The 55100-nt window shown below is 67.7% G+C and carries 63 protein-coding genes, 1 tRNA gene and 1 pseudogene (2 of these 65 cut by a window edge); 39 read left to right on the forward strand and 26 right to left on the reverse strand.

Going from position 1 to position 55100, the window contains the following annotated elements; all coding sequences use genetic code 11:
* The 10 genes from obgE to ABD716_RS12545 all read left to right on the forward strand — a co-directional run.
* Positions 1–991, forward strand: the 3' portion of a protein-coding gene (obgE, locus tag ABD716_RS12500) for a GTPase ObgE (protein WP_344777371.1). It extends 533 nt beyond the left edge of the window; only the last 991 of its 1524 coding nucleotides appear in the window; the start codon falls outside the window, past its left edge; its stop codon occupies positions 989–991.
* Complete coding sequence (proB, locus tag ABD716_RS12505; RefSeq protein ID WP_344777373.1) at positions 933–1769, forward strand: glutamate 5-kinase; 837 nt, start codon at positions 933–935, stop codon at positions 1767–1769. Before obgE ends, proB begins: the two co-directional genes overlap by 59 nt.
* Positions 1770–1778: 9 nt before the next feature.
* Positions 1779–3074, forward strand: coding sequence for a glutamate-5-semialdehyde dehydrogenase (locus ABD716_RS12510; RefSeq protein WP_344777375.1), 1296 nt, complete (start codon positions 1779–1781; stop codon positions 3072–3074).
* 40 nt (positions 3075–3114) lie between these two features.
* Entirely contained in the window at positions 3115–3348 is a 234-nt protein-coding gene (locus ABD716_RS12515) for a hypothetical protein (protein ID WP_344777377.1), read from the forward strand.
* Between the two features lie 24 nt (positions 3349–3372).
* Positions 3373–3975 (forward strand): nicotinate-nucleotide adenylyltransferase, encoded by a 603-nt coding sequence (gene nadD / locus ABD716_RS12520; protein ID WP_344777379.1) that lies wholly within the window; start codon positions 3373–3375, stop codon positions 3973–3975.
* Positions 3972–4997, forward strand: a complete 1026-nt coding sequence (locus ABD716_RS12525) for a hypothetical protein (protein ID WP_344777381.1) — start codon at positions 3972–3974, stop codon at positions 4995–4997. The genes nadD and ABD716_RS12525 overlap by 4 nt, the downstream gene beginning before the upstream one ends.
* Positions 4998–5015: 18 nt before the next feature.
* Complete coding sequence (rsfS, locus tag ABD716_RS12530; protein WP_344777383.1) at positions 5016–5399, forward strand: ribosome silencing factor; 384 nt, start codon at positions 5016–5018, stop codon at positions 5397–5399.
* Between the two features lie 101 nt (positions 5400–5500).
* Positions 5501–5576: transfer RNA gene (locus ABD716_RS12535), tRNA-Ala, on the forward strand.
* Between the two features lie 157 nt (positions 5577–5733).
* Entirely contained in the window at positions 5734–5967 is a 234-nt protein-coding gene (locus ABD716_RS12540) for a helix-turn-helix transcriptional regulator (protein ID WP_344777385.1), read from the forward strand.
* Complete coding sequence (locus ABD716_RS12545; protein ID WP_344777386.1) at positions 5964–7235, forward strand: site-specific integrase; 1272 nt, start codon at positions 5964–5966, stop codon at positions 7233–7235. The genes ABD716_RS12540 and ABD716_RS12545 overlap by 4 nt, the downstream gene beginning before the upstream one ends.
* Here ABD716_RS12545 and ABD716_RS12550 read toward each other — a convergent pair.
* Positions 7180–7887: a Fic/DOC family protein gene (locus tag ABD716_RS12550; RefSeq protein ID WP_344777388.1), complete on the reverse strand. Its 708-nt coding sequence runs from the start codon at positions 7885–7887 to the stop codon at positions 7180–7182. The genes ABD716_RS12545 and ABD716_RS12550 overlap by 56 nt on opposite strands.
* Before the next feature lie 774 nt (positions 7888–8661).
* On the opposite strand from ABD716_RS12550, the gene ABD716_RS12555 reads away from it, so the two are divergent.
* From ABD716_RS12555 to ABD716_RS12565, 3 genes are all read left to right on the forward strand, one after another.
* Complete coding sequence (locus ABD716_RS12555; RefSeq protein ID WP_344777390.1) at positions 8662–8976, forward strand: hypothetical protein; 315 nt, start codon at positions 8662–8664, stop codon at positions 8974–8976.
* A gap of 165 nt (positions 8977–9141) precedes the next feature.
* A complete protein-coding gene (locus ABD716_RS12560; RefSeq protein WP_344777392.1) occupies positions 9142–9615 on the forward strand; it encodes a hemerythrin domain-containing protein in 474 nt (157 codons plus the stop codon).
* A 591-nt stretch (positions 9616–10206) separates the two neighbouring features.
* The gene (locus tag ABD716_RS12565) at positions 10207–10422 is read left to right on the forward strand and encodes a hypothetical protein (protein WP_344777394.1); all 216 of its coding nucleotides are present in this window, start codon (positions 10207–10209) and stop codon (positions 10420–10422) included.
* A 724-nt stretch (positions 10423–11146) separates the two neighbouring features.
* Here ABD716_RS12565 and ABD716_RS12570 read toward each other — a convergent pair.
* The 9 genes from ABD716_RS12570 to ABD716_RS12610 form a co-directional block, all read right to left on the reverse strand.
* On the reverse strand, positions 11147–12322 hold the full coding sequence (locus tag ABD716_RS12570) for a fatty acid desaturase family protein (RefSeq protein ID WP_344777396.1): 1176 nt from the start codon (positions 12320–12322) through the stop codon (positions 11147–11149).
* A gap of 107 nt (positions 12323–12429) precedes the next feature.
* Positions 12430–12594, reverse strand: a complete 165-nt coding sequence (locus tag ABD716_RS12575; protein ID WP_344777398.1) for a hypothetical protein — start codon at positions 12592–12594, stop codon at positions 12430–12432.
* Between the two features lie 44 nt (positions 12595–12638).
* The gene (locus ABD716_RS12580; protein WP_344777400.1) at positions 12639–12995 is read right to left on the reverse strand and encodes a hypothetical protein; all 357 of its coding nucleotides are present in this window, start codon (positions 12993–12995) and stop codon (positions 12639–12641) included.
* Positions 12992–13210 (reverse strand): hypothetical protein, encoded by a 219-nt coding sequence (locus tag ABD716_RS12585; RefSeq protein ID WP_344777402.1) that lies wholly within the window; start codon positions 13208–13210, stop codon positions 12992–12994. The genes ABD716_RS12580 and ABD716_RS12585 overlap by 4 nt, the downstream gene beginning before the upstream one ends.
* 27 nt (positions 13211–13237) lie before the next feature.
* The gene (locus tag ABD716_RS12590; RefSeq protein WP_344777404.1) at positions 13238–13861 is read right to left on the reverse strand and encodes a hypothetical protein; all 624 of its coding nucleotides are present in this window, start codon (positions 13859–13861) and stop codon (positions 13238–13240) included.
* On the reverse strand, positions 13858–14445 hold the full coding sequence (locus tag ABD716_RS12595) for a hypothetical protein (protein ID WP_344777406.1): 588 nt from the start codon (positions 14443–14445) through the stop codon (positions 13858–13860). The genes ABD716_RS12590 and ABD716_RS12595 overlap by 4 nt, the downstream gene beginning before the upstream one ends.
* Positions 14442–14834 carry a hypothetical protein gene (locus ABD716_RS12600; protein WP_344777408.1) on the reverse strand — a complete coding sequence of 131 codons (393 nt, stop codon included), beginning with the start codon at positions 14832–14834 and terminating at the stop codon, positions 14442–14444. The genes ABD716_RS12595 and ABD716_RS12600 overlap by 4 nt, the downstream gene beginning before the upstream one ends.
* The gene (locus ABD716_RS12605; RefSeq protein ID WP_344777410.1) at positions 14831–15025 is read right to left on the reverse strand and encodes a hypothetical protein; all 195 of its coding nucleotides are present in this window, start codon (positions 15023–15025) and stop codon (positions 14831–14833) included. Before ABD716_RS12605 ends, ABD716_RS12600 begins: the two co-directional genes overlap by 4 nt.
* A complete protein-coding gene (locus ABD716_RS12610) occupies positions 15022–15459 on the reverse strand; it encodes an Asp23/Gls24 family envelope stress response protein (protein ID WP_344777412.1) in 438 nt (145 codons plus the stop codon). The genes ABD716_RS12605 and ABD716_RS12610 overlap by 4 nt, the downstream gene beginning before the upstream one ends.
* Positions 15460–15675: 216 nt before the next feature.
* Between ABD716_RS12610 and ABD716_RS12615 the strand changes: the two genes are divergently transcribed.
* From ABD716_RS12615 to ABD716_RS12630, 4 genes are all read left to right on the forward strand, one after another.
* A complete protein-coding gene (locus ABD716_RS12615; RefSeq protein ID WP_344777414.1) occupies positions 15676–16278 on the forward strand; it encodes an RNA polymerase sigma factor in 603 nt (200 codons plus the stop codon).
* Positions 16275–16904, forward strand: a complete 630-nt coding sequence (locus tag ABD716_RS12620; RefSeq protein WP_344777416.1) for an Asp23/Gls24 family envelope stress response protein — start codon at positions 16275–16277, stop codon at positions 16902–16904. The genes ABD716_RS12615 and ABD716_RS12620 overlap by 4 nt, the downstream gene beginning before the upstream one ends.
* A gap of 11 nt (positions 16905–16915) precedes the next feature.
* Positions 16916–17236 (forward strand): hypothetical protein, encoded by a 321-nt coding sequence (locus tag ABD716_RS12625; RefSeq protein ID WP_344777418.1) that lies wholly within the window; start codon positions 16916–16918, stop codon positions 17234–17236.
* A 423-nt stretch (positions 17237–17659) separates the two neighbouring features.
* Complete coding sequence (locus ABD716_RS12630; RefSeq protein ID WP_344777420.1) at positions 17660–18739, forward strand: lysylphosphatidylglycerol synthase transmembrane domain-containing protein; 1080 nt, start codon at positions 17660–17662, stop codon at positions 18737–18739.
* A gap of 25 nt (positions 18740–18764) precedes the next feature.
* Here ABD716_RS12630 and ABD716_RS12635 read toward each other — a convergent pair whose 3' ends face one another.
* Positions 18765–19487 (reverse strand): glycosyltransferase family 2 protein, encoded by a 723-nt coding sequence (locus tag ABD716_RS12635; protein ID WP_344777421.1) that lies wholly within the window; start codon positions 19485–19487, stop codon positions 18765–18767.
* Positions 19488–19749: 262 nt separating this feature from the next.
* Here ABD716_RS12635 and ABD716_RS12640 point away from each other — a divergent pair, with 262 nt between their 5' ends.
* The 3 genes from ABD716_RS12640 (at position 19750) to ABD716_RS12650 (ending at position 21279) form a co-directional block, all read left to right on the forward strand.
* On the forward strand, positions 19750–20544 hold the full coding sequence (locus tag ABD716_RS12640) for a transglutaminase-like domain-containing protein (RefSeq protein ID WP_344777423.1): 795 nt from the start codon (positions 19750–19752) through the stop codon (positions 20542–20544).
* Between the two features lie 114 nt (positions 20545–20658).
* The gene (locus tag ABD716_RS12645) at positions 20659–20835 is read left to right on the forward strand and encodes a hypothetical protein (RefSeq protein ID WP_344777425.1); all 177 of its coding nucleotides are present in this window, start codon (positions 20659–20661) and stop codon (positions 20833–20835) included.
* 162 nt (positions 20836–20997) lie between these two features.
* The gene (locus ABD716_RS12650) at positions 20998–21279 is read left to right on the forward strand and encodes a hypothetical protein (RefSeq protein ID WP_344777427.1); all 282 of its coding nucleotides are present in this window, start codon (positions 20998–21000) and stop codon (positions 21277–21279) included.
* Here the strand turns inward: ABD716_RS12650 and ABD716_RS12655 are convergent.
* Positions 21263–21400, reverse strand: coding sequence for a hypothetical protein (locus tag ABD716_RS12655; RefSeq protein ID WP_344777429.1), 138 nt, complete (start codon positions 21398–21400; stop codon positions 21263–21265). The genes ABD716_RS12650 and ABD716_RS12655 overlap by 17 nt on opposite strands.
* 518 nt (positions 21401–21918) lie before the next feature.
* On the opposite strand from ABD716_RS12655, the gene ABD716_RS12660 reads away from it, so the two are divergent.
* Positions 21919–23022: an ABC transporter ATP-binding protein gene (locus ABD716_RS12660; protein WP_344777431.1), complete on the forward strand. Its 1104-nt coding sequence runs from the start codon at positions 21919–21921 to the stop codon at positions 23020–23022.
* A gap of 94 nt (positions 23023–23116) precedes the next feature.
* On the opposite strand, the gene ABD716_RS12665 is transcribed toward ABD716_RS12660, so the two are convergent.
* Positions 23117–24046: an SDR family oxidoreductase gene (locus ABD716_RS12665; protein ID WP_344777433.1), complete on the reverse strand. Its 930-nt coding sequence runs from the start codon at positions 24044–24046 to the stop codon at positions 23117–23119.
* A 213-nt stretch (positions 24047–24259) separates the two neighbouring features.
* Here ABD716_RS12665 and ABD716_RS12670 point away from each other — a divergent pair, with 213 nt between their 5' ends.
* Entirely contained in the window at positions 24260–25102 is an 843-nt protein-coding gene (locus tag ABD716_RS12670; RefSeq protein WP_344777435.1) for a helix-turn-helix transcriptional regulator, read from the forward strand.
* Between the two features lie 141 nt (positions 25103–25243).
* On the forward strand, positions 25244–25804 hold the full coding sequence (locus ABD716_RS12675) for a hypothetical protein (protein ID WP_344778394.1): 561 nt from the start codon (positions 25244–25246) through the stop codon (positions 25802–25804).
* Here the strand turns inward: ABD716_RS12675 and ABD716_RS12680 are convergent.
* Complete coding sequence (locus ABD716_RS12680) at positions 25701–26177, reverse strand: cold-shock protein (RefSeq protein WP_344777437.1); 477 nt, start codon at positions 26175–26177, stop codon at positions 25701–25703. The two genes, ABD716_RS12675 and ABD716_RS12680, sit on opposite strands and share 104 nt — an antisense overlap.
* Positions 26178–26564: 387 nt before the next feature.
* Between ABD716_RS12680 and ABD716_RS12685 the strand changes: the two genes are divergently transcribed.
* Both ABD716_RS12685 and ABD716_RS12690 read left to right on the forward strand, forming a co-directional pair.
* Positions 26565–27503, forward strand: a complete 939-nt coding sequence (locus tag ABD716_RS12685; protein WP_344777439.1) for a diacylglycerol/lipid kinase family protein — start codon at positions 26565–26567, stop codon at positions 27501–27503.
* 227 nt (positions 27504–27730) lie between these two features.
* Positions 27731–27991: a ferredoxin reductase domain-containing protein gene (locus ABD716_RS12690; protein WP_162940336.1), complete on the forward strand. Its 261-nt coding sequence runs from the start codon at positions 27731–27733 to the stop codon at positions 27989–27991.
* A gap of 9 nt (positions 27992–28000) precedes the next feature.
* Here the strand turns inward: ABD716_RS12690 and ABD716_RS12695 are convergent, their stop codons facing one another.
* A complete protein-coding gene (locus ABD716_RS12695) occupies positions 28001–28306 on the reverse strand; it encodes a hypothetical protein (RefSeq protein ID WP_344777442.1) in 306 nt (101 codons plus the stop codon).
* A 55-nt stretch (positions 28307–28361) separates the two neighbouring features.
* Between ABD716_RS12695 and ABD716_RS16405 the strand changes: the two genes are divergently transcribed.
* On the forward strand, positions 28362–28706 hold the full coding sequence (locus ABD716_RS16405; RefSeq protein WP_486326952.1) for a DUF7882 family protein: 345 nt from the start codon (positions 28362–28364) through the stop codon (positions 28704–28706).
* Between the two features lie 137 nt (positions 28707–28843).
* A complete protein-coding gene (locus ABD716_RS12700; protein WP_344777444.1) occupies positions 28844–29131 on the forward strand; it encodes a hypothetical protein in 288 nt (95 codons plus the stop codon).
* A gap of 949 nt (positions 29132–30080) precedes the next feature.
* On the opposite strand, the gene ABD716_RS12705 is transcribed toward ABD716_RS12700, so the two are convergent.
* Positions 30081–30221: a hypothetical protein gene (locus ABD716_RS12705; RefSeq protein WP_344777446.1), complete on the reverse strand. Its 141-nt coding sequence runs from the start codon at positions 30219–30221 to the stop codon at positions 30081–30083.
* A gap of 426 nt (positions 30222–30647) precedes the next feature.
* A complete protein-coding gene (locus ABD716_RS12710) occupies positions 30648–31109 on the reverse strand; it encodes a hypothetical protein (RefSeq protein WP_344777448.1) in 462 nt (153 codons plus the stop codon).
* 557 nt (positions 31110–31666) lie between these two features.
* On the opposite strand from ABD716_RS12710, the gene ABD716_RS12715 reads away from it, so the two are divergent.
* Positions 31667–32635 (forward strand): hypothetical protein, encoded by a 969-nt coding sequence (locus ABD716_RS12715; RefSeq protein ID WP_344777450.1) that lies wholly within the window; start codon positions 31667–31669, stop codon positions 32633–32635.
* Positions 32636–33038: 403 nt separating this feature from the next.
* Here ABD716_RS12715 and ABD716_RS12720 read toward each other — a convergent pair whose 3' ends face one another.
* From ABD716_RS12720 to ABD716_RS12730, 3 genes and pseudogenes are all read right to left on the reverse strand, one after another.
* Complete coding sequence (locus ABD716_RS12720) at positions 33039–34109, reverse strand: AI-2E family transporter (RefSeq protein ID WP_344777452.1); 1071 nt, start codon at positions 34107–34109, stop codon at positions 33039–33041.
* 647 nt (positions 34110–34756) lie between these two features.
* Positions 34757–36283 (reverse strand): annotated as a pseudogene (locus ABD716_RS12725) (MFS transporter).
* Positions 36284–36309: 26 nt separating this feature from the next.
* On the reverse strand, positions 36310–36969 hold the full coding sequence (locus ABD716_RS12730) for a type 1 periplasmic-binding domain-containing protein (protein WP_344777454.1): 660 nt from the start codon (positions 36967–36969) through the stop codon (positions 36310–36312).
* Between the two features lie 128 nt (positions 36970–37097).
* Here ABD716_RS12730 and ABD716_RS12735 point away from each other — a divergent pair, with 128 nt between their 5' ends.
* The 4 genes from ABD716_RS12735 (at position 37098) to ABD716_RS12750 (ending at position 41554) form a co-directional block, all read left to right on the forward strand.
* Positions 37098–38312, forward strand: a complete 1215-nt coding sequence (locus ABD716_RS12735) for a HupE/UreJ family protein (protein WP_344777456.1) — start codon at positions 37098–37100, stop codon at positions 38310–38312.
* Between the two features lie 68 nt (positions 38313–38380).
* Entirely contained in the window at positions 38381–40372 is a 1992-nt protein-coding gene (locus tag ABD716_RS12740) for a purple acid phosphatase family protein (protein WP_344777458.1), read from the forward strand.
* 93 nt (positions 40373–40465) lie between these two features.
* A complete protein-coding gene (locus ABD716_RS12745; RefSeq protein WP_344777459.1) occupies positions 40466–40831 on the forward strand; it encodes a hypothetical protein in 366 nt (121 codons plus the stop codon).
* Between the two features lie 57 nt (positions 40832–40888).
* A complete protein-coding gene (locus tag ABD716_RS12750; protein WP_344777460.1) occupies positions 40889–41554 on the forward strand; it encodes a hypothetical protein in 666 nt (221 codons plus the stop codon).
* A gap of 4 nt (positions 41555–41558) precedes the next feature.
* Here ABD716_RS12750 and ABD716_RS12755 read toward each other — a convergent pair whose 3' ends face one another.
* From ABD716_RS12755 to ABD716_RS12770, 4 genes are all read right to left on the reverse strand, one after another.
* A complete protein-coding gene (locus ABD716_RS12755) occupies positions 41559–42851 on the reverse strand; it encodes a sugar ABC transporter permease (RefSeq protein WP_344777462.1) in 1293 nt (430 codons plus the stop codon).
* Positions 42848–43606 carry an ATP-binding cassette domain-containing protein gene (locus ABD716_RS12760; RefSeq protein ID WP_344777464.1) on the reverse strand — a complete coding sequence of 253 codons (759 nt, stop codon included), beginning with the start codon at positions 43604–43606 and terminating at the stop codon, positions 42848–42850. The genes ABD716_RS12755 and ABD716_RS12760 overlap by 4 nt, the downstream gene beginning before the upstream one ends.
* Before the next feature lie 86 nt (positions 43607–43692).
* Complete coding sequence (locus ABD716_RS12765) at positions 43693–44760, reverse strand: sugar ABC transporter substrate-binding protein (RefSeq protein ID WP_344777466.1); 1068 nt, start codon at positions 44758–44760, stop codon at positions 43693–43695.
* A gap of 125 nt (positions 44761–44885) precedes the next feature.
* On the reverse strand, positions 44886–46034 hold the full coding sequence (locus ABD716_RS12770; RefSeq protein ID WP_344777468.1) for an aggregation-promoting factor C-terminal-like domain-containing protein: 1149 nt from the start codon (positions 46032–46034) through the stop codon (positions 44886–44888).
* Between the two features lie 130 nt (positions 46035–46164).
* Here ABD716_RS12770 and ABD716_RS12775 point away from each other — a divergent pair, with 130 nt between their 5' ends.
* On the forward strand, positions 46165–47529 hold the full coding sequence (locus tag ABD716_RS12775) for an MFS transporter (protein ID WP_344778396.1): 1365 nt from the start codon (positions 46165–46167) through the stop codon (positions 47527–47529).
* On the opposite strand, the gene ABD716_RS12780 is transcribed toward ABD716_RS12775, so the two are convergent.
* Positions 47507–48544 carry an FUSC family protein gene (locus ABD716_RS12780; RefSeq protein WP_344777470.1) on the reverse strand — a complete coding sequence of 346 codons (1038 nt, stop codon included), beginning with the start codon at positions 48542–48544 and terminating at the stop codon, positions 47507–47509. The two genes, ABD716_RS12775 and ABD716_RS12780, sit on opposite strands and share 23 nt — an antisense overlap.
* Before the next feature lie 5 nt (positions 48545–48549).
* Positions 48550–49608 (reverse strand): App1 family protein phosphatidate phosphatase, encoded by a 1059-nt coding sequence (locus ABD716_RS12785; protein ID WP_344777472.1) that lies wholly within the window; start codon positions 49606–49608, stop codon positions 48550–48552.
* A 119-nt stretch (positions 49609–49727) separates the two neighbouring features.
* Between ABD716_RS12785 and ABD716_RS12790 the strand changes: the two genes are divergently transcribed.
* The 6 genes from ABD716_RS12790 to leuS form a co-directional block, all read left to right on the forward strand.
* Entirely contained in the window at positions 49728–50378 is a 651-nt protein-coding gene (locus ABD716_RS12790) for a TetR/AcrR family transcriptional regulator (RefSeq protein WP_344777474.1), read from the forward strand.
* Between the two features lie 74 nt (positions 50379–50452).
* On the forward strand, positions 50453–51196 hold the full coding sequence (locus ABD716_RS12795) for an ABC transporter ATP-binding protein (RefSeq protein WP_344777476.1): 744 nt from the start codon (positions 50453–50455) through the stop codon (positions 51194–51196).
* Positions 51193–51897, forward strand: a complete 705-nt coding sequence (locus ABD716_RS12800) for an ABC transporter permease (protein ID WP_344777478.1) — start codon at positions 51193–51195, stop codon at positions 51895–51897. Before ABD716_RS12795 ends, ABD716_RS12800 begins: the two co-directional genes overlap by 4 nt.
* A complete protein-coding gene (locus tag ABD716_RS12805; RefSeq protein WP_344777480.1) occupies positions 51894–52634 on the forward strand; it encodes an ABC transporter permease in 741 nt (246 codons plus the stop codon). The genes ABD716_RS12800 and ABD716_RS12805 overlap by 4 nt, the downstream gene beginning before the upstream one ends.
* Positions 52610–53560: an ABC transporter substrate-binding protein gene (locus ABD716_RS12810; RefSeq protein WP_344777482.1), complete on the forward strand. Its 951-nt coding sequence runs from the start codon at positions 52610–52612 to the stop codon at positions 53558–53560. Before ABD716_RS12805 ends, ABD716_RS12810 begins: the two co-directional genes overlap by 25 nt.
* Positions 53561–53693: 133 nt before the next feature.
* A protein-coding gene (leuS, locus tag ABD716_RS12815; RefSeq protein WP_344778398.1) for a leucine--tRNA ligase crosses the window boundary here: on the forward strand, positions 53694–55100 show its 5' portion. The gene runs 1149 nt beyond the window's last position; the window shows 1407 of its 2556 coding nt (coding positions 1–1407); it begins with the start codon at positions 53694–53696; the stop codon falls past the right edge of the window.

Consider the following 55100-nt stretch of genomic DNA (forward strand, 5'->3'; position numbering starts at 1 on the left):
CCTCTCCGCCGCGAAGCCGAAGATCGCCGACTACCCGTTCACGACGCTGACGCCGAACCTCGGCGTCGTCCAGGCGGGCGATGTTCGCTACACCGTGGCCGACGTGCCCGGGCTGATCGAGGGCGCCAGTGAGGGGAAGGGGCTCGGTCTCGAGTTCCTGCGTCACGTCGAGCGCTGCACCGCGCTGCTCCATGTGCTCGACTGCGCGACGCTCGAGCCGGGGCGCGACCCGATCACCGATCTCGAGGTGATCCAGGCCGAGCTCGCCGCATATCCCGTGCCAGAGGGCCAGGTGCCGCTGCTCGATCGCCCGCAGCTGGTGGCACTCAACAAGGTCGATGTGCCCGACGGCAAAGATCTCGCAGAGTTCGTGCGCCCTGAGCTCGAGTCGCGCGGCTTCCGCGTGTTCGCGATCTCCACCGTGAGCCACGAGGGGCTGCGCCCGTTGTCGTTCGCCCTCGCCGAGATCGTCGAGGCAGAGCGCACGCGCCAGGCGGCCGAACAGCAGGAGCGCCCGCGCATCGTCATGCGCCCGAAGGCCGTCGATGCCGTGCCCTTCACCGTCAAGGTCGAGGGCGGCAGCGACGGCACCTACTACCGCGTGCTCGGTCAGAAGCCCGAGGCGTGGGTGGCCCAGACCGACTTCCAGAACGACGAGGCAGTGGGCTTCCTCGCCGACCGGCTCGCGAAGCTCGGCGTCGAAGACGGGCTGTTCGCGGCAGGCGCTGTCGCCGGCGACACCGTCGTCATCGGGCCGGGCAATGGCATCGTGTTCGATTGGGAGCCCACGCTGACCTCGACCGCCGAGCTCGTCACCGCGCCGCGCGGCACAGACGAGCGCCTCAACCAGAACTCGCGCGCCACGCGCCGCGAGCGTCGAGAGCAGTACTACGAGCGCATGGACGGCAAGGCGGCGGCGCGCGCTGAGCTCGATGCCGAGCGCGAGGCCGGCCTGTGGGCGGGCGACGAGGTCGAGGGGGACCACGATTAGCGCACGACCCGTTCTGACCTCGGCCAAGCGCATCGTCGTCAAGGTCGGCTCCTCGTCGATCAGCGGCGAGAACTCCTGGCGGATCGCGCCCCTGGTGCTCGCCCTCGCGGCGGCGCATCGCAAGGGCGCCGAGATCGTCCTCGTGTCGTCGGGCGCGATCGCGACGGGCATGCCGTTCCTCGAGCTCGAGTCTCGCCCCGACGAGCTCGCAACGCAGCAGGCCGCGGCCGCCGTCGGGCAGAACGTGCTCATGCACCGCTACCAGGCGGCCCTCGACCCCTACGGCATCGTCGCGGGCCAGGTGCTGCTCACGGCGAACGACATGGAGGACCTGACCCACCGCGAGAACGCGCAGCGGGCCATGGAGCGGCTCCTGCAGCTGCGCATCCTGCCGATCGTCAACGAGAACGACACCGTCGCCACGCACGAGATCCGGTTCGGCGACAACGACCGGCTCGCCGCCCTCGTCGCGCGGCTGATCGGCGCCGAGGTGCTCGTCCTCCTCTCCGATGTCGACGCGCTCTACACGAAGCCCCCGCAGCAGCCCGGCGCCGAGCAGATCCCGTACGTGGGCATCGACGACCGGCTGGCCGGCGTCGAGATCGGGGCGACGACCGTGAACGGGGTCGGCACCGGGGGAGCGGTGACGAAGGTCTCCGCCGCCCGGCATGCGGCCGAGGCCGGCATCGCGGTCGTGCTGACGTCGATCGATCTCGTGTCGCAGGCTCTGGACGGGGCATCCGTCGGCACCTACTTCGAACCGGCGCCGCAAAACTAGACTCGCCTCATGTCCCTGCTCGAGAATCCGACGGCGCCCCCGACGGGCGACTTCGACTCCGCGGCCTTCTACGCCGACCTCGACGAGGCGAAGCGTGCGGCCCGTGTGCTCGCGACGGCGAACTCCTCCGCCAAGGACGCGGCGCTCGAGGCCGTCGCCCACGAGCTGCTCGCCCATGTCGACGAGATCGTGGCGGCGAATCGCGAAGACCTGGCTCGCGGCCGCGAGAACGGCTTGAGCAGCGGCCTGCTCGATCGGCTGACACTGACGCCCGAGCGGGTGCAGGGCGTTGCCGACGCCGTGCTCGACATCGTCGGCATCGCCGACCCGGTCGGCGAGTCGGTGCGCGGGCGCACCCTGCCGAACGGCGTCCACCTCGAAGAGGTGCGGGTGCCGTTCGGCGTCGTCGGCGCCATCTACGAGGCGCGGCCCAACGTCACGGTCGACATCGCGGCGCTCGCGCTGAAGAGCGGCAACGCGGCTGTTCTGCGCGGCGGGTCGGCAGCCGAGCGCACCAACGCGGTCCTGGTCGCAGCCATCCAGGCCGCCCTTGGGCAGGCGGGGCTGCCGGCGGCATCCGTGCAGACCATCGATCGCTTCGGGCGCCGGGGCGCATCCGAGCTCATGCGCGCACGCGGCCGGGTCGACCTGCTCGTGCCGCGGGGAAGCGCGCAGCTCATCCAGACGGTCGTCACAGAGTCGACCGTCCCCGTCATCGAGACCGGGGCCGGCGTGGTGCACATCGTGCTCGACCAGAGCGCCCGCGAGGACTGGGCCGTCGACATCGTGCGCAATGCGAAGGTGCAGCGGCCGAGCGTGTGCAACGCCGTCGAGACGCTGCTTGTGCATGCGGATGCCGCGACCAGGCTCCTGCCGCCCGTGCTCGGCGCCCTGCGCGCAGCGGGCGTCACCATCCACGCCGACGAGCGCGCTCTCGCCATCTTCCCCGACGCGGTGCCCGCCACCGAGGAGGACTGGGAGACCGAGTACATGAGCCTCGACCTCGCCGTGCGCGTCGTCGACGATCTCGACGAGGCGATCGCGCACATCCGCCGCTACTCGACGAGCCACACCGAGTCGATCATCACGAACGACCTCGGCAACGCCGATCGCTTCCTCGCCGAGGTCGATTCCGCCGTCGTCATGGTCAACGCCTCGACGCGCTTCACCGACGGCGCCGAGTTCGGCTTCGGCGCCGAGGTCGGCATCTCGACCCAGAAGCTGCACGCCCGGGGGCCGATGGGCCTGCCCGAACTCACCAGCACGAAGTGGTTGGTGCGCGGTTCCGGGCAGATCCGCCGATAGACTGAACCCGACGCCCCACGTCGAAAGGAACGAATCCGCAATGCTGCACACCGCCGTCCTCGCCGCGTTCGAGTACCAGGAGCACGAGCTGCCCATCCCGGCGGTGGTGTACGGCATCATCGGCGCGGTCGCGTTCATCTTCCTCGGCGCCGTGACCTGGAGCTACAAGGATGTCGCTCGCCGGCACGCCCCGTCCCACGACCCCGAGGCGGCGCAGCACATGACCTCGACCGGCTCCGAGTCGCACGGCGCCGGCCACCCGGGCCAGCACTAGGTCGAGTCGGAGCCGCCAGCGCAGATGGTCGTGCCTCAGCAGGGTCGGCGACGTGTCGGCGTCATGGGCGGCACCTTCGACCCGATCCACCACGGCCACCTGGTCGCAGCGAGCGAAGTCGCTCAGTCGTTCGGCCTCGACGAGGTCGTGTTCGTCCCGACCGGCCAGCCCTGGCAGAAGGGCCCCGTCAGCCCGGCCGAGCACCGCTACCTGATGACCGTGATCGCGACGGCATCCAACCCGCGCTTCACCGTGAGCCGCGTCGACATCGATCGCCCGGGGCCCACCTATACGATCGACACCCTGCGCGACCTGAAGGCCGAGCGACCCGATGACGAGCTGTACTTCATCTCAGGCGCTGACGCGATCGCGCAGATCCTCACCTGGCACGACGTCGACCAGCTCTGGGAGCTCGCCCACTTCGTCGCTGTGAGTCGTCCGGGACATGAACTGAGCATTACGGGTTTGCCGACGGGCGACGTAAGCTTGTTGGAAGTCCCGGCACTGGCGATCTCCTCCACGGATTGCCGCAGTCGGGTGAGCAGGGGCTTCCCCGTCTGGTACTTGGTTCCCGACGGCGTTGTCCAGTACATCTCCAAGCACCATCTGTATCGGAGCGTGGCATGACGTTGAGGCAGGATCAGCAGCAGCCGCTGACGCGCCGTCAGCTCCGCGAGATGGAGCGGGCAGCACAGGTCGAATCGACCACCGGTGAGCAGCAGGTTCCCGCCGTCGCGCTCCCCTTCTCCGCATCGCCCGCCCCTGAACCTGCGGATCTGCGGCCTGTCGTGCAGACGGACGCACCGCCGCCCCCGGCCCAGGAGGCGACCCCGGAATCGTCCGCGGCCGCGCCGGTCGTGCCGCTCACCCGCCGTCAGCTGCGGGCGCTGCAGCAGGCGCAGGAGATCCAGTCGGCGCCGGTCGAGCACGGCGCTCCGGCCGAGGCATCCGCTGAGCCCGCCCCCGCTGCTCCCATCGTCGACGTCCCGATCGCCGCGCTGCCGTTGCCGCAGGCGGCGGTCGCCGCCCCCGAGGTCATCTCCGAGGCGCCCGAGCCCGAGGTGCCGGCCGCGTTCACCGCCGCCGAGCCCGAGGTCATCGACGACGCGCCGGTCGGCCCGACGACGGGCGAGGTGCGGGCGTATCAGCCGCCCACGGGCCACTGGTCCCTCGGCGCGAGCGAGAGCTTCGACGACGTGATCGCGCAGGGGGCGGCCGACGCCCACACCCGCTCGGTCGAATCCTCCGGCGCCACGACCGCGTCGCACGCGCTGATCCTGCCGGTCATCCCGTCCGCCGCCGACATGACCGGCCCGCTGAACGCGACCGGCGAGATCCTGCTCACCGGGTCGATCGACCTGCCGCGCGGCCTTGGCGCCACGGGCCAGGTCCAGGGTCACTTCGACGGCCCCGACATCGACCACCTGCTCGACCAGCACGACCGAGACGTCGCGCCGAACTCGAGCGTCGAGCCCGTGGCGGCCACTCGCGCCATCTCGACGCACGTGCCGACGGTCAGCACGAACATCGTCCCGCCCAAGAAGACCAGCCACAAGGTCGGCGCGATCGTCGGCGTCTCCGTCGGAGGCGTCGCGGCGCTCGGCGTGATCGGCGCGGTCGTCGCCGGCTTCGTCTTCCACGCGTTCTAAAGACAGAGAGATCACTGCATGACGGCATCCGCCCAGGCCCGAGAGCTGCTCCAGCTGGCTGCGGTCGCAGCCGACTCGAAGGCCGGCGAAGAGCTCGTCGCACTCGATGTGAGCGGCCCGCTTCCTCTGACGGACATCTTCCTGCTGGTCTCCGGCAACTCCGAGCGCAACGTCGTCGCCATCTCCGATGCCGTCGAGGACGCGCTGAACGAAGCCGGTGTGAAGACACTGCGCCGTGAGGGCAAAGAGCAGGGCCGCTGGGTGCTGCTCGACTTCGGCGATCTCGTGGTGCACGTCTTCCACCAGGAGGACCGCCAGTACTACGCCCTCGAGCGGCTGTGGCGAGACTGCCCGGTGGTGCCCTTCGAGCTGCCCCACTCGGCCGTTGCGGGCCAGGGGTGACGGGGCGCTGAGCCGCCCTCGATTTCTTGGCACGCCGTTCGCTGTAGTAAGCTGAACGAGTTGCCGCGAGGGGAAATCGAACGGCAACGACAACCGAATACGGGTCTGTGGCGCAGCTGGTAGCGCACCTGCATGGCATGCAGGGGGTCAGGGGTTCGAGTCCCCTCAGATCCACCAGAAGTCCTGGTGAGTGGCCATTTGCGAAACCCTGAACAGGGGAAACGAAATGGTCATTCGCCATTTATTCGACACTTCACATCCCGCACGGCGCGTCCGCACGGCGTTACTCGAGAGTTCTCGAAGCGCCGCGGGCCGTCTCGGCCTCCTGTCCTGCATGAACAGCAATACATCGCAGGACGCTCCACTGGAAGAGATCATGACGCTGTCACGACTCGCCGCTTGGCTTGAGCTAGCCGTCCAAACGCTCTACGACCTGCGCAGTCACGAGCGTGGACCCCGAGGCTTTCGCATCGGCCACGAGTTACGTTTTCGCCGAAGCGCGATCGAAGTGTGGCTCGGCCAGCTCGCGGCGGTTGACGAGGCCAAGCACCCTGGGGCGGATCGATGAGCGGCGGCCGGCCCAGAACCGCGATCGGCACTTACGGAACGGTCAGTGTCCGATGCCATGGGCGCAGTTACATTGCGACGACCCGTTTCCGCGACCTCGATGGCCGGCTTCGTTCCGTCGCTGCCTGCGCAGCGTCGCGGTCGGCGGCCCAGGCACGCCTCAAGGCACGACTGGCCAGCCGTTCTGGCTACGGCAGCGGGGGAGTGCTTTCGCTTGCGAGCCCGTTCGGCGACCTCGTCGAGTTGTGGCTCGCGGACCTCGACTTGCAGGAACTTAGCGAGGGCACAAAGAAGAACTATCGACAAGACCTCAGACGTCAAATTTTGCCCGCCTTCCGGCACTACAGCCTCGGAGAAGTCACGACCGGCCGTGCCGAATGGTTCCTCAAATCCGAGGCCAGGGTCTCCTACTCGCGGGCTAAGCACTCCCGAACCATGCTTAACCTCCTTTTCGCCTTCGCGCTGCGGCCGGACGCGATTCCGCGCAACCCGGTGGAGGGCACCTCGCCACTGGAGAAACCGAAGAACGTGCCCCACGCGCTCACACTCACCCAGATCGCCGCGATCCGGCAGGCTGCCTCCTCCTGGCGTACCGGTCCGGACGTCAAAGGCCCAAAGCCGGACGGCCAGGTTCGCGACATCCTCGAAGTTCTCCTCGGCACTGCGTTGCGAATCGGGGAGGCCCTTGCGCTCCGTCCCTGTGACGTCCTCGACTTGCCGCATGGCATGGAACTGCAGGTGCGCGGCACGGTCGTCCTGCGAACCGGGCATGGGGCGGTCCGTCAGGATCATCCCAAGACAGAACACTCCGTACGACGTATCGCCGTACCCGAATTCGCTGCCGAAGTGCTGCGGGCCCGCCTCTTGTTACGGAACCAGACGGACCCACCGCGCACGATTTTCTCGAACAAGAGTGGTGACCCGCTCAGCCCTTACAGCGTGCGACGGACCTTCCGCGAGTTCCTGTTGCTCGCCGGCCTTGAGGACACCGGCATCACGTTGCGCTGGTATCGGCGCACAGGCGCCACAGTGATCGCACGCGGCGCCAGCACCGACGCAGCGGCCTTGTTCCTCGGCCACGGATCGACGGCGATCACCGAAGGGCACTACATCGAACCCGATCGCACCGTCGATCACAGACCGGCATTCCTGCTCGAGCGAACATTGCGGCGCGATGCCTCTGATAACGCCCTGTTGCGCGCGCCGTATTCGACTACCGAGGAACAGGCGCTCGCCGAACTCGACGGCCCAGAGGACATCGGCAGTTGAAGAGGCGGCCGAAAGGCAGTTCGCGTCCGTGTTGCAACTGATCGTGGAGCTGGTCGTGCGCGGCGAGCTCCGCGACGGGGATGAACACCGGATGTATGAGGGCGTCGAGCCCTTGTTTGTTGTGGGTGATCGCGATGGTGTGGGCATGGGCGAAGACGTGCGGGGCGATGAGGTCCCAGTCGATCGCCCATCCGGCGCGCAGGGCGAGCTGATTGAAGAAGACGAACTGAGTGCGGGTGTTGACGTCGCGGAAGGGGTGCAGTGCGGTCGTCTCGCCCCACACCCACGCGAGCCCCGCGGAGAAACTGTCCGTCTCGCGGCTCCGCAGGTAGTCCATGTCGGCGAGTGTGTCGAAGATCCGTTGTGCTTCTGCGGGGATGTGTTCGGGTCGGCAGTGGACCACTCCGGTCCCGCCGGGCCCGGTGTCGGTGTCGCGGAGCCGGCCGCCCCAGGTGTAGAAGCCGTCGACGAGGTGCGCGTGAATGGCTTGCAAGTGCGGGAGGTCGAAGCGCCCTGGGATGGGGTTCAGGAGCAGTTCGGCGTAGTGGGCGTGCACGACGACCGCCTTGGCCGCTTTCCATAAGCTTGGGTCGGTATAGCCGGGGATGTTGATGAGCACTTCGGTGCCGGGATGCGTGTAGTGGTCGGGCATCATGCCGTCATCAGGGGGCGAGGCGGGTCACGGGTGTGACCGTGACGTTCCTCGAGCGCAGCCAGCCCGTCGCGGATCGCGTCCTCGGCGCTAGGCCGGCCAAGGAGAACCTTGTGCGCGGCGTTCCTTGCTCCTCGCCCGCTGCTTGCTGGGCGGCCTCAACCTCTGCCAGCTGCCGCCGGATCCGGGTCCGGGTCCGGGAGATCGTCGCTCGTGTCGCCATCAAGGCAACTCCACTCGACTGAGGCCAGTTTACCGTCCGCCACCGACAACCTGAGAGATGGCGCGACTTCAGGAGACAGGAGTCCCAGCCGACCAGCGGCCTCACCGACATCCGCGTCGCCGCCGAATCGCACAGCGCCCTCGCTGCGCATTCTCTTCAGCGAGAAGCTGCCCCCGCCCGTGCGTTCACCGCCCGAGAACCGCCGAGGCAACGGAGCAGTTCCAGGAGAGCAACCATGGCCGAGGCCGCGTCGCTGTTCCGAGCAGCACCCCACCAAGGCACGCGTACGCGTTTCGCAACCCGGCGTGCCGCAACCCCTGTTGCAACCCCACGCCGCGACCGAGCCGCGGCCTTTCCTCTCAGGCCTTCAACTTTTCCCGCTGGACGCAAGCGTCTCCCGCCGAGCGCGCCGCCCGATCGACACGAGAGCGCCGCTCGGTCACCCACAGCGCCGGGTGGCAGCCCCTGACCTCGATCAGCCGGATGCGCGCCGAGCAAGTCGACGCCACCGGCGATGCGGTCCTTGTGACATTCGATGAGAGCCGATAGAGATGCCGCCCGGTCTCGACGAGCTGATCCGGCAGCAGACCGGCCGCCGCGGGAAGGCGTCTCACGCCTCCCACGGCAACGGCTGGCTCTTTCCTGGCGGCATCCCCGGACGCCCGATCCAGACCGAGATCATCCGCGCACAGCTGGTCGCACTCGGAATCAAGCCCTCCAACAGCCGCAAGGCCGCGCTCTTCCAGTTCGCCGCGACTATCCCGACCCCCATCCTCGCGGATCTCATCGGCATCGCCCCGAACACCGCCGCACGCTGGGCCGCACTCACCTCGCGCAGCTGGTCGGCCTACATCGCACAACGCTGAACACTCCACCCAACTCCACCCCAGACGATCCGAGAGCACATCGGATGTGTTCGCCCTGCGCTACCGTGGTCCCAGCGTCGCGTGCTGGTGGCAGGCAGTGCCAGGCATGGAGGCGTGGGATCCGAAGGAGCACGACGATGACGACGTCGTTCCCTTCGCCCTCTCGTGACTGAGGGCGAGAAGACCAGGCTGATCGCCTGGGGCAACGAACTTGAAGCCGTTCACCGGCGGCTGCGCGACGCACTGCAAGCGACACGAGCGGCCCTCGGCGCCGGGACCACAGCCCGGCCGGTGGAAGGCGAGCTGCTGCCGTTCTGCCACGGCTTCTGCGCAGCTCTGACCGGTCACCACCAAGGCGAGGATCGCGAGCTGTTTCCGGTGATCGCGGCGCAACACCCCGAACTTCGCGAGACTCTGCGGAAGCTCCAACAGGACCACGCGCTGATCGCGGAGCTCGTGGAAGACCTACAGGTGGCGACCGAGGGCTCTCATCGCCCCCTCGAAGCCCTCGAATCGCAGCTCGACGGGATCGCAGCCATCATGGAGTCCCACTTCGGATACGAAGAACGGCAACTGCGCACCATCCTCGACACGATCACGCTGGACGCCAACCCCCACGACGTCTTCGGCCCCCTTTGACCCCGCGCTATTCACCCCAGCCGAATATGTCCCGTGCGCCAGTACCTGTGCATCACCTATGTAAAAACAGGGCCGGGAAACGGGCAATGAATCTCCGCAATGGCAGAGCCACGCAGCAGGACTCAGAATCGGCCGTTTTTCTTCCGGCGAGGCTGGGGTCTGTCGCGATGACCGCCCCTGACCTCGCACTCAGACGCATTGGGGGTCCATCCCGCATGCGACGGGGGAAACACAATCCGGGCACGGAAAGCCGGCTGAGAGCCCAGGGAAAGGCGCCGGCGCGACGCAATCGCACGCCGAGGAAACGCGGACTCGAACCGCGGTGGACGCACAGCAACCCGGAGGCTTCAAGTCGTCCACCTTGCGCCACGACCGCACGGAGTTGCATCAGGCGTTGCAGTTACATCCGGAATGGCGACCCCGCAATCACCTTCGCCGGGTCCGGCTGCGCCGCCCGCCGCGGTCAACAGTGTGGGGGCTGTTCTCCGGAGAACCGTTCTTGGCGGAACTCAGAGTGCGCGACGTGGCGCAGAATAAGACGCCTGGGCCCTCGATCGCCCGGCTCGCCGCCGAATACGAGACCCTGGCGGCGTGGCGCAGCACGACAGACGGGCGTCCCTCGTCCGCGGCCCAGGACTCACCGGCGAGGAGACAAAGGCCGCGATCAGTTCTCCAGCGTTCGGGGCTCTGACCGCAGAGCTGCGCCGGACCAAGGCCAACCACCACGACGTCGAGACGCTGCTGCTCGCCTGCTCCTGGCTTGAAGGATGCTCGATGACATCGCCGCGGTCCTCCACCATCGCCTGACCCGCGCCACCGAACGCGCAAGGCACCACGCCTGGTCACCGACCTCATCCCCGAAGTCGCCGGGCCTTGAACGCCCAACTCCGACAGGCGTTCAGCCAACGCGGTGACCTCATTGAAGCAAGCGCTGAGGCTCGTCTCGACGCGACGCTTACCAACGTTCGCGGATGGAGAGCAGCTCTCGGCAAGGCCCGTGCCGCGACGACGTGGCGGGACGCTGCCGGCGCGGTTGCGGTATAAGAGCAACGCTCCGGTCATGGCGCCAGCCGAGGGCGAACGACGGACCGAGGATGGGGTCCGCCGCGCCAGCCCGTCGCACGTCGGGCCGACGCTGTGGAGCTAGAGCCGGTCCGCCTTGCTGCCGGTCTTTTGCGAATGCCGCCGCTCAGCTCTGTCCTGGCTGTCGAGGCGGGTTCTTCTCCATTGAGGATCTTCCGGGACGGGGCACTCATCTACGTACGGCCTTCTCGACCGAGACATGTGGGACGAGAGGCCCGCTACGCTCCGCGTGCTCTGGGCGTCAATCCTCCGTCCCCACTACTTTCTGCGGTCTACATGCCCGCCAACATCCTTCTCGACCCGATCCGCACCCGCCACGGCCCCAAGTGGGGCGTCCCCAGGATGCTCCGCACGGCGCCTTACCTCCTTCGCTGCAAGCTGGACCAAGCTCCTCGCAGACGGCGGTCTCGGCTGACTCAATTTGGACGAGCAGCAGGCAGCTCTCGGGTCACGTTGCACAGTTGACGGGTGTCGCGGTCTGGCGGCCGGCGATCATGGGGCATTCGAAGGGGTCTTGGTCTCCGAGGCCGACGTTGTCGATGTAGTTCGTGACGCTGCGGAATGCCTGGCGGATGCCGGTCTCGGTGTAGGTGACGTTGCGTTCCTTGCAGAAGGCGCGGACGAGGGGTGCGGCGTGGCGCAGTTGGGGGCGGGCCATTGAGGGGAAGAGGTGGTGCTCGATCTGGTAGTTGAGGCCGCCCATGGTGAATGAGGTGAGCTGTCCGCCGCGGATGTTGCGGCCGGTGAGGACCTGGCGGCGGAAGAAGTCGAGCTTCTGGCTCTTGGGCACGAGGGGCATGCCCATGTGATTGATGGCGAACACGGCGCCGAGGTAGAAGCCGAAGACGGCGAACTCGATGCCGAGGAAGGTGCCGGCGCGGCCAGGTGAGAGCACGAGGAAGGTCAGGCCGATGAAGCCGCCCAGCCGGGCGAGCATGAGGCTGATCTCCACAGAGCGGTGCGGGACATTGGCGCGCCCGAAGACGCGTCCGAAGCTCGAGATGTGCAGGATGAGGCCCTGGAAGAACAGGAAGGGGAAGAAGCCGATGCTCTGGTGGTCGAGCGTCCACCGGGCGAGACGGCTGCGCTCACGCAACCGCATGAGGCCGCCGGGTTGGACGACGGGGATGTCGAGGTCGGGGTCGTAGCCGATCCGGTTGGGGTTGGCGTGGTGGCGGGTGTGTTTGTTGTTCCACCAGCCGACGCTCATGCCGACGAACAGATTGCCCATAATGAGGCTGGCCCAGTTGTTCCAGCGCCCGGATTGGAAGACTTGGCGGTGTGCGGCGTCGTGGCCGAGGAACGCGGCCTGCGTGAACGCGACGGCGAACACCCCGGCCAGCGGCATCTGCCACCAGCTGTTCCCGCCCCGGACGAAGAGCACCACCAGGAACGCGAGCACGATCGTGATCAGCCAGAACTTCGACCAGTAGTACACGCGCCGCCGCCGCAGCAGCCCCGCCTCCTTGACCTGCTCAGAAAGCTCGGCGAAATCCGTGCTCCGCCGCACCGGGCACTCCTCGCCCGAGGCGGGACGGCTTGTGCGCCGAATGGTTCCGGGTCCTATGGGGGTGAGTGCGCCGGCGGTACCGATCGTGATGCCTGCGCTGGTGATGGTGGCCATCCTGGGGTGCTCGGACGCGGGGCCCGTGACGGTGCCGGGGGCTGTGGCGCCTCCTCCGGAACCCGCCGGGGCCGGCCGGCTTGTCGATCGTGTGTTCATCTGTCGTGTCAAACCTTTCGGCGTCCGGTGGCGAGGCGGACGAGCCACACCACCAGGGCGATGATGAGCAGGACGATGCCGACCCAGAGCAGCCAGTGGATGGTTGCGACGATGCCGCCGGTGATGAGGAGGATGATCGCGATCACCGCGATAAGAAGGAGAAGCAGGTTCATGAGTCTCGTGCCTTTCGTTCGTGGGTGATGGATGAGGGCGCGGCTCAGGAGCGTCTGGACCTGATCACGCCGAAGACGAACGCTGCGACGACGACCCCGGCCGCGATCAACGCCGTCCGCGCCCGGTGGCTCTTCGCGGTCCGCGTGGCCCTGCCGCCGATCTCGGCGGCTGTTCTGGCTGCATAGCGCAGTCCCGTGGATGCTCGCCGCTGTGCGGTGTCGATCGCGTCGCTGGTCGCGGCGGCCGCGGAGCCGACCGCGTCGGAGGTCAGCCCGGCTGCCCTCCCCACGGCGTCAGAGGACGCTTGGCCGGCCGTGTTCACGGCCTCGTGCGCGCGTTCCGCAGCCGTGTCGACCGTGTCTTGTGCTTTGTTGTTGTTCGTATCGCTCATCGCGGTCATCGCCCGATCTTCTTGGCTTGCTTGGTGGCCGATGTGACGGCCTTGTGTGCGCGTTTGAGGGCGCGTGTGCGGGCTTTCTTGATTTTGGGGTCGTGCCGGACGGCGTCGACGGCGGCTTTGATTTCCAGGTAGCGGCCGCGGCCGGCTCTGGCGCCGTAGGTGTAGGCGGCGAGGGCGAGGGTGCCGAGGCTGAGCCAGGTGAGGAACTTGCGCATGTGGTTGCTTTCTTTGTCGTTCGGGGCTTATCGGGCGTGAGCGGTGCGGGCGACGCGAGTGCGGCGGGACAGGCGGGCGCGAAAGCCGCCGCTGATCTGGATCAGCGCCGGGATCTGCCGTCCGAGGAGCGTGTCGAGGGCCGTGAGGGTGTTCTCGATGTGCTCGGCGAGTTGCCGCGGGGATTCGCCGCGACGGCAGGTGACCACGATCTTGAGCACCGGCGTGCGGCGCACGCGATAGGTCGACACGTGCGAGGCGAGGAGCTCCGGGCGCTCGTCGAGATCGTGCTGGATCGCCTGTTCCGCGACCTCGGAGTCGATGACCGTGGCCCCGCCCGAGGTGGTGTCTTCACGCAGCAGGGTGTCATGGTGACCGTGCCCTTGGCGGAAGATGAAGATCAGCAGCAGCACCACGATCAGTACCAGGGCGGCGAGGATCAGGATCCAGCCCCAGCTGGTTCCGGTCCCGGCGAGCGGGATGGTCTTGAACCAGCCGGTGAGGTCTCCATGGACCGTCGGGGCGGTTGCGCGGTAGTCGGCGCGGATCGTGTGAACGGTGGTGATCGCGAGAAGCGCAGCACCGGCCAGGAGCGTGAGCAATCCGATCACGAGGATCAGGATGCGATTCAGCGCGCGGTTGGTGTTGTTCATGCCCCGACCTTCCCGTTCGCGTTGATGACCACCGAGGCATGCACGTGCGGGTACAGCTCGAATGAGGCCAGTTGCTCTCTCGTCACGTTCTCGACGGCGTCGCTGCGGACCGACGTTCCGCTCGTGGGGGTCAGGTGTATGACCGCGCGGTGGGCGGAGACGCTGACGACGGCGTTGTCCGGGTGCGTGTTCCCGGCGTGGGCGGCGTGCCGGGCCAGTGCGGAGGCGATGACCTCGTTGTCCACCACGACCGCGGCGCGGATGGAGGGAAGAAGCTGGTGTCGCGCGCGGCGGCCGGGCGTGAGCGCGCCGATGATCAGGAGGACCCCGAGGAGCATCAGGAGGATGCCGATCGTGACGGGCACCGCGATCGGGGTCGCTCCCAAGGTGCTCAGCGCGGAAAGCATGTCCTGTGGCGCCGCAAGGAGCGCCGTATGGTTCACCATCATCAGGATGATCTCGGCGCCGGCGTACAGGCACAGCAGGATAATCGCGACTGCGGCGGCGATCGCCAGGACGGCGCGCGACGAATGGGTCTCGCGGCGCAGGATACGGCGGTACGAATACGGTGCCGGGGCGCTCATGCGACTCTCCTCTCAGCCTGGATCTCGATGCCGGTCAGTTCCACGCTGACGTGTGCGATTTCGGCACCGGTGAGTGCGGTCACCCGCTCACGGATCGTCTGCTGCGCGTGGCTGGCGCGTTGGAGCAGCGTGCCGCCGCTCCCCTCGACGAGGCCCGGCTTCTGCTTCACTCCCTTCAGCGATACGACCTGGATCGGCGTGCGGACGTGGAGAGCGAGGAGCCCGTCACGGTCGGAGAGCTCCACATGCACCGCATGTGCCGTCACGCCGAAGGTGTCTGCGGTCACAGCGGACACCATCCGGTCGAGGGCGCGCGGGGCGACGGTGGTGCGCCCGCGGCCGGGCGTCGTGGCCTGGCCCATGGCGGGTACGGCTGCGGTGGAGCTCATGAGGAGGTGCGCTTGCCGCGGAAGGTGTCCACGAGAGAGCGCATGTCGAGTTTCCCGTCGATGATCCTGCCGGCGATCGCGCCGAGGATCATCGCGATGGCGACGAAGAAGAACGCCCAGAACCCGAGCGCGAACCACACGACCGCGAGGGTCGCGCCGACGAAGATCCCGACCTTGGTGGCGGTGATCACTGGACCCGCGCCTGAGTGCCGCTGTCGGCGTCAGCGGTGTCGTCATCGGAGGGGATGTGCACGTCGTTCACGGTGATGTTGACCTCGGTCACGTCCATCCCCACCAGGGTCTGGATCGCGGTGGTCACGGCGGCACGTACCCGGTCGGCGACGTCCTGCAAGGCCACCGGATATTCGGCGACGAGGGTCACGTCGACGGCGACCTGCGTCTCGCCCACCTCGACGCTGATGCCCTGACCGAGGTCAGTGGTGTTGATCGCATCGCGGATCGCGCCGAACGCGCGGGCCGCCCCGCCACCGAGCGCGTACACACCGGGAACCTCGCGGGCGGCGATGCCGGCGATCTTGGCGACCACGCCATCGTTGATCACGGTCTTGCCCGAGCCGGACTCGGCGATCGTGGCGGTGGTGGGAAGAACGGTTGTGCTGGCCATGAGATGCTCTCTTGTTCCTACTTGGGCGGAGCGTTGTCGCTCCTACCGATAGGACGTGACCGGCGGCGTATTCGTCACGGAACTCACAAAGAAACATCTGCGGACCTGGGTCTGCGCTGTGGAGACGGACCTCTTTCACGGATCGGTCGCCCCCAGGGCGTACCGTCGCTTGCAGGGCACCCCGGTTCCATCCGGTTGCCGAGGGGGTGGTGAATCGTGGCGACCAAGACGGACGATCGCACACCGTCGCCGACCACCGAATCCCGGCTTGACGGCCGGCTGGCTGACGCGGATGATCGCGTCGTCGCTGGCCGCGCCGCGGACGGCGACCCGGAGGCCTTCGAGGTTCTGGTGCGCCGCTACAGCACCCTGATGCGCGTCTATGCTCGCAGCATCCTCGGCACCAACGACGAAGCCGACGATGTGGTGCAGGAAGCGTTCGTGATCGCATGGCAGCAACTTGACTCCATTGAGGACCCCGGAGCGGTCAAGAGCTGGCTGATGCGCATCGTCGGCCGCCGCAGCATCGACCGTCTCCGTGCCCGCCATGAGCATCAAGACCTCGCCGACTACGACCCTGCCGCCGAGGCGGCAGCCGCGCCCGCGCAGGCGGCGCAGACCCGGTCGCTCGCCGCAGCGGTGGGAACCGCCCTCGCCTCCCTGCCAGCCGGGCAACGCCGCTGCTGGCTGCTGAAAGAGGTGGCCGAATACAGTTACCGGGAAATCGCTGCCGACCTGGAGATCCCCGAAAGCACCGTCCGCGGGCTGATCTCCCGGGCGCGAGTGAACATGGCACGAGAAATGCAGGCCTGGCGATGACAGATCCGCGCCCACCATATGATTTCGCAGACCTCGATATCCCGGATGCGGCGAACCTCGATGGCCACACCATCGAGGAACTCAGCGCCTACCTCGACGCCGAACGCACCCCCACCAACTTCTCCATCGAATCCTCCGCGGGCTGCCAGATCGCGTTGACCGCACTCGCGCGGCTGCGCGAGCTGACCGCCCACACCCTCGAGGTGCAAGCTGCGGTCGAGCCTGAACCTCCGGACAGCTGGGTGCACAGCATCATGAACCGCATCGCCCTGGAGGCGCGCACCGGCCGCGACATCCCCATCAGCCACCCGGCGCCCACCGCGCATCTCACCATGACCGAAGGCTCCGTACGCGGCATGATCCGCGCCGCCGGAGACAGCATCCCCGACGTCATCGTCGGCCGCTGCCGAATCGACGGCGACGTCACCGTGCCGGGCGAACCCGTCACGGTCACAATCGACATCAGCGTCGCGTGGGGCGCGAGCATCGTAGTTGCCGCCGACCATGCTCGGCGAGCCATTCGCTGGGAACTCCTGAGACACAGTGAACTGAATGTCGCAGCCATCCACATCACCGTCCAAGACGTCCGATTCCGTCGCGCTGACGCGTTAACGGGAGGACAGTGATCGTGATGGCGATGACCACACTCGAAGAACGCCTGACGGCTGTGATCCTCGCCGAGCCAGACGTCCGCACCATTTATCCGACGCGGCCGGCATTCGGTGAGATCGGTTCGAGGCTCGGCATCGCCGAGATCGGAGCCTCGGGCGAGTCACCGAAAGTCGCCGTGGTCGAATCCGAAGACGGCACTGCGGTCAGCATCTCCATAGGAGTCACGGGTCAACGACCGGCAACAAGCGTGTGCAGGAACGTTCACAAGATCATCGCCGACGAACTTGCTCCGGTGGCAGGGCCCCGCCCGTTGTCCATCTCGATTAAGGTCGCGAGCGTCGGATGAGGAGGCGACGCGCCTCTGCACGTCGTTCCCCTGAGGCTATGAATCCGCACGTCCTGCGCGCGGACCGTCTGATCGTGTGCGAAGCAACACGGTCGCTCACCGCGCCGGGCTCGGTGATCCCGACCCGTTAGGGCTGCACAACATTCTGACGGATCTGCTGCCCCGCACCGCCGACGCGCCCGTCGGCTACGCCTGGCTCTCGCTCTCGTCGGACGCGGCTGAGCTGGGCGAATGGGAAAAACCAGGCAGGCAGCGCTCGAGCCATCAAGACCGGAATGGGGCATGCCTAACCCCACATGCGGGCGGTACGCGCGAGGCCGCCCTTCGTAGGAGTGCGTGCACCAGCCCGAGGTTGGTCCGTCGGCTCGCCGAATGACAGTTCAGACGTAGCCTTGACGAGTGGATGGGCCGCTTGAGAGAGCCGTGTCGGCGGACGCCTCTCTCACTGTCGAACGCGCCGAGGCGACGCGGCGCGGTTGGACCTGGAAGATCCTGACCGGGTACGGGTGGCGAGCTGTCGTGCTCGCGCTCGTCGGGGTGCTGCTGTGGCGAGCCGTCGTGCCGCAGTTCGGTGAAGCCTGGCGAGCGTCGCGCCATCTCACGTTCGCCGCGATCCCGTTCGTCGTGCTCGGCCTCCTGCTCGAGCTCGGGGCGTTCAGTGCCTATGCCGGTATGACCTACAGTGCGCTGCCGCACGCCGAGCGGCCGCGGTACCGCATGATGTGGGGCGTCAACATCACGGGTATCGCGATCACGAACACGATGCCGGCGGGCGGCGCCGTCACGCTGGGCTATCGATTCCGGATGCTCGACAGGATGGGCACTCCGCGGGCCGTCGCGGCCGGTTCCCTGATGATGGAGATGCCCGTTTCCTCGCTTGCCCTGAGCGCTCTGTTCGTCATCGCGGTCGCGGTGTTCCTCCCGGCGAGCCTGGAGGGCGGCGAAGTCGTTGCCGTCGCGTTCGCGGTGGTGGTCGTGTTCGTCGCGGCTGCGACCGCTATGTTCCTCGCCGCAGTCCGGTGCCGCGGTGTCATGCATATGCTGCTGCGTGTGCTGCCGTCCGCGTTCGGGCGCCGGGCTGCACGCTTCGTGGGCGGCTCGCTGGCCGCAATGGCCGCGCTCGCCTCCGACCGCGGGCGCCTGGGCGCGACGGCGGTCAACGCAATGACGAACTGGGCGTGCGACAGCGCCGCATTCTGCGCATTTCTCGCGATGGCCGGACCTCTGCCGACCATCCGCGGCCCTCTGCTGGCTTACGCGCTCACCAGTGTGATCTCGCTCGTGCCGATCACTCCCGGGGGTCTGGGCGTGGTCGAGGCCGTGCTCGTGCCCACGCTGGTCGGTTTCGGCGTTTCGCCTTCGCACGCCGCTCTCGGCGTGACGACGTGGCGGCTCGCGCAGTTCTGGCTGCCGATCGCGCTCGGCGGCTCGGTCGGCGTGGTCGCGCTGACCCGCGCCGGTGTGCGACGGACGTCTCGAGTGGGGGCGGCTACACTCCGTTGACCAGAGTTCTGACACGGGTCCGGAGTCACTGCGCCCTGGCGAGCTCCCGATATTTGCGGCGCGTCTCAGAGTCCGCGTGCCAGTAACGGGCGAGCTTCGCCGGCGCGAGCGTGCGCAGGACGTCGGCTTCCACGCGCATGTCCCTCAGCAGGGCGATGCGGCCACCGGTGCTGAGCACGGCGAGCGTGACGTCGACATCCTCGCTGATGCTGTCGTCGGCCGACAGGATCGGGCGGATCATCTGCCATACGTCCGCGCGCAGCGCCATATTGTGGCCGTACATGATCATCGGCACCCGGAACAGGGTGCGATGGAACACCCGGAAGGCCGAGTAGAGCGCCTTAGCCAGCGGGACAGGCAGGCGCTGTGCGACCGCCGGACCGCCCGCTGCCGCAAGGCCGGGATCGCGTGCGAAGGCGTCACGCGCCGCGACACTCCACCCCGGCGAGACCACAGTGTCGGCATCGATGCGGGCGAGCACGTCTCCCGTCGCGCCGTCGAAGCCACGCGTCCGGGCACCGCCGATGCCGCGCACCGGCTCGAATAGCAGCGTGACGTCCGGATGTCGGCGGACGATTTCCGGTGTGGCATCCGTGGATCCGTTGTCGACCACGATGATCTGCTCTGGCGGTTCGGCCTGCGACTCCAGAGCCGTGAGGCACGCGTCGATGATGCGCTCTTCGTTCAGCACGGGTATGACGACGCTGAGGCGCGGTCGCCGCGCAAGGGTCCGAGAAGAGCTGATCATGTGCGAATGCAAGTCCCTCCTGTCTGAAACCTACTCTCGCTCTCGCCGTCACGAGGCAATATGCAACTGCTCGGCGCCGCAGGAACACGCCGTCACGCAGCTCGCACTAGGTGCCGAGGCAATAGCATGAGAGGCTACGAATCGTGCAACTTCCGGCCTCGGCGCGTTCCTTGTGCTTGCAGAACAGTCGCCTCAGGCGGCGAGAGGTCTCGTGAGCCTCGACGCCGGTCAGAACGCGATTGAGCTGGTCTAGGGGCTCGGGGTGCGTCGCGAGGTCTCCGCAGTATTGAAGCTTGAGGCCGACGGCCCGGCGCAGCTCGCCCTCGCGGTCGCGGTAGCGATGAACTATCGCCCGGAGCATGAAACCTTCACGGTTACGCAGGACGGCCGCGGCGTGTCGTGGCGAGTGATTCAGGATCTACACGGAACGCGGCTGCACGTCGCCGAGATCTCGTCCGGCCGGGCAGAAGTGGCGTATTCCGCGGCGATCGGCGACGGTGCAGACGACGTCGAGGGCGATGAGGCGGATGAGTTCCGGTATCTGCGGCCCAGTCGGTACTGCGAGTCCGACGCGCTAACCCCGACGGCAGTGGCGGAGTTTGGGGGCCTGGCCGGAGCGCAGCTGCTCTCGGCCGTCTCCTCTTGGGTCGGTGTGCAACTGTCCTACGTGCCAGGGTCAAGCTCGCCAACCGATGGCGCACGGCGCACGCTGCTTTCCCGCACCGGGGTGTGTCGCGATTACGCGCACCTCGTCGTGGCGCTGCTGCGTGCGCTGAACGTGCCGGCTCGGGTCGTCTCCGTGTACGCGCCTGGCCTCAAGCCGATGGACTTCCACGCGGTCGCCGAAGCGAAGATCTACGGCAGCTGGAGGGTGGTTGACGCGACCACGCTCGCGCCGCGCCGGTCCCTTGTGCGCATCGCGACCGGCCGGGACGCGGCGGACACCGCGTTCCTTAGCACACGCGGAGGCGCTGTTCGGCTCCTGGACCTGAACGTTGGAGCCGTCGCTGACGTATTGCCGAACGACGACGTCCGGGATCTCATCGGTATCGGCTAAGCGCCACCGTCTGGCGCTGCAAGAGGCGAGGCGCATGGGGGAGTGATCGTCCTCGTCTGAGTCGACGATCCCGGATGTCGGAAACACGGGTTTTGCGGGCGATGATCGTGTGGAGTGCCCCCCCCGATCGCGGCCACGGCCATCCTCGCACTCGTTTCGGAGACCCTCGACTCCCGGCAGATCGGCGTCGCCGCGATCGGCCGCCGCAGCCGCCGGATCGCCGGCGGCATTCGCAGCCTGTGGCTGAACGCGAGCCTCTGGGTGCGGCGTTGGCTGGGTGATGATGCGTAGCCAAGTCCCTCCATCGCGGACGGGAAGCGGGAGCTCGCGAGGCGCTCGGACTCCGACCGGGCCTTCCACGCGCGTGAGCGGCTCGACGTGCGTTCGAGTGCGGCGGTCGGCTGCTCGGGCATGCGTGGCGTGGTCACGGTCGCTGTCGTCCAGACTCTGCCGGTGAACACGCACGACAAGTCGGCGCTCATTCTGATTGCGTTCACCGCGGTCGTGGCGACGCTGCTCCTCAGCGGCCTCACGCTGGCACCTTTGGCCCGCTTGCTCGGAATCCGCGAGGCGCTGTCCTCGACGGGCGAGATCCGCAATCTCTCCACCGAACTGACACGTTCCGGCCAGGAGGTACTCGGCGACCCAGAGCTTATTGCCGTGGCGGCTCGGGATACGCGCTGGAAATCCGCGAATAGCGCAGTGAAGAGTTGCGGCGTCAGGCATCCGCCATGATGCGCAGCGAGGCATCGATGAGTGGCAGATTGTCACTGAAGCGATCCTCACCACGGTCGAAGCGCAGCATGACCAGGAACTCTGAGGCTCGCGCCGCGGCCACCGTGGGTGCGGAGGGCACCGGCCGGCGCATCTGCGGTGCTGTTTCGCATCCGGTAGCGTCCGCCAATCTTCCGCGCGATCTCGAGCAGGCCTACCCGACCGGCGAGGAGCGCCGCCGCAGCTTTGATGACCAGTTCGCCCGCGCCCGCGCCCGTCGAGGCGATCAACGATCCGAGCTGGCGCCGCACATGTTCGGGACCGCCGATCGCCTGCCGCGTGTCCCGGTCCTCGGTAGATTTCCACCCTCATTGCTGAACATGTTGTTTGGACTCAGGACCGGAGGCTGCGCGTCCGGGATGGGCGAGCTCATAGCCTGGGCTGGCAGCGCTGTTGTGGAGATCCGCGATTCGTTCGCCCAGTGACCGATCGGGGTTACTCTAGACACGGGCGCGCGGTTCTATGCCGGCGTCGGAGGTCCGAACTGCACCAGTTCCCGCCTTTCCTGGAGGGGCTGATGATGACAGTCGCAAGCGTGGCTTTCCGCGCAAGGGCGCGTCGTTGCGTTCCGTCGGGGCTTCATCGAACGAGAGACTTCTCATGGCAACAGTGACCTTCGACGACGCCACCCGCGTCTACCCCGGCTCGACCACTCCGGCGGTCGACGCTCTCGACCTCGATGTGGCTGACGGCGAGTTCCTCGTCCTCGTCGGCCCGTCCGGTTGCGGCAAGTCGACGTCGTTGCGCATGCTGGCCGGCCTGGAAGAGGTCAACAGCGGAAACATCTTCATCGGCGAGCGCAACGTCACCGACGTCCCGCCGAAGGACCGTGACATCGCCATGGTGTTCCAGAACTACGCGCTCTACCCGCACATGACCGTGGCCGAGAACATGGGCTTCGCGCTCCGCATCGCGGGCGTCGCGAAGGAGGAGCGCAACCAGCGCGTCCGCGAGGCAGCGAAGATGCTCGACCTCGAGCCCTACCTCGACCGCAAGCCGAAGGCGCTCTCTGGTGGCCAGCGTCAGCGCGTCGCCATGGGCCGCGCGATCGTCCGCAGCCCCCAGGTGTTCCTCATGGACGAGCCGCTGTCGAACCTCGACGCCAAGCTCCGTGTCCAGACCCGCACCCAGATCGCGTCGCTGACCCGCCGCCTTGGCGTCACGACGGTCTACGTCACCCACGACCAGACCGAGGCCCTGACCATGGGCGACCGCATCGCGGTCCTCAAGGACGGCGTGCTGCAGCAGGTCGGCACCCCGCGCGAGCTCTACGCAGACCCGAAGAACGTCTTCGTCGCCGGCTTCATCGGCAGCCCCGCGATGAACCTGTTCGCCGCCGACGTCACCGAGGGCGGCGTCAAGTTCGGCTCGGCCGTCGTGCCCGTCGACCGGGCCACGCTGGGCTCCGCCACGCAGGTCACGATAGGTGTGCGTCCGGAAGATGTCATCGTGTCGACGACGCAGAGCATCGGCTTGCCGGTCGTCGTCGATCTCGTCGAGGAGCTTGGCGCCGATGGCTACCTCTACGGCCACGCCGCAGACAACGTCGCAGAGGTCAATACGCTCACCGACATCGTCGTGCGCGTCGACGGCCGAGTGCACCCCAACGCAGGCGACACGGTCTACTTCATGCCCCAAGCCGTCCACGTGCACGTCTTCGACCCGGAGACCGGCGAGCGGCTCAGCGATGCAATCACGGAGTGAGTAGAACGGGCGAGCCGATTTGCCGGTATGGAGGCTTGTTGCCGAGATGGTAACTCCGGGGCGGTGCGACTTCCGCTGGGCTTGTTGAGCGGTCTTAGGCGTTGAATCGGTGGCCGACGAGTCGGAGGGATTCTTCCCAGAGCTTGTGTGCGTCGGCCATGTTGCGCAGGGGAGTCCATAGCTTGTTCTGGAGTGTGGGGGCGCCTGCGAGGGTGCGTTTGGGGCCGTAGAACTGGTCGCCTCGGGCGGCGGGGTCCGTGGCGGCCATGAGCGCGGGCAGAGCGGCGCTGGCGACGGTGCCGGCGATGCCGAGGCGGGACATGATGCGCACGGCGCGGCGCAGTCCGGTGTCCTTCTGGCGTCCCAGGCCGGGCTGTGCGGCGAGCAGGTTCGTGGGTGAGACGCCGGGGTGGGAGAGGTTGCTGCTGATGCCCCAGCCGGCGGCCGTGCTGCGGGCGTCGAGCTCGCGGGCAAACAGCGCGACGGCGATCTTGGACTGGCTGTAGGCCTTGTTGCCGTCGTAGCCGGCGGCCCAGTTGAGGTCGGCCCAGTTGATCTCTCCGCTCCGGGCGGCGATGCTCGTCTGGTGCGTGACCCGAGCTGTGCAGGCTCTAAGCAGTGGGAGCAGGCCGAGGGTGAGGGCGAAGTGGCCGAGATGGTTCGTGCCGAACTGCAGCTCGAATCCGTCTTTGGTCTCCTGCCGGCTGGGCGGGGTCATTACGCCCGCGTTGTTGATGAGGATGTTGATCGGGCGTCCTTCCGTGCGCAGTTGCTCGGTCAAGGCGGCGACCGAGTCCAGGGAGGAGAGGTCGAGGGAGCGTGTCGTCACGAGCGCGCCGGGCGCGGCGGTGCGGATGCGTGCAGCGGCGCTGTCGCCTTTCGCGGCCGAGCGCACGGGCATGATGACCTCCGCGCCTGCCCGGGCGAGGTGGGTGGCGATCACCTGTCCGATGCCGTCGCTGGTGCCGGTGACGACCGCGAGCTTGCCGGTCAGGTTCGGGATGGGGATATCCGTGTCGGTCATGCGGTGTCCTTCGTGAGGTGGCATCTGGCCACGAGTCTGCGTGTACTGACCACATTGCGCGCCGGGACGCCTCGTATTCAGGGCTGGCCTATCCACTGATTCGCGATCACTGCCTCACCTTGGAAGGGTGGATCGTCAGACCGTGGTTGCTGTGCCGGCCCCGAGGTAGAAAAGAGACCACGGCAAGAATGGCATGGACTGCGGGAGGACGTCATGGTTATCGACCGAGCGGGGCTCGCGACCTTCCTCCGGCATCGACGAGAGGCGCTGCAGCCGGAAGATGTGGGATTGCCGCGTGGCCCGCGCCGCCGGACCTCAGGGCTCCGCCGCGAGGAAGCCGCCGGGCTGTGCCACATGTCTACCGATTACTACGCACGCCTGGAGCGGGGAACGGGGCCCCAACCCTCCGAGCAGATGCTTGCCTCGATCGCCCAAGGCTTACACCTCACTCTGGACGAGCGCGACCACGTCTTCCGGCTGGCCAGTTACAACCCGCCATCGCGGGGTGCGAACAGCGACCACATCAGCCCCGGCCTGCTACGCATCCTGGATCGCCTCCAGGACACCCCAGCCGAGATCGTCAACGAGCTCGGCGAGACCTTGCGCCAGACGCCGATGGGCATCGCCCTCACCGGTGACGGCACCAGGTTCGACGGCCCCGAGCGCAGTCTCGTCTACCGCTGGTTCATTGACCATGGTGCCAGATCGCCATATCCCGAGGACGACCGTCCGTTCCTGTCACGGGTGTACGCCGCGGGGCTGCGAGAGATCGCCACCATGCGTGGCCCGGGGTCCCGTGCGCAGCAACTCGCCAGCCTGCTACGCACGCGAAGCCCAGAGTTCCGCCGAATCTGGGAAGCCCATGAGGTCGGCATCCGTCCGGCCGACGTCAAACGCTTCGTGCATCCAGAGGTCGGAATGCTGGAACTGAACTGCCAGACCCTGCTCGACACCGAACAATCCCACCGCCTCCTCGTGTACACGGCCGAACCCGGCAGCGAGAGCTACGAGAAACTCCAACTCCTCTCGGTCATCGGCGCCCAACCCATCACTTGACGCCCTTCGCGCACAGTTGGTCCTTCACACCCCAACGGCGGAAGCTACGGCAGCAACGCTGCGGCCCGCGATCGCAAGCGAGCAGCCGGGTCAGCGGGCCGCGATATCCGATCCACCGGGGCCTTCGTCCCTCGGGTCGCTATCGTCAATGGTCCTCAAAATTCGCGCACAGAGGAGCGGTCTCGTCTCTCCTCGCCGCGACGAGGATTCCCCTCTCATCAGCACCCTCAAGCGCAACATATGCCGCGTGCTGCCGCCCGGTGCACGCAGTCCAACTCGGTTGGGTTCGTCAAGGACGGCGCCGCGAGCGGCCTCGGCGCACGGCAACAGAACCGAGTCGATCGCGTGCGTCTCGCAGGAGCCAAGGCTCGCATCTGCTGGCTGTGCCGCCACTCGTATGCGTGTGAGCTGTCGGCGGTTGCGGGCTTGAAGCGGCAGGACTGGCTCGACTGGCAGGTCTGCTTCGCCGAGCAGGAGATGACGCGCAGCCGGCTCACGGAATTCAGCCGGCTGTTCGACCTCGGCGCGAACGGTACGAGGGGCCGCGCGGGCGTGAGGAATGGACGGAGACGCTGGTGTCGGACGGCTTGGGAGAGCTCTAGAGCGGGCGGATGTTCGCCGCTTGTGGGCCTTTCTGGCCGGGTTCGGTGTCGAATTCGACTTCTTGGCCTTCTTCGAGGTTGCGGAAGCCGCTGCTACTGATGGCGGAGAAGTGAGCGAAGACGTCGGCAGTGCCGTCGTCGGGGGCGATGAAGCCGTAGCCCTTGTCGGAGTTGAACCATTTGACGGTGCCGGTGACCATGTCGTTGTCTTTCTTTCGTGTTTTCGGGCCGCGAGTGCGGTCGGAGAGGTCGCGATGGTGGTGACGTCGCGAACGGGGTGGGAGGTGCTGTGAGGCGGCCGTCTGTGGGCGGAGCGCGTTTTGCGCCTCGGTCAGCGTGGAGAACAGTCCGAGGGGAAGGGCGTGTGCATCGTGCAGTTCGAAGCCGCCGGGGACGCTCGTCGCGTAGCCGGCGAATTCGCGGCTGAGGGTGGCGACGTGGACGTCGTCCGCGGCTTGGCGCCATTCCAGCATGGTGGCCGTGGAGAACAGGATAGAAGGAGGTGCGGAGATCGGGGAAGAGATAGGAGAAGTCGTTTCGTAGACGCGACTGGACCTGCGTCGGTCCGTTATCGCGGGAAGATCAGTGGCAGTTGATGCGCAGATGTTGTCTGATGTCGACACAGATTGCGGCACATCTCGCCTGCGGATGGACGCTGCGGCGACGGAGCGTCGTACTGCTGCTGTGCTTGCAGTCTACGGCACGCAGATGAGCACGGAAGCCTGACCGGCTTTGGAGGCGTCGCGCTGCACAGTGATGGCTGTGGTTCCCGGATGCTCCTGCACGGTCGCGCGGTGATCGTGACGTAACCTTCGCAGATGATGCGCGCGCCTACTCCATTGCCAGCAAGGGTGCTCCGGGTGGCTGTGGTGTACAACCCGGCGAAAGTAGATGTCGTGCGCCTGCGCCTTCTCCTTGAGGGGGCCGAAGCCGCTGCCGGATATGAACCTGCTTTCTGGTTCGAGACCGCCCCGGGCGACGATGGCGAGCAGGCCGCGATCGACGCCGCGGCAACTCATCCGGTTTTCGTGCTCGTCGCCGGAGGCGACGGCACGGTCCGAACGGTTGCAGAGCAGTTGGCGGGCAGCGCGATCCCGCTCGCGGTCGCTGCCGCAGGAAGCGGCAATCTGTTGGCGCGTGCGCTCGGGCTGCCGGTGAGTGATCTGCCGGCGGCGGTGAAGTCCGCCTTCGACGGCGCCGCGCACGGAATCGATGTCGGGCATGCCACCTTGCAGCATGCCGACGGCACGGTTGCGTCCCACGCGTTCCTCGTGATGGCCGGTATCGGCCTGGATGCGCGGATGGCCGCCGGAACCAATCCTCGACTCAAGAAACGCCTGGGCTGGGTTGCCTATGCCGAGCCGATCGGCCGGTCCGTGCTCGCGAACGCGGATTTCGCGCTTCATTACCGGCTGGATGGCGGTCGTCATCACTCCACCCGCGCGCACACCGTCATCGTCGGCAACTGTGGCACCCTCACCGGAGGCATCTTGCTCATCCCGGACGCACGCCCGGACGATGGGATCCTAGATACCGTCATCCTTCGGCCACGGAGGAAAGGCGCATGGCTTCAGATCGGCGTCCGCCTTGCCCTCTCTCGTTTCCTCCACCGCACGACCACAGGCAAATTCCTCCGTCAGCTGGTCCGGCAACCTTTCGCATTGCGCTACGCCCGAGCGCGCCGGATCGACGTCACGTTCAACACGCCACAAGAGGTGGAGTTGGACGGCGACAGCTTCGGTGCGATCACCGCCGCGAACATCACCATCAGGCCGGGAGCTCTGCAGCTCATCAGCTAGGGCGATCACGTCCGATCGCTCGGCCATATCCCTGCTTCTTGTGAGGACGCACAGGAGGCCTGCGTAACGTCAGGGCTGTCGCTCCGCGCGCACGTCGAGATGGAGGCCGCTCTCCCGCAGCGGCGGCCGTAGGAGCGCTGTCGTCCAGCCAATGACCGCGGACGGTTCATGGGAGCATCCCGTTCGTCCACATCGCGGGCGGGATGCTCGACGAACGGAGACTCCCGATGAACGCCACTACCGCTATCCGTTCGCAGACTGCAGTCCCGTTCGGGCATTCCCGCGAATTCGTCATCGGCGGCCGAACTGTGACGGTCACCCGCACCGAGAGCGGCCTCTATCTCATCAGCCAAGATGACCGCCTAGCGGTCGTTCATCCGCAGCCCAATGGGCGCTATATCGTGACGGGGCCCGGCGAGAGAGACGTTCGTTCAGAGCCGGTCGACTACGAAACAGCCATTGACATCTGTCTCGCCCGGCTTCGTTAGCCGCCGCTGCTACGAGATGCTTACGGTTTCCACGACCGCCTGGTCGAGGTCGGCACCGACATGCTTTAACGCACGAACGACGGTCTCCAGGGCTGCCGTGTGAGCTTGATCCTGGTCGCCGCTCTCGCTGAGAGCATCGATGAGGACCTTGTTCTTGCCACGCTCGGCGCCAGTGGTCTGCCGGATCACCGAGGTGTATCCGAAGGTGAGGCCGGCATGTTCACGCGGGCCGAAGCGGTTGATCGCGTTGCCGAAGCCGGCAAGAGAACCCCCCGAGACGGTCACGAAGGAGGTGCTGCGGAAACGGGTTGTCATCGTGTGACTCTACGGCACTGCCGGACCGGCGACGCGTCTGCTACTGGGCAAAGTTCTGGCTGATCACGACGTCGTCTATGCGGGCTCCGAAAGCTACGAGATCGAGGACCGCGTTCTCGCGCACGCGAAGATCGCCATCACGTCGAAACTACGGCGGAATGAATGCTTCCTGCTGAATTGGAGCGTGCCGGCGTCTTCCGGCTCCGGACGAGTCAGCATCTGGCTCTCACCGGCCATCCCGCTCCAATTTCGGTTCTCCGGCATCAAACCGCCAGAGCTGAATCGGGTCTGGTTGGAGGCGTTGGAACGATCCTCGACCGGCGTTCGGGGGATGCTACTGATGGGCGAGGACGAAGCAGGCCAGTACCTTCAGGCCGCTGGCGGAGCCACCGCCCCATGACCCGCCCGGGTGCGGATCCGGTGTGCGACTGTGCTGTTGTACGGCAGAGCACCTTTCTGTCGTTGTCAACCCTCGGGCGCCGCTGATACGTGGCCGGATGCCCCGGGTACCGCTGGCGTGACGCGACAGGGGACGGTATGCACACGCTCACGGTGACACTCGGGCCTAAGGCCTTCACGCTCAAGCACGGCACGAGCATCCGCAAGCTTGAGAGGCGGATCGTCTCCGCCCTGCGCCGCGGCGCAGGAGTCATCCGTCTGCCGCTCGCCGGCGGCGAGAGTATCGACGCGATTGTGAGCCGCGGACTCATGGTCACCGTCGACCGACACGAGACTGGGCAAATGGATGCGGCCTCCGCGCAGGAGGCCTGGGCCGCCGAAGCAGCACTCGATATGGACGAGTGGGAGGGCATCGACAAGCTTTGAGCTCGTTCTCATGCCCACCCGCACCGTTACCGCGGGCGCGCGGCGTCTAAGCACGGAGAAACAGGTGCTGATGCCGTGACCGCGCGCTTGAGATTCGCGACACGAACCGCGGTGAGTTCGCTCTGACGGCTCTTGAGTGCGTCAACATGTCTCTGTTCGACGAGATATCGTCGCCATCACCGTTCGCGACGCGGAAACAGCTGCCGAGAAGGCGTGGCTCGCCCAGCAGGAACAGGAACGTGCGTAGCACGTCCACAGACCGCAGCGTCCGTCGACTTAGTCACGCCCTCTATCTGGGTCGGACCGTCGATGTCTCTGGCGAGTAACGTCGGAGCACCTCTGGGATCAGCCCCGCGGCGACGAGGGACCCACAGCTTCGCGGCCGTCCTTGGGATCGAGACCCTAGACAGCGACAGCACGTCCACGGGCAGTCCCACAGCGTCGCGTCCTGCATCCACTCGCGTGGCAGTGCACAGCCGCCCGATCCGAGCGAGCTCTCATCCATGAGCGTGCGCTAAGCCGGCTCCCGTACAGGCAGGCGCTGGTGTTGGCGTTGTCGGCGGGGCGGCCGTCCTGGCTTCGGAGCATCCATCGGTTCTCCTCACTTGAAGGAATCCCGCCCGGCCAACGGGCGGACGGGATTCCACCATGAACCGCCCCCGTCATCGTGGGCGTCAACGCATAAACAGACCGCCTCTATGAGTCAGCATCAGCCGAACTTCCGGCGCGCCATCCACGCGGACTGCCGACTCTACGGAGATCGGATGAGTGCGCTCACATGAAAGAGGCGTAGAGCTTGGCCAGGACACATCGAGAGAGCGGCCGACGGACACGACAAGCGCCCGTAGAACAGACTTTTCTATGTGCTGGGAACCTAGAACCATTCAAACGGTTCCATTCCCGGCGACCGCGGCAGATGCGATGCGGTCGACGGGAACGGACCACCGATCTAGCGCTTTCTCGCGACCATGTCGGCGTTCTCGTTGCGAAGGGCACGCGCCTTCTTGTCGGCCTTGTCGAGCCGCTTTTCTTTCAGCGTCTTCGTCGCCGGGGTCTTGGTAGTGCTCTTACGAGCGGACTTGTCACCCATCGGACTGGCCTCCATCGAGAGCCACCGCGACCCTGTGATCGGAGCATACGCTCCAAGTAGACGACGTCAGCCCATCCGCTCTGGGCCATTCTGCACAGAAGTTGCGGCAAGCGCATCGAAGAGAGTCGCAGAGACTAGCCAGGCGACTGGGACCGGCCGTACCGATTCGGGCCGCAGTGTGAGGGCCGGATCTCGGAGCACGAGTTCCGACGTGGCGTCCATCGACCCGTCGTCGCCCACCATGCTCCGCTCCAGCGTCCTGCCTGCGCCTCGAGATCGGCGAGGCAGACGTCGACAACCCGCTCCTCGCCCAGTACGGGTACGACCATGTGCTTGGAGAGGCCCGTCGCCGCGCAGAGGTACTGCTTCCCTTCACGGGCTGGCTGCTCGGCGATGACGCCCCACAGGCGTTCGACGCGTTTTGTCCTAACGGGCTGGTCGCGACGGAAGAAAGTGGACCGACTCAGCGATCTCGAGGACGGCTGACACGCGGTCGAGCTCCTCCTGAGACCGATCTTCTTGAATCTCCGCGAGAGCGGCGGCGTTTTCGCGTCCATCGAGGCTGATATCCCGGATCAGGTCTGCGAGCACGGTCGAGAGCCCGTCGCGGAGTTCCTCAAGGCTCGTGTTGGCGATCTGCAGTCGTCGATCGGACACAGAGAGCTCAACGGTCGGGTAGCCGGCGCGGTCAAGGCGGTCGCTGGTTTCGCGGCTGTGGATCGCGGCGATCTCGAAATGGCTGGGTCTGCGGGTGAGCATCGCGGTGACGGAGTACCGGTCCGGAGCTTCGGGCGTCCCAAGCGCGTCGGGGAGCGTGGTTGCGAGGACGCGCGACAGTCCGAGGTGCCCGTCGTCGGCCGGACGGATAACAGGCACTGAGTTCGTCATGGGCCTCACACTACGCGCGGTGCCGCATGCGCTAACGAGACATAAGGGTTGGGCTTCTCTCGTCGAGGAACGAGCGCCGGCATATCTGGGAGCGCATGCTTCCCGCGTGGGCGGCCGGTGGCTGTCAACCCCCGAGACGACGCAAAGCCGATGACCTACGGTCACATGGTGGACCGAGACGTGCATCCCCATTGCCCCATCTGCGACTACGAGCTATCGGGCGCCCCACCGAATTGGTGCCCGTACTGCGAACTCGCGTTCATCGGGTAGCGCTCCGAGCACGCTGCGCTTCGGTGACGTCGCGCGGGCTCTCGGCATTCTGCACAGGCTGCGATGTACTACTGTGACCTCACAGAGCCGCGACGCCTGGCGTCCGACGAGCCCATGGCCTTTGTGTTCGCCGAATCGCGTCCACCAAAGCTAAATAACATATGGCATGGTGCGACGCGTTCACCCGCTCCTCCCGCGGCATGCACCGCGTGATCGCATGATGGTTCCAGCGCGTCGCTGCACACGTAGATGTGAGCGCTCGCATCTTGGGCGCGTACCGTCCGGTCATGACGCAAACAACACGATCCTCGACGTCTGAGTCGACGGAATCGGGTACTGCCTTGGGACTCAGCCATATTCTCACCAGCCTCCTGCCCGCGACCGTCCACACGGATGGCGGCCCGGAGCGTTACATGATCAACGCGGTTTTCACGCGGCGCCCCTCTGGAGGGGAGATCCTCGCGCTGAACGGCCCGGAGGCTCGGGCGTGGCTGGACCGAGCCGGCTACCCCCAGGTCACCACCAGGGTCAGCGATCGGCGGTTGGAGATCGCGAACACGAGCCTTGAAGAGCTGCAAGCCGGGCTTGGTTCCGTCCTGGGCCGTCTCTTGGCCGAGATCAGCGCGTCAGATGCTGCGCGCCTGGAAACTCTGGCTCGGAATCTCGATGGTGCTGAGCAGTATGAAGCGAAGCGGTGGGAGGAAGTCCGCGCCCGTGCGGGCGCCATTCAGTTCGCGGAGTCCGTCGAATCTGCGGCACGGCCGATAGCGACGCCGCTCGGCCTGACCCATATCGTCGCCGGTCTTCTGCCGGCAACGCTCGCTACCGACTCAGGCCCCGGCAGCTATGCGGTAGCCGCCGAGTTCACTCGGCCGCCAACAAGAACCGAGCTCGCGATGATCTCCGGGGCTGCCGCTCGCGCTCGCCTCGATGCTGCCGGATACAACGCGACGAAGTTGGCGGTTCGTGACCGGCTGTTGGAGATCCGAGATACCAGTCTTGATGAACTCGAGAGCGGACTTGCTCGAGTACTGGGGATGGTCCTGGCGGAGATCACGGAGGCGGCCAGTGCGGCGGACGCGCTCATGGTCGCGGAGGCTGAGAAGCTCGCGGCGGCCGAACGAGAACGCGAGCGATATGTGGCGCAGGCCGTCGCTGCCGTGCGCTTCGACGCGGTCATCGGCCAGACCGCGGACGGCCCGACCGGGGTCGACGCGTGGGAGGACGAGGGCGGCGGGTTCGATGGACGTCGTTGAGCGGCGAGGACAACCGCCGGTGTCCTCAGCACAGGCGAATCGACAGGTTCGGCGTGTAGCGTCACAGGTCCACTGAGAGAAGGTCATCATGACCGCTGGAGAAGGCATCAAGCGTGGTGCTGAGGGGACGAAGAACGTCACTGACAAGGTCGTGGACTCTGTCGAGGGTGCCATCAACGGCGCGACTGCGGCGGTAGCCGGTGCGGTCAGCCGGGCGGCAGACAGCGTCCACCGTGCGGCAAGCCACCCGAAGAGCCCGGGAAAGTAGCTCGCAGCTTTCACAGCGTCCCCGCGTTCGCGCGGGGGCGCTTCTTTGTCCTTCACCGCTCCGGCACCGGCCATAGCTGCCCGTTCCGCGCCAGCAGCGCGTTCGTTCGCACCGCCGACGCCCTGACGCGTGTGCTCAGGGGGTCAGTCCGTCCGGGATGCGCGTGTGTCGCGCACGAGGTGCGCCGCGCCATGTGCCGGAGGCGATGTAGCTGATCATCACGTGGATCACCGCAACGGCTGGGACGGCGAAGAGCGCCCCGGGAATACCGGCGACGATGGAGCCGCCGGCGACTGAGAGCACCACGGCCAGCGGGTGAACCCGCACGGCAGACCCCATCACCAGGGGTTGGAGGACGTGCGCTTCCAGGAGGTGGACGGCGAGGACACCGGCAAGCATGATGAGAGCCTGCCAGGGGCCGACGAACGCGAGTGCGACGAGCACGGCGAGCGCCCCGGTGATGATGGCGCCGATCACCGGCACGAACGAGGCGAGGAATACAAGGACCGCGAGCGGCACCGCCATTGGCAGCCCGAGGACGAAGGCCACCAGACCCACCCCGACGGCGTCGGCTGCGGCGACGAGGATCTGCACGCGAACGAACGCACTGAGCGTGTGCCACCCTGCATGCCCCGCGCCGTCCAGCGCGGCTCGTGCGCGCCGGGGGAACAACCGGACGATCCACCCCCACACTCCGCTGCCGTCGATGAGCATGAAGATCGTCGAGAACAGCGCGATGAGCGCGCCGGCGCCGATCCGCCCAGCGGTCGCACCGGCAGACAGCGCACCGCTGAAGATCACGCTGCCGTATTTCCGCGCCGTCGTCTCCGCATTCGCGAGGTCTGCGTCCAACGCGGTATCGCTCAGATGGAACGGCCCGGTACGCAAGAACACTCGGAAGTCGTTGTAGCGGGTCACCGATCGAGCCTCGAGTTCGGGCAGCCCGGACCGGATCTGTACCGTGACCAGCAGAGCGAGGCCGCCGATGATGACAAGAACGCCGATCAGGGATACCGCCAACGCCAGCCACTTCGGCCACCGCAGCCGCTGCAAGAACTGCATCGGCGGAGCCACCAGCGCGCACACGAGCAACGCGACCAGGACCGGAATCACGATCTCGCTCAACGCGGCGACGACATAGACACACACCGTGATCGCCGCAGCCACCACCAGGAACCGCCACGCCCACTGCCCGGCGAGCTCCACGCCCGGAGGCAACCCGCCACCCCTCGCTCGGGAATCTCGTCGCGTCCTCATACGGGTCTGCTGAATCGGAGTCATTGCTCAAGTGTGCGTGCCAGGACACTGCCGCCCCGCGTCTTGGCCCAAGTCCATTCCCACTTCTTCTCACTCCCGAGGTGAATCACCCCACCTCCCGCGCGCCCCCAATCAGACAGCGACACACATTTCCTCGACTTGTCGCGCTGCGCAGCACGCTGCGCTGAGGTAGAGGACCCTCCGGTCCAGGCCGTGGGCGCCCACCGCCTGCCACATCCACAGACCAGGCCCACACGTAAGCCGGCCGCACACCACGCATTCCGGTTCCCGGACCTGCACAGGTCCGACGATGCTGTCCAATGATGCGCCGTCAAGCGGCACCGGCCGAAGCGCGTCGCAGTCGACACTTAGTCGACACTTCAGCCGTATTGAGCTGGCTCGAAAGGCGTCGAAGTGGCACGATGCTTAATAAAGTGGTTAAGCTCCGGTTCTGTGAATGGCCCGAATTATTAGGAGTCTTGCCGAGAAGCCTCGAACACTTGGCTCCATGCCGTCACATGTGGGACGGCAGAAAATTCTTCAGGGGGTCAGGGGTTCGAGTCCCCTCAGATCCACCGAAGGGCGCGAACCCCCGCTCAGTGACCGGGGGTTTCGTCGTCTTCGGACCGCAGCTGCGTGAGGTCGTGCGAGCCGGTCAGGGCTCGATCGGCGAGGGAGGAATTCGGCAGCGAAGCCGATCGGTCGTCGGCATCCGTCTCACCGGCGCGCGAGCGCTCCTCGATCTCGCGGTTCATCTGCACCAGTTGCGCATCGCTCAGGCGATAGCGGCTGATGACGATGATCGCGACGACGAGCAGGGCGGCGGGGATGACCGACACCAGCCACAGAATGCCCTGCTGCGCACCGGCGCTCTGGCGCTCGGTGTCCGAGACGTAGCCCGTGAGGGCGAGCACGATCCCGGGAATGACGCCGCCGAGCGCGAAGCCCGCCTTGAAGAAGATGCCGGTCAGGGCGTTGACGATGCCCGAGATGCGCCGCCCGGTCTTCCACTCGCCGAAGGTGATCACCTCGGGCACGAGCGCCCACATATAGCCGGTCGCGACGATGATGCCGATGGATCGGACCACCTGGGCGACGAGCACCCAGGCGACATGGTGCTCGGGGTCGGGAATGAAGTAGAGCATCGCGAGACCGACGATGCCCACGACGAGGAATGCGACGAACAGGGCGCGCTTGCCGATGGCGCGGCGGATGGCGGGCACGATCGGGAGGAAGACGAAGGCGGGCAGCACGCCGAGGGCGTTGAACCAGCCGGCGAGGTCCTCGCGATGCACGACCTCTGTCATGTAGTACGCCGCGCCCGAGTTGCCGACCGCCATCATGGCGAACGCCGTGATGAAGAAGAAGGCCAGGGTGCGCAGGGGCCCGTTGCGGCGGAACTCGACGAGCAGGTCGGAGATCTTCACGTCGTCCTGATGCGCGGCATCCATCACCACGCGCTCACGTGTCTGGCTGAAGCAGAACACCAGCACGACGAGGCCGACCGCGGCGAAGATGAGCATCGTCGTCTGCCAGGCGCCGGCCGCGGCGGGCGTCCCCCAGTCGCCCGTCGGCGAGATCGCCTGCACGATCACCGGCACACCGAACGCCACGGCGAGTCCGCCGATGTTCGCCATGAACATGCGCGTCGTCGTGAGGACCGAGATCTCCTCGTTGTCGCGCGTGAGCGATGCGTTCAGCGCACCGTACGGCACGTTCAGCAGCGTGTAGAGCATCGAGAGGCCGACGTACGTGATGTAGGCGTAGAGCAGCGAGCCCGAGAAGCCGTTCCAGAACACGAGGACGGCGAACACCGACAGCGGGATGCCCGCCAGGACGAGGTAGCCGCGGTACCGCCTTCAGGGCGTCGTGTGCTTGTCGACGAAGGTGCCGACGAGCGGGTCCCACACGACATCGACGAGGCGCACGACCAGGAACATGGTCGCGGCCACGCCGGCGCCGAGGCCGAAGACCTGCGTGTAGAAGAACAGCAGATAGGTCGCGACCGTGTTGTAGATGAGGTTCTGCGCGAGATCGCCCGCACCGAAGCCGACCCGCTGCAGCCAGTTCAGCCGATAGAAGCCGTGCTCGGCGGCATCGGGGCTTGCGTCAGTGCTCGCCATGGTTCCCGAGTGTAGGGCCGCGTGCGTCAGCCGATCCAGAGGACGACACCGGTCATCCCGGTGAGGACGGCGGCGACGCCGGCACGGATGCCGCGGCCGCAGCGCTCCGGCGTGAAGCTGGCCGCGTCGTAGCTCGAGGACATGCCGAGGCCCTCGCCGCGGAACGACGCCCCTGTCCAGTCGACGGCGGTGACGTTGCCGGTGGGCTCGGCGATCTCGGCGCCGACGACGAGGAACTTTTGGTCGAGGTGGCTCGCCGTCACGGTCGCGAGCGGGTCGATCAGATCGTCGCCCGCCGTCACGATCAGATCGGGGCGCAGCTTCATCGCCTGCACGATGCCGTCGATGAGGTCGTCGTCGGCCGCGACGGTGCGCAGCTCGACGTGCTCGGCGTCGGCCCAGGACCTGATCGCGGTGACGAGCGTCTTCGTCGGCGAGTCGTGCCCCGCGGTCAGCAGGACGACGCGCATTCCGGGGGAGGGGCGGACCTCGTCCCACGACCCTGGCTCCGGGTGCACCGTCGCCTCCGGGCTCGGCGAGGTCTCGGGGGCGAATCCGGCTGCCGGCTCGCCGAGCGCGCTGGGCGCAGCGTGCGGAGTGTCCCAGTCGGACTGCGCGCAGCCCGCCAAGAGGGCCGCCGAAAGGAGTCCGGCGGCGATCACAGCGAGGGAACGGAGCAGGGGCACATCACCACCCTCTCCGATGCGGCGGTCGGCTCGACGCGATTCCGGGTCGCGTTCATCTTCCGTTCGCCCCGGGACAGGAACCCATTAATCCCCGCACTGAATCGTCATAGCCAACCCGAAGGAGTTCCATGCCCGCCCCCGCCCGCCGGGTCGCCCTGACCCTGCTCGCCGCCACCGCGGTCGCCGTGCTCGGCTTCCTGACCTCGGCGCCGGCCGCCGCCCACGGCTTCACCTCGGTCGTCTACGCGACGGTGACGGCGGATCGTGTCGGGCATGTGGGCGCGAGGCTCGAGCTCGACTACGACCTGCTGATCGTCTCCGCGGCCGACGCGCACGGCGACGATGCGCTCTTCGAAGCGGGGCAGCCGGCGTTCGACGAGGGCGATGAGAGGGCCGAGGCGGCAGCACTCGACGCGCATGCTGACACGGTGCTCGGCTATGTGGCCGAGCACTTCACCGTGACGTCCGCAAACACTGCGTGCAGGCCGCGGATCGACGGGCCCGTGACGATGACGCAGCGTGACGGTGCCCCGTACGCGAGGATCGCGTTCGACTACAGCTGCCCGACGCCGAGCTCGGCGCACGTGATCGAGAGCACGCTCTTCCCGGATTCGGAGGGCTATGTGCGTGACACGAAGACCGTGTTGAGCTACACGCTGGACACGCACTCCGGCAGTGCGGCGCTCGACGCTCAGCACCCGTCGTTCTCGACGGCGCAGAGCACGGGCGAGAGGTTCTGGGAGTTCTTCCGGCTCGGCGCGGAGCATCTGCTGAGCGGCATCGACCACATCCTGTTCCTGCTCGCGCTGATCGCGGGCTCCCGCCGTCTGCGCGAGGTGATCTACGCAGCGACGACCTTCACGCTCGCGCACTCGGTGACCTTCATCCTGGCCGCGACACATGTGGTGAGCGCCCCGGCCGCCCTCGTCGAGCCCGTGATCGCGCTCTCGATCACCGCGGTCGCGGCCTGGTACCTGTGGCGGCAGTGGCGCGGGCGGGCGGATGCCGCATGGCTCGACATCGCGCGCGGGCGGCTGGGGCTCGACCGGCCCGGCTGGCTGCGCCTCGGCGTCGTGTTCGTCTTCGGGCTCGTGCACGGGCTCGGCTTCGCCAGCGCGCTCGGCATCGACGAGCCGTGGTCATGGACGCTGCTGTGGTCGCTGCTCGTCTTCAACGTCGGCATCGAGGCCGTGCAGCTCTCGATCATCGCGGTCGTCTTCCCGTTGCTCGCCCTGCTGCGGCACCGCTCGCCGCGGCTCTTCATCTGGGTGACGGTCGTCACCGCCACCGCCGTCTCGATCGCGGGGCTCGTCTGGTTCGTCCAGCGGGTGCTCGGCGTGTGAGGCGGCCCATGAGCTCATTCCCCTCGCAGTACAACGCAGTTCCCACCTCGAAGAGAACGGATCACTCCATGCCCGAATCCGCAGCAACGCACATGCTGCGCCGCGGTCGCCGTCGCGCGACCGTCGTCCTCTCCGCCGTCGCGCTCGGCGCGTCGTGCGTGCTCGGCGGCATCGCCGCCACCCCCGCCCTGGCAGCCGACACCCCGTCGGCGAACCAGACCGGCATCGTCCTGGGCGTCGGCGCCACGGAGTCCCAGCGCATCCTGAGCTGGTACACCGCCGTCGACACCGCGCAGGAGGTGCAGCTCGCGCCTACCGCCGCACTGGTGGACGGCGCGTTCCCCGCTGATGCGGTGAGCTTCGCCGCGCTCGGCGCGGCGAACACGACGACGACCGGCTACAACCGGCACGCGACGCTGGACGGCCTGCAGGAGAACACGCAGTACTCGTACCGCGTGGGCTCCGACGGCGACTGGTCGGCGACCTACTCGTTCAAGACGCAGTCCTTCGACGGCCCGTTCGACTTCCTGTTCTACGGCGACCCGCAGATCGGCTCCTCGGGCGACGCCGTCGCCGACGGCGCCGGCTGGGCCGACACCCTGGACGTGTCGCTGGCCGCGAACCCGAACGCCGAGCTCCTCGTCTCGGGCGGCGACCAGGTCGAGAGCGCGAACACCGAGGCGCACTGGAACAACTTCCTCATCTCCGACAAGCTGCGCGAGTACCCGTGGGCCGCGACCATCGGGAACCACGACGTCGGCGGCAAGGCGTACGAGCAGCACTTCTACACGCCGAACACCGATCGCACGGCCCCGTACTACAGCAACGGCAACCCGGCGGGCGCAAGCTCGGGCGGCGACTACTGGTACATCTACAAGGACGTGCTGTTCATCGACCTCAACAGCAACAGCTACGCCACCTCGCAGGGCGGGGGCGGAGATGCCGCGCACATCTCCTATGTCACCGATGTGGTGAGCCAGCACGGCGCCGAGGCGAAGTACACCGTGCTCGTCTACCACCACGCGATCTACTCGCCGGCCGATCACGCGAAGGACGGTGACAACAAGGTGCGCCGCGTCGACTTCCCGACGACGTTCTCGAAGCTCGGCGTCGATCTGGTGCTCCAGGGCCACGACCACAGTTATTCGCGCAGCTATGAGATCAAGAACGGTCAGAAGGCGAACCCGGACGAGCAGCCTGGCCAGGAAGAGGTCAACGTGGGCCCCGGCGGCGTCATCTACGTCACCGCGAACTCGGCCTCCGGCTCGAAGTACTACGACATCACCGCCCCCGACAACAGCGGGACGAGCGGCGCCGGCAACGGCGCGGACCCGCTGAAGCCGCAGGACTACTGGTACAACTCGGTGCAGAACCAGGAGCACGTCCGCACGTACGTGAAGGTGTCCGTGCAGTCTGACCAGCTCGTCGTGCAGAACGTGCGCAGCGGGACCTGCGCCGCGCCGAACGCGGCCGTCGAGCGTCACAACGTCTCGTGGTGCGGTCCGGACAGCGGGGCATCCGCCGCGCAGCCGGTCGGCTCGATCGTGGACAAGGTGACCATCCGCCCGAACCACGGCAACGGCCAGGACATCCAGGTCACCGTGCCGCAGGCCGCCCCCGGTGAGTTCGGGTGGACGATCGACGGGCACAACGGCCTGGTCGACCTCGGCACCGCCGTCGAGAAGCCGGGGGACTACTTCGAGGCACAGGGCCAGATCAACCCGATCGCCGTGACGGACACCCGCAGCTCGCGCGCGCCGTGGTCGATCTCGGCCGCGGTCGGCGATTTCCGCGACGGCACCAACACCTTCTCGGGGAAGTACCTCGGCTGGGCGCCGAAGGTAACCACCCCCGGAGCTGGTGCGGCGGCAGGCGCGACCGTGGTGTCGGGCTTCGACGGCGGGGACGGCCTCTCGGTGTCCCGCACGCTCGGCACCGCCGGCCAGGGGCACGAGCGCGGCACGGCGAAGCTCGGCGCCGGCCTGGACCTGAAGATCCCGACCGAGGTGAGCAAGGGCAGCTACCGCGGCACCCTCACCATCACCGCACTGAGCGAGTAATCCGCCCCGTGCCAGAGACGACCCGGCACGGGTGGGACACGCACGCCCACCCGCGCCGGGTCACCACCGTTCTTCTCACCCCTGAGGACAGCCATGCATACCACCGCCGCCCGCCGCCCCACCCGCCGTGCGCGAGCATTCCTCGTGCTCGCCGTCGCCGCGCTGCTGCCGGCCCTCGCGCTGTCGGCGGCGCCCGCCGCTCACGCCGCCGGCGCAGACGATGTGACCTGGTCCGTGAGAACCGCCTCGAACTCCTACGGCGCCGAGCGCACGAGCTTCCGCTACACAGCGGCCGCCGGCGGCCGGCTCTCCGACGCGATCGTCGTGACGAATCGGGGCGATGAGCCACTTGACCTCGGTGTCTACGCAGCCGACGGCTTCACGACCGAGGCCGGCCAGCTCGATCTGCGGTTGCCAGGCCAGAAGCAGCGCGGGGTGGGCGCCTGGGTGAAGGCCTAAGCGAGCACCGTCAGAGTCGCCCCCGGTGAGGCGAAGCAGGTCCCCTTTCACATCGCCGTGCCGAAGGGCAGCGCGCCGGGGGACTACGTCGGCGGCATCGTCACGACGCTGACCCAACCCGGGCAGGCATCCGGCATCAACGTCGACCGCCGCCTCGGCATCCGCATCGCGCTGCGCGTCAGCGGCGCGCTCGAACCGGCCCTCGCCATCACGGACGCGCGGGCGCGCTTCGGCGGCGGGCTGAACCCCTTCGCCGGCGGCGACGCGACTCTCAGCTACACGATCCGGAACACGGGGAACACGACGCTGTCGGCGACGCAGAGCGTCTCTGCAACCGGCCCGTTCGGGCTCTTCCCCGTCGCGGCCGGGAAGATCGCGCCGCCGCCTGCCCTGCTGCCGGGGGAGAGCCGGGAGGTCACGGTGCCGCTGCGCGGTGTCGCCGCCGCGTTCTGGTTCGCCGCGACCGCGAAGGTCACGCCGGCGTTCGTCGACGCGTCCGGCTCGACGAACCCGCTCGCCGCGGTGACCGCCACCGCGTCGGCGCCGGCCGTGCCGTGGACGCTGCTCGTCATCATCCTCGTGATCGCCGCGCTCGCGGTCGGGGCCGGCCTGCTGCATCGCCGCCGCCGTGAGCAGGCGAGGCAGCGCGAGGACGCGCGCGTGCAACAGGCCGTCGAGCAGGCTCTGGCCGGCGCCGCCGAGGCGGCGCCGGCCGAACGCTGACCCGCTATCGCCTGAACAGGCTGCCGCCCGAGCGCAGGCGGGAGAGCGCGTCGATGGTCGCCGCGAGTACCAGGACGGCGCCGGCGATGACGTTGTTGAGGCCCGACGGCAGGTTCAGCAGGCCGAGGCCGTTGGTGATCACCGCGATCACGAGGGCGCCGACCGCGGCGTGCACCAGGCGCCCGCGGCCGCCGAAGAGGCTGACGCCGCCGACGACCGCGGCTGCGACGCCGGAGAGGACGATGTCCTTGCCGGCGGTGGCATCCACAGACCCGACGCGCGCCGCGGTGAAGAGACCGGAGCCGACCGCGAGGAACGAGCAGATCACGAACACCAGGAACCGGATGAGGACGACGTTCACGCCGGAGCGGCGGGCGGCTTCCGCGTTGCCGCCGACCGCGTAGATGTAACGGCCGAACTTGGTGCGGTCGAGCACGAAAGTGCCGATCCAGAGCACCGCGAGCACGATGGGAACCACGATCGGAACGCCGCGGATCGCGATGATCGACGCCGAGCGGTCCTGGCTGAGCAGGAACACAGCCAGTCCGCCGAGAACGAGCAGGGCGCCCGCCTTGATCAGCACCATCGCGACGGGGCCGTTCGGGACGTTCGCCGCCGTGCGGCGGCTGCGGTCCCAGAACGAGGTCGCGAGCGAGAGCGCGACGAACACCGCGAGCATGAGCCAGCCGCCCCACACGGGCAGATTGTTGTTCATGAGCGCGACGATCGCGGGGGTCTGCACCTGGAAGTTGCCGCCCGCGCCGATGACGATGAGCTCGAGCCCCTGGAAGCCGAGGAACAGGCCCAGCGTGACGACGAACGAGGGGATGCCGATTCTCGCCACGAAGAAGCCGATGAACGAGCCCACGGCGAGGCCGACCGCGAAGGCGATGAGCAGGGCGAGGAACCAGTTGAGCTTCGTCACGTCGGTGAGCACGACCCAGATGCACATCGCCAGGCCGCCCGTGACGCCGGCCGATAGGTCGATCTCGCCGAGGAGGATGACGAAGACGAGCGCCATGCCCAGCATGACGAGTTCGGCGGCCTGGGTGAGGAAGTTCGCGAAGTTGCGCTCGGTGAGGAAGTACGGGCTCAGGAACGAGAACAGGATGCTGAGCACGATGAACCCCGCGACGGCGGGCAGTGCCCCCATCTCGCCCTGACGCACGCGCGACAACCAGGCGCTGAACTGCTGACTGACGCCGCCTTCCTGCCCGCTGCCGATCAGATCGCTGACCGACTCGGGCAGAAGGGTCGTGGTGTTCGTGGTCGTGTCGTTGCCGCTGGGGGCGCTCATGCGCGTGCTCCGGTCGGGTTGTAGGTCTTGCTGCCGGTGATGTAGCCGACGACGTCGTCGTAGGTGGTCTCGGCGGTCGGGACCTCGGCGACCATGGTGCCGAGGTACAGCACGCTGATGTAGTCGGCCACCTTGAAGACGTCGGCGAGGTTGTGGCTGATGATGACGACCGCGACGCCCTGGCTTGCGAGGCGCTGCACGAGGTTGAGCACCTGCTCCGTCTGCGCCACGCCGAGGGCGGCGGTCGGCTCGTCGAGGATCACCACCTTCGCCTTCTTCAGCACGGCGCGGGCGATGGCGACCGTCTGCCGCTGGCCGCCGGAGAGCGATGCGACCTTCTGGCGCACCGACTTGACCGTGCGCACGTTCAACGAGCGCAGCACCTCGGAGCTCTGCCGCTCCATCCTCCCCTCGTCGAAGGTGCCGGCGACCAGCTCCTCGCGGCCGAGGAACATGTTCTGAACGATGTCGAGGTTGTCGCAGAGCGCGAGGTCCTGGTAGACGACCTCGATGCCGAGCGCGGATGCGTCGCGCGGGTGGGTGAGGGACACGGGCCTGCCCTCGAACCGCACCTCGCCCTCGTCGTAGGGCTGCACGCCGGCGAGACCCTTGATGAGCGTCGACTTGCCGGCGCCGTTGTCGCCGACGAGGGCGGTGACCTTGCCGGGGTAGGCGCGCAGCTCGACGCCGCGCAGCACGTTCACGGGGCCGAAGCTCTTGATGACCCCCGTCAGCTCGATGATGGGAGTGTCCATGTGGGGATTCCTAACTCGTGGCGAAAGGAGGGGCCGGAGGCCGACTGAAACGGCACCCCGACCCCTCGTCTCGGTGTGGGTTGCGACTACTTGACGCCGTTGGCGGCGCAGGCTGCGGCGACCGCGCCGGTGCAGAGGTCCGACGCCGAGGCGTCACCGGCCTGGACGACCTTCTCGACGTCCTTCGGGCCGACGAGCACCGGAGTGACGGCGATGTAGGGCGTGCCGTCGTCGAGTTTCTTGTCGACGGTCGGCTTCTTGCCCTTCAGCAGTTCGATCGCGAGGTCGCTCGCGGCCTTCGCCTCGTCGGGGACGTGCTTCCACACGGTGCCCGTCTGCTTGCCGAGCAGGACGTTCTGCAGACCTGCGGTCGAGGCATCCTGACCGGAGACCGGAACCTTGAGGTGGTTCTTGTCGAGGACCGAGATCACGCCGGCCGCGTTGGTGTCGTTGGCCACCCAGACCGCGTCGACCTTGCCGCCGAGCGAGGTCAGAGCCTGCTCGAAGTTGGTCGCGGACTTCGCGCCGTCCCAGACCCCCGGCGGCTCCTTCGCGGGCTTGATGCCGGCGGCCGACATCACCTTGTCGGCGCCGTCGTGGAACATCTTGGCGTTGCCGTCGGTCGGGTCGCCGCCCATGTAGACGACGGTCGCGGTCGCCGGGTCCTTGCCGGCGGCCTTCAGCCCGTCGACGATGGCCTGGCCCTCGAGCTCGCCGACCTTCTCGTTGTCGAACGACACGTAGTAGTCGGCGCCGGCGATCGGGCGGTCGTAGGCGATGGTGGGGATGCCCTGCGCCTTCGCCTTCTTCGCGACCGAGACGCCCGCGCCGTTGTAGTCGACGAGCAGCATCACGCCGCAGCCCTGCGAGAGCTCCTGGTCGGCGATGGTGGCGTACTTGCTCGTATCGCCCTGGGCGTTCTGGATGTCGGTCTTGAAGCCGGCGTCTTCGAGGGCCTTCTTGAGGTCGGGCCGGTCCATGTTCTCCCAGCGGGGCGACGACGCCGCGTCGGGGAGGATGACGCAGGCCGTCTTGGAAGCCGCCTTCCCGGCGGACCCTGCCTTGCTGTTGTCGCCGTTGCCTGAACAGCCGGCCAGCACCAGTGCTGTCGCGGATGCCAGAACAGCGAGCGAAACCAATGAGCTGCGCTTCACGTCGCGCTCTCCTTCGATTGCTGTGAGCGAGAACACTCTCGCTGCCACGCTCGTCCTTGAGAGTGGCATAGGCATCATGCCTGAATTCGGCGATTAACGCACCGCAGAATTGATGCGGTTTCGCCTCAATACCAGTTCGGGGTGTGCGACATCTCGAACGACCAGGCCGCACACGGGCTGCCGTACGAGCTCTTGATGTATGCGAGCCCCCAGTTGATCTGGGTCACGTAGCTCGTCATCCAGTCGGACCCGTACGTCGCCATCTTCTGGCCGGGCCACGCCTGGGGGATGCCGTAGGCCGCGCTCGAGGGGTTGTAGGCGTTGACGCGCCAGCCCGACTCGTGGGTCCACAGGTCGTACAGGCAGCCCCACTGGTCGGAGCCCCAGCCGTGGGCGCCGAGCTGCGAACGGGCATACGCCTGCGCGGCGGCGGGGTCGGGCGTGATGCTCTGCGACACCTGCCAGAGGTATGACGAGTTGCCGCCGCGGGCGGCCTCGGCCGCGCGCTGGGCCGCGAGCGCCGCGAGGTATGCCTGGTGCTGCTGGTACTTCGCCTCGAGCGATGCGCTCTGCGACTTGAGACTCGCCATCTGCGCGTAGGCCGTCTTGCTCTGCTTCTGCGAGATCGCGAGCGCGGCATCCGCCGACTTCTGCGCCGCCTGCGCGGACGCAAGGGCTGCCTGCGCCTCGTCCTGCGCCTTCTTTCGCGCGTTCTGGGCCGACGCCGCCTGCGCGGAGAGCGCTCCGGCGACGTTCGCCTGCTGGGACGCCTTGTCGCGGAGGCCGGATGCCAGGCCCGTCAGCCTGCTCATCGCGCTGAGCCGGTCGAGAAGCTGGGATGCCTCGCCGTCGTTCAGCAGCAGCTGGGTGGTGAGCCCGCTGTTGCCCCCGGCGAGGTACAGCTGAGAGGCGATCGAGCCGAAGCGGCGATCTGCCGACTGCGAGGCCTGCTTCGCGGCATCCGCCTGCGCCTGCAGGCTGTCGGCCTTCTTGCTCGCCTGCTGGTACGCCTGCTCGGCCTTCGCGTAGAGGTTCTGCTTCTCGAGCGCGGTGGCGGCTGCGGCGATCGCCGCGGACTGCTGCTTCCGCACGAGTCCCTGCAGCTTGTTGTACTCAGCCTGCGAGGCGGCTGCGCTCTTCTTCGCCGCCTGGACCTCTGCCTCCGTCGGCCAGTGCTCGGCGGCGGCGGCGGGCGCGGCCCCGCTGATGCCGGCGACGAGCGTTGCCGCGATCGCGATCGCGGTCGCAAGCAGGGTGAGTCTCGTCCTACGCATCGCACGCCACCCTACAAAGACGCGCCGAGGGCGGCCGGTGGAACACGCGAGAGACGCGGAAATCCTGTCGACCCTCGCATGGGGGACAGGGCGCCCGAGTGCCGCAGCGCGGTGATTGACTTGGGCGGTGATGCAGCGATTGGTCCTGCTGGTGGCGATCCTCGCGTCGTTCGTCGCGTTCCTCGACGGCAGCGTGGTGAATGTCGCGCTGCCCGCGATCGCCCGTGAGCTCGGCGGCGGCCTCGCCCTGCAGCAGTGGGTCGTCGACGCGTACCTCGTCACGCTCGGGGCGCTCATTCTCGTCGCGGGCTCGCTCAGCGACCTGTTCAGCCGCACCCGTGTTCTGTTCGGGGGCCTCATCGGCTTCGGTGCGGCCTCGGTGCTCTGCGCGCTCGCCCCCTCTGCCGGAATCCTTGTCGCTGCGCGCGCGGTGCAGGGGGTCGCGGGCGCCCTGCTCGTGCCGAGCTCGCTCGCGATCATCATCTCGGCGTTCGAGGGCGAGGCCCAGTCGAAGGCTATCGGCCGCTGGACCGCCTGGACCGGTGTCGCGATGCTCATCGGGCCGTTCCTCGGCGGGGTGTTCGTCGACACGCTCTCGTGGCGCTGGGTGTTCGGCGTAAACGTGCTGCCCATCGCCGTCACGCTGCTGCTGCTCAGGCGCCTGCCGAAGGCCGAGGCACGGCCGAACGCCCGCATCGACGTGCCCGGCGCGGTGCTCGGGGCGCTGGCGCTCGGCGGGGTCGTGTTCGCGCTGATCGAGCAGGGGCAGCGCGGCTGGGTCGACGGCGTCGTCCTCGTCTCCGCGGCAGTCGGGGTCGCGGCCGGCATCGCCTTCGTGATCGTGGAGCGCCGCACCCGCCGGCCCATGCTTCCCCTGTCGATCTTCCGCGCGCACGACTTCGCCGTCGGCAACGTCGCGACCTTCGCCATCTACGCCGCGTTCTCGCTCGGACCGCTGATGGTCGGCCTGTACCTGCAGCAGGTCGCGGGCCTGGCCGCATCGCTCGCCGGCCTGGCGCTTGTGCCGAGCACCCTCATGGCGCTGCTGTTCGCCGGTCGCTTCGGTGCGCTTGCGGGAAAGCTCGGCGCGCGGTGGTTCATGACAGCCGGGCCCGTGCTCGTCGCGGTCGGATTCCTGTCGATGCTGACGATCAGGACCCCCTTCGACTACTGGACCCAACTGCTGCCCGGCACGATCATCGTCGGCCTCGGCATCGCGACCACCGTCGCACCGCTCACCTCTGCCGTGCTCGGTGCCATTCCGCAAGCCCAGGCCGGCATCGCCTCGGCCATCAACAACGCGGTCGCCCGCGTCGCCGGCCTGGTGGCCGTGGCCTGCGCCGGGCTGATCGTGGGGGAGCGGCTCGACCTCGCGGGCCTGCAGCGCACCATCGTCGTGCTGGCGGTGCTGCTCGTCGCCGGAGCCGCGGTCTCGGGCATCGGAATCCGCGACGAGTTCCTGCAGCGCTCCGCTACGCCAGCTCCTCGCCGGTGATCTCCTCGCGGATGCGCCGCAGGTCCTCGAGCAGCGACCCGATGAGGATCCAGTGCGTCGGGTCGGGCCGGCTCACGCTGAGCGGCGCGGTGAGCGCGGGCGGCTCGCTCGGCGGGGCGGATGCCTCGGCCGGGGCGTCCGCCGGCGTGAGCCTCAGCAGCCTGAGGTCGTGAGCGGCTCGCCGCGTCTCTTCCGCGAGCGCCGCGATGGTCGGCTCATCGAGAAGCTCGTCGGAGTATCTGTCGTGCAGCGTGCGGGTCATCGCGGTCGTGCGGTTGACGAGGTTCCGCAGCCGATCGCGCAGGGCTTCCGCCTCGGCGAGCCCCGGTTGGTGGCGGTTGCGCTGCGGATTGATCGACAGCGACTCGTCGGCGGCCTTGAGCGCGGCATCCGTCTGATCGGCCATGGGCCTCAGCAGGCGAGCGAGCAGCAGCAGCTCGTCGAGCTCGGCCGGGGTCTGCCGTACCGTCAGTGCGTGCGCGATGGCGTCGATGCGGTCGGCGATCTCGTCGAGCAGCCCGTCGACCGAGGCGCGGGCGGGGGCGATAGCCACGGGCGGCACCACGAACACGTTGACGACGAGGCCGATCGCGGCGCCGATCACCGTCTCGATGATGCGGTCGACGGCGTACCCCGGCGTCGACGAGCCGACCGACAGCACGAGCATGGCGCTGATCGGGACCTGCACCGACGTGGTCGGAGTCAGCCGGAGCACCCACGTCACGGCGATCGCGGCGACGATGGACAGCAGCACCACCCAGTAGCCGCCGCCGAAGACCACGCCGACGACATAGGCGACGAGCACCCCCGCGATGACGCCGAGGCTGCGCTCGATCGCCCGCGAGAGCGACTGGTTGAGGCTCGGCTGCACCACGAGCAGGGCGGCGATGCCGGCGAACGCGGGCAGCTGGCCGGGCAGGAGGAATCCGGCGATCACCCACGCCGCGATCGTCGCAAGCGCGGTCTTGGCGGCCTGCAGCAGCGGGACGCGGGCGGAGGCGCGCAGCGAGAGCACGGTCGTCAGACCCTCCGGCCCTCGTCGTGATGGCCGCCGACGAAGCCGAGATCGCGCAGCTGGCGGTACAGGCTCATGCCGTCGGGGCCGTAGACCCACGGGACGTCGCCGGCCTCGGCGCGGCCCTCGGCCTTCGAGCGACCGCCCGCGAGCATCGCCTCGGTGGCGTAGAGCTGGCGGATCGCGACCGCTGCCACCGAGCCTGGATGCTGCTCGATGAAGTTCGTGTAGATCGCCTCGTCGTGCTGGCCGTCGTCGCCGAACAGCAGCCACTTGACCTGGGGGAACTCGCTGGCGAGGCGCTCGAGGTTCTGCTCCTTGTGCACGCGCCCGCTGCGGAAGAACCGGTCGTGCGTCGGCCCCCAGTCGGTGAGCAGCAGCGGGCCCGAGGGGAACAGGTTGCGGGTGAGGAAGCGCCGCAGGGTCGGCGCGACGTTCCAGGGGCCGGTCGAGAGGTAGACGAACGGCGCGCCGCGATGCTCGGAGCGGATGCGCTCGTAGAGCACCGCCATGCCCGGCGTCGGAACCCGGGCGTGCTCGTTGAGCACGAAGGTGTTCCAGGCCGCGAGCATCGGGCGTGGCAGCCAGGTGACCATCACGGTGTCGTCGATGTCGCTGACGACGCCGAACTGCGTCTCGGGTCCCACGATGAGCAGGGTCGCGGTGCTCGCGGTCTCCATGCCCTGCGGGCGCAGGGTGATGTCGTGGCGGCCGGGGGCGAGCTCGACGGGGATGACCTGGTCGATGACGCCGCCGCGATCGGGCCGCAGCACGTGCTCGACGCCGTCGATCTCGGCGATCACGGGAACGTCGTTGATCGGCACGCTGGCGAAGCTGCGCCACCCGCGCACACTCTCTTCGCGTTTGCGGTAGCGGGTGCCCGGCCGAGGATCCTTCGCGAGCACGACCCGCCCGAGCACGCGAGCCCAGCTGGGCGCGCCGTAGCCGGCGTAGGGGACCACGGTCGGCAGGAATCCCTTCGCCCTCGCCCGCCTGGCGCGGTAGCGGTTGACCGCGTCATCGAACTGGGCTGCACGATGAGGGTGTGTGCCGGGCGTTGACATCGCAGAAGAGTCTGGCATGCCCTCGCGACGCGCCGACTCAGGAATCCGTCAGAACGGCCCCGTTAAAAGCTGACGGTCTACACTCAAGGCCAGGAGCAACCGAAGGGAACCTCACTTCCGTGCCAATTCACGATCTCGCCAAGGATCCGGAGCGCTCGCTCGCAGCCCTTGTCCGCACCGAGCCGATCCAAGAGCGCAGTGCCGCGCGAGTGGACGCTCTGCTCGACGCCGCCGCCGCCGTCGTGGACGAGATCGGCTTCGACCGCCTCACCACCGCCATGGTCGCCGAGCGGGCGGATGCGTCGATCGGCACCGTCTATCGCTACTTCCCCGACCGCATCGCACTGCTGCAGGGCCTGCGCGAGCGTGCGATCGCGCGTTTCCGGGTGGCACTGGTGCAGCGCATCGAAGATGTCCAGCCGTCGTCATGGGCTGAGGCGGTCGACTGCGCCGTCGATGCCTCGGTGAGCATGTACCGCTCAGAGCCCGGCTTCCGCATCATCCGCTTCGCCGATGACGAGCGCGGCAATGAGAGCGCAGGCGACGATGCGGCCGAGGCCGTGCCGTTCGCTCACGCGCTCGGGCAGGTGCTGTCGACCGAGTTCGGCCTGCCCGCCGGGGAGGAGCTCGAGTTCCGCCTCTCCATCGCCTTCGACATCGGCGACGCCCTCGTGGGCCGCGCCTTCGTCTCCTCCGACGACGGCGACGAGCGCTACATCGCCGAAGCACGCGCCGTGATCGCCGCCTATCTGGGGCGCTACTACAGCTGACCCGAGCCGACGCGCCGTGTCCCCGTATTGCGCGAATCGTTGCCAGTGTCGGTGGTGCATGGTCGGATTGAGTCGTGATCGAATTCCGCGCCGTCACCAAGCGCTTCGCTGACGGCACCCTCGCGGTCGACGAGCTCGACCTCATCATCCCGCCACGACAGGTGACGGTGTTCGTCGGCTCGTCCGGAAGCGGCAAGACGACCGTGCTGCGCATGATCAACCGCATGGTCGACCCGACCAGCGGCACGATCCTGATCGACGGCGACGACATCGCGACCCGTGAGCCGGTGGCGCTGCGGCGATCCATCGGCTACGTCATGCAGAACTCCGGGCTGCTTCCGCATCGCACCGTGGTCGACAACATCGCGACCGTTCCGCTGCTGCGCGGTGAGAAGAAGCGAGATGCCCGGGCCCGCGCTCGCGAGCTGATGACGGTGGTCGGCCTCGACGCATCACTCGCCGACCGCTACCCCGCGCAGCTCTCCGGTGGCCAGCAGCAGCGCGTGGGGGTGGCGCGCGGCCTCGCCGTCGACCCGAACATCCTGCTGATGGACGAGCCGTTCGGCGCCGTCGACCCGCTGGTGCGGGTCGAGCTCCAGACCGAGCTGAAACGACTGCAGCACGAGCTCGACAAGACCGTCGTGTTCGTCACGCACGACATCGACGAGGCGTTCCTGCTCGGCGACCAGGTCGTGCTGTTCCGGCCCGGCGGGGTCATCGCACAGGCAGGCACGCCTCGAGAGCTCCTCGAAGCCCCTGCCGACGATTTCGTGGCCGAGTTCATCGAAGCCGGTCGCCCGAGGAGCATCCTGCGGTGAACTGGGTCGTCACCAACTGGAGCCAGATCTCGGACTACGGGCTGGCCCACATCTGGCTGTCGATCCCGCCCATCGTGGTCGGCTTCGCGATCTCGCTTCCGCTCGGGTGGGTCGCCAACCGCTTCGCGATCTCGAACGGGGCGCTTCGGCTCGTTCGTCCGGTGCTGCTCACCGTCGCCGGCATCCTCTACGCCATTCCGTCGCTGCCGCTGTTCGCGCTCCTGCCGTCGCTCATCGGAACGCGCATCCTCGACCCGCTCAATGTCGAGATCGCGCTCACGCTGTACGCGATCGCGCTGATGGTGCGCACGACGGCCGACGGCCTCGCCGCGGTGTCAGACGACGTGAAGCTGTCCGCGTCGGCCATGGGCTACAGCACGGCCCGCCGCTTCTTCGGCGTCGAGCTGCCGCTCGCCGGGCCCGTGCTGCTCGCGGGCCTCAGGGTCGTCTCGGTGAGCACCGTCTCGCTCGTCACGATCGGCTCGGTCATCGGCGTGAACAGCCTCGGTTTCTTCTTCATCGACGGCTACCAGCGCGCCTTCCTCACCGAGGTCTGGGTTGGCATCATCGGCACGGTCGTCATCGCTCTCGTGTTCGATCTGCTGCTCGTGCTGCTCGGCCGCTGGCTCATGCCGTGGACGAGGCGGCAGCGCGTCAGCCGAGCCGCACGGCTCGCCGCGGCCGAGGTGGTGGGCGCGTGAACTCGTACTCGCAGGCCTTCGCCTGGCTGGCCGACGGTGCGCACTGGGCCGGGCCGAACGGCATTCCGCAGCGGCTGCTCGAGCATCTCGGGTACACGGGGCTGACCCTGGTGATCGCGATCGTGATCGCCCTGCCGGTCGGGCTGTACATCGGCCACACCGGCCGTGGGCGCGAGGTCGTCGTGCCGTTCACCGGCGCGCTGCGCGCACTGCCGACCCTCGGCCTCGTGATCCTGCTCGCCCTGGGGCTCGGCATCGGGATCCTGCCCCCGCTCATCGCGCTGGTGATCCTCGCCCTGCCGCCGATCATCGCCGGCGCGTACTCGGGGCTCGAGTCCGTCGACCGGCAGGTGGTCGACGCCGCGCGCTCGGTCGGCTTCACGGGGCCCGGCGTGCTGTGGCGCGTGGAGGTGCCGCTGGCGCTGCCGCTCATCGTCGGCGGAATCCGGTCAGCCTGCCTTCAGGTGATCGCCACCTGGACGGTCGCCGCGTTCCTTCCGCTCGGGGGCCTCGGCCGCTTTCTTTACGACGCATTACCGAATCAGGATTACGCGCAGCTCCTGGCTGGTTCGATTCTTGTGATCGTGCTGGCGCTGCTGGTCGACGGGCTCTTCGCCCTCGTGCAGCGACTGGTCACCCCGCGAGGGGTGCTCGCAGGGCGCACCGCCGACATCCGCACCAAGACGCAATCACCCACCCGAAAGGACCCGTCATGGCTCGCACCAGAAGAGGCCTGATCGCCGCGGCAGGCGCACTGAGTCTCGCCGCGCTCGTGCTCACCGGCTGCTCCGGCAACAACGGCAACCCGCTCTCCGACGACTCGGGCTCCAAAGGCTCGTCCGGCACCATCACCGTCGGCTCGGCGGCCTTCCCCGAGAACGCGATCCTCGCCTACATCTACGCCGACGCGCTCACGAACGCGGGCGTCAAGGCCGACGTCAAGCCGAACATCGGTCAGCGCGACCGCTATATCGCGGCCCTCAAGAGCGGCGAGATCCAGCTCGTCCCCGAATACACGGGCAACCTGCTGCAGTTCCTCGACGGGAACGCCACCGCGACCTCCAGCGACGACGTCTACACCGCTCTCAAGACGGCCGTGAAGGACGGCGGGGGCAAGCTCGACGCGGGCGAGGCCGAGGTGCTCGACCAGGCGCCCGGCGAAGACGCTGACTCCTACAACGTCACGAAGAAGTTCAGCGACGACAACCACGTCACGAGCCTCGCCGATCTGAAGAACGTGAAGACGCCGCTCAAGGTGGGGGCGAACCCCGAGTTCGCGACCCGCCCCTACGGCATCCCCGGGCTCAAGTCGGCCTACGGGGTGAGCGCGACGCTGACGCCGATCAACGACAGCGGCGGCCCGAACACCCTGAAGGCGCTTCTCGACGGCACCGTCCAGCTGGCCGACATCTACTCGACCGACCCGTCGATCGCGACGAACGACCTCGTCACGCTCGCGGACCCGCAGCACCTCATCGCCGCGCAGAACGTTGTGCCGCTGATCGCGACGAAGTCGGCCACCGACAAGGTCACGAGCACCCTCAACAAGGTCTCGGCGAAGCTCACGACGAGCGAGCTCAGCGACATGCTGAAGAAGAGCTACGACGACAAGGAGTCGTCCGAGCAGATCGCCAAGGACTGGGTCAAGGCGAACGGCTTCTAGACCGCATTCGGAACGAACGCCCTCTGCTCGCGCAGGGGGCGTTCGTCATGCTCCGGTAATCTTGAATGTCGGCGCGCGGCGCCGAGTACGCAGCACGGAAGACAGGAAGCACGTGGCAGACGAGCAGACGGCGATGCGGGACAGCGACGAGGCGCGCGAGGCGCGCTACGACTTCGCTGCCATCCAAGACAAGTGGGCTCCCGTCTGGGAGGAGCTCCAGCCGTTCGCGACCGACGACCCCGCCGACAAGCGGCCGCGGAAGTACGTGCTCGACATGTTCCCGTACCCGTCGGGCGACTTGCACATGGGCCACGCCGAGGCGTTCGGCTTCGGCGACATCGTGGCGCGCTACTGGCGCCAGCAGGGCTTCAACGTGCTGCACCCCATCGGCTGGGACAGCTTCGGGCTTCCCGCCGAGAACGCCGCGATCAAGCGCGGCATCGACCCGCGCGGCTGGACCTACGACAACATCGCCCAGCAGAAGGCGTCCTTCAAGATCTACGCGCCCAGCTTCGACTGGTCGCGCGAGCTGCACACGAGCGACCCCGAGTACTACAAGTGGAACCAGTGGCTGTTCCTCAAGCTGTACGAGAAGGGCCTCGCCTACCGCAAGGACGGCAGCGTCAACTGGTGCCCCAACGACCAGACCGTGCTCGCCAACGAGCAGGTCATCGACGGCCATTGCGAGCGCTGCGGCTTCCTCGTCACGAAGAAGAAGCTGACGCAGTGGTACTTCCGCGTCACCGACTACGCAGACCGCCTGCTCGACGACCTGAACCAGCTCGAGGGCACCTGGCCCGCGCGGGTGCTGACGATGCAGCGCAACTGGATCGGCCGCTCGGTGGGCGCCGACGTGCGCTTCACGATCGAGGGCCGCGACGAGCCGGTCCCGGTCTACACCACGCGGCCCGACACGCTCTACGGCGTGACCTTCATGGTCGTCGCGCCCGACTCCGATCTCGCTCAGGAGCTGGCGGCAGGGGCATCCCCCGAGGTTCAGGCCGAGTTTAACGCCTACCTCGAGAAGGTGCGCGGCACGACCGAGATCGAGCGACTGTCGACCGAGCGTGAGAAGACCGGCGTATTCCTCGGCCGCTACGCGAAGAACCCGTTGACCGGCGAGCGCATCCCGATCTGGTCCGCCGACTACGTGCTCGCCGAATACGGCCACGGCGCGATCATGGCCGTGCCCGCGCACGACCAGCGCGACCTCGACTTCGCGCGCGCCTTCGGCCTGCCCGTCCGGGTCGTCGTCGACGTCACCGCGCCCGTCACCGGGGCGATTCCGGTGATCACGGGCGACGAGGTGCCCGACGACCTGCCGCCGGTGCTGCCCGACCCCGCCGTCACCGGTGAGGCGCTGACCGGCGTCGGCCGCCTGATCAACTCGGGGCCGTTCACCGGCCTGAGCAAGAACACCGCGATCGCGAAGGTGACCGAGGCGCTCGAGCAGTCCGGCATCGGCGGCGCGGCGCGCAACTACCGCCTGCGCGACTGGCTGATCTCGCGCCAGCGTTACTGGGGCACGCCGATCCCGATC

This window comes from Gryllotalpicola kribbensis, assembly GCF_039538245.1.
Lineage (GTDB): Bacteria > Actinomycetota > Actinomycetes > Actinomycetales > Microbacteriaceae > Gryllotalpicola > Gryllotalpicola kribbensis.

What these genes read in the sequence shown, in the direction of transcription:
- proB (WP_344777373.1), top strand. Translation starts at nt 933, where the DNA reads ATGCCGAGCGCGAGGCCGGCCTGTGGGCGGGCGACGAGGTCGAGGGGG.
- ABD716_RS12510 (WP_344777375.1), top strand. Translation starts at nt 1,779, where the DNA reads ATGTCCCTGCTCGAGAATCCGACGGCGCCCCCGACGGGCGACTTCGAC.
- ABD716_RS12515 (WP_344777377.1), top strand. Translation starts at nt 3,115, where the DNA reads ATGCTGCACACCGCCGTCCTCGCCGCGTTCGAGTACCAGGAGCACGAG.
- nadD (WP_344777379.1), top strand. Translation starts at nt 3,373, where the DNA reads ATGGTCGTGCCTCAGCAGGGTCGGCGACGTGTCGGCGTCATGGGCGGC.
- ABD716_RS12525 (WP_344777381.1), top strand. Translation starts at nt 3,972, where the DNA reads ATGACGTTGAGGCAGGATCAGCAGCAGCCGCTGACGCGCCGTCAGCTC.
- rsfS (WP_344777383.1), top strand. Translation starts at nt 5,016, where the DNA reads ATGACGGCATCCGCCCAGGCCCGAGAGCTGCTCCAGCTGGCTGCGGTC.
- ABD716_RS12540 (WP_344777385.1), top strand. Translation starts at nt 5,734, where the DNA reads ATGAACAGCAATACATCGCAGGACGCTCCACTGGAAGAGATCATGACG.
- ABD716_RS12545 (WP_344777386.1), top strand. Translation starts at nt 5,964, where the DNA reads ATGAGCGGCGGCCGGCCCAGAACCGCGATCGGCACTTACGGAACGGTC.
- ABD716_RS12550 (WP_344777388.1), bottom strand. Translation starts at nt 7,887, where the DNA reads ATGCCCGACCACTACACGCATCCCGGCACCGAAGTGCTCATCAACATC.
- ABD716_RS12555 (WP_344777390.1), top strand. Translation starts at nt 8,662, where the DNA reads ATGCCGCCCGGTCTCGACGAGCTGATCCGGCAGCAGACCGGCCGCCGC.
- ABD716_RS12570 (WP_344777396.1), bottom strand. Translation starts at nt 12,322, where the DNA reads ATGGCCACCATCACCAGCGCAGGCATCACGATCGGTACCGCCGGCGCA.
- ABD716_RS12575 (WP_344777398.1), bottom strand. Translation starts at nt 12,594, where the DNA reads ATGAACCTGCTTCTCCTTCTTATCGCGGTGATCGCGATCATCCTCCTC.
- ABD716_RS12580 (WP_344777400.1), bottom strand. Translation starts at nt 12,995, where the DNA reads ATGACCGCGATGAGCGATACGAACAACAACAAAGCACAAGACACGGTC.
- ABD716_RS12585 (WP_344777402.1), bottom strand. Translation starts at nt 13,210, where the DNA reads ATGCGCAAGTTCCTCACCTGGCTCAGCCTCGGCACCCTCGCCCTCGCC.
- ABD716_RS12590 (WP_344777404.1), bottom strand. Translation starts at nt 13,861, where the DNA reads ATGAACAACACCAACCGCGCGCTGAATCGCATCCTGATCCTCGTGATC.
- ABD716_RS12595 (WP_344777406.1), bottom strand. Translation starts at nt 14,445, where the DNA reads ATGAGCGCCCCGGCACCGTATTCGTACCGCCGTATCCTGCGCCGCGAG.
- ABD716_RS12600 (WP_344777408.1), bottom strand. Translation starts at nt 14,834, where the DNA reads ATGAGCTCCACCGCAGCCGTACCCGCCATGGGCCAGGCCACGACGCCC.
- ABD716_RS12610 (WP_344777412.1), bottom strand. Translation starts at nt 15,459, where the DNA reads ATGGCCAGCACAACCGTTCTTCCCACCACCGCCACGATCGCCGAGTCC.
- ABD716_RS12620 (WP_344777416.1), top strand. Translation starts at nt 16,275, where the DNA reads ATGACAGATCCGCGCCCACCATATGATTTCGCAGACCTCGATATCCCG.
- ABD716_RS12625 (WP_344777418.1), top strand. Translation starts at nt 16,916, where the DNA reads ATGACCACACTCGAAGAACGCCTGACGGCTGTGATCCTCGCCGAGCCA.
- ABD716_RS12635 (WP_344777421.1), bottom strand. Translation starts at nt 19,487, where the DNA reads ATGATCAGCTCTTCTCGGACCCTTGCGCGGCGACCGCGCCTCAGCGTC.
- ABD716_RS12660 (WP_344777431.1), top strand. Translation starts at nt 21,919, where the DNA reads ATGGCAACAGTGACCTTCGACGACGCCACCCGCGTCTACCCCGGCTCG.
- ABD716_RS12665 (WP_344777433.1), bottom strand. Translation starts at nt 24,046, where the DNA reads ATGACCGACACGGATATCCCCATCCCGAACCTGACCGGCAAGCTCGCG.
- ABD716_RS12670 (WP_344777435.1), top strand. Translation starts at nt 24,260, where the DNA reads ATGGTTATCGACCGAGCGGGGCTCGCGACCTTCCTCCGGCATCGACGA.
- ABD716_RS12680 (WP_344777437.1), bottom strand. Translation starts at nt 26,177, where the DNA reads ATGCTGGAATGGCGCCAAGCCGCGGACGACGTCCACGTCGCCACCCTC.
- ABD716_RS12690 (WP_162940336.1), top strand. Translation starts at nt 27,731, where the DNA reads ATGAACGCCACTACCGCTATCCGTTCGCAGACTGCAGTCCCGTTCGGG.
- ABD716_RS12695 (WP_344777442.1), bottom strand. Translation starts at nt 28,306, where the DNA reads ATGACAACCCGTTTCCGCAGCACCTCCTTCGTGACCGTCTCGGGGGGT.
- ABD716_RS12700 (WP_344777444.1), top strand. Translation starts at nt 28,844, where the DNA reads ATGCACACGCTCACGGTGACACTCGGGCCTAAGGCCTTCACGCTCAAG.
- ABD716_RS12705 (WP_344777446.1), bottom strand. Translation starts at nt 30,221, where the DNA reads ATGGGTGACAAGTCCGCTCGTAAGAGCACTACCAAGACCCCGGCGACG.
- ABD716_RS12710 (WP_344777448.1), bottom strand. Translation starts at nt 31,109, where the DNA reads ATGACGAACTCAGTGCCTGTTATCCGTCCGGCCGACGACGGGCACCTC.
- ABD716_RS12715 (WP_344777450.1), top strand. Translation starts at nt 31,667, where the DNA reads ATGACGCAAACAACACGATCCTCGACGTCTGAGTCGACGGAATCGGGT.
- ABD716_RS12735 (WP_344777456.1), top strand. Translation starts at nt 37,098, where the DNA reads ATGCCCGCCCCCGCCCGCCGGGTCGCCCTGACCCTGCTCGCCGCCACC.
- ABD716_RS12740 (WP_344777458.1), top strand. Translation starts at nt 38,381, where the DNA reads ATGCCCGAATCCGCAGCAACGCACATGCTGCGCCGCGGTCGCCGTCGC.
- ABD716_RS12745 (WP_344777459.1), top strand. Translation starts at nt 40,466, where the DNA reads ATGCATACCACCGCCGCCCGCCGCCCCACCCGCCGTGCGCGAGCATTC.
- ABD716_RS12755 (WP_344777462.1), bottom strand. Translation starts at nt 42,851, where the DNA reads ATGAGCGCCCCCAGCGGCAACGACACGACCACGAACACCACGACCCTT.
- ABD716_RS12760 (WP_344777464.1), bottom strand. Translation starts at nt 43,606, where the DNA reads ATGGACACTCCCATCATCGAGCTGACGGGGGTCATCAAGAGCTTCGGC.
- ABD716_RS12770 (WP_344777468.1), bottom strand. Translation starts at nt 46,034, where the DNA reads ATGCGTAGGACGAGACTCACCCTGCTTGCGACCGCGATCGCGATCGCG.
- ABD716_RS12775 (WP_344778396.1), top strand. Translation starts at nt 46,165, where the DNA reads ATGCAGCGATTGGTCCTGCTGGTGGCGATCCTCGCGTCGTTCGTCGCG.
- ABD716_RS12785 (WP_344777472.1), bottom strand. Translation starts at nt 49,608, where the DNA reads ATGTCAACGCCCGGCACACACCCTCATCGTGCAGCCCAGTTCGATGAC.
- ABD716_RS12810 (WP_344777482.1), top strand. Translation starts at nt 52,610, where the DNA reads ATGGCTCGCACCAGAAGAGGCCTGATCGCCGCGGCAGGCGCACTGAGT.